The organism is Porphyrobacter sp. MBR-155 (genome assembly GCF_040547625.1).
Taxonomy (GTDB): domain Bacteria; phylum Pseudomonadota; class Alphaproteobacteria; order Sphingomonadales; family Sphingomonadaceae; genus Erythrobacter.
In genome coordinates, this window is sequence record NZ_JBEPQB010000002.1 from 221,479 (window position 1) to 277,812 (window position 56,334).

Below are 56,334 nucleotides of genomic sequence, written 5' to 3' on the forward strand. Positions count from 1 at the left end.
GCGAGTGCGGCGGCGATGATGGTCTTGCGAATCATGTTTCGGTTTCCTTCTGTTTCGCGCTATAGCGCACAAAGATTATTACTTATTCCTGACTCGCCGCAGATGCGACACGCCTTGCCTTGGCAAGCTGACGTTCGCGCCACGCGATCAGCAGCCCCGCCCCGATAATCAACGGCGCGCCCAGCCACAGACTGGCGGGCGCGGCGCGGTCAAACACGGTATAGCCGTAAAAACTCGCCCATAGTAGCGCGGTATAATCCATCAGCAGAATAACCGCCGCCGATCCGAACCGCAACGAGGTGGTCAGCAGGATCTGCGCCAACACCCCCATCAACGCCATCGCCAGAATTATCCCCCAGGTTGCCGCATCGTGCGGGCCGATCACGAACGGCAGGCCAATTGCCGCGACCGGGATGCTGAGTGTGGCGAACCAGAATACGATGCTCCACGGGTTTTCGGTTTTGTTGAGATCCTGAATCTGGAAACTGATGAGTGACACCATCAATGGCGCCATCAGGCCAACGGCGATTCCGGCAAGCGTCACCCCCTCAGCCAATCCGCCGCCGCCCGGCTGCATCGCCACGATGACCCCGACAAACCCCATTGCCACCGCTGCCCAGCGGTAGCGGCCGATCTTTTCGCGGAACAATACCATCGCAATCAGCACGGCAAACACCGGCGCGGTAAAGCTGAGCGTGGTCGCCTCGGCCAGTGGCAGCAGCAGCACCGCGCCATAGGTAAAGATCATCCCGAACAATCCGGTGGCCGATCGCGCTGTGTGGGCGCGCAAACGGTCCGTCTTCAGTAGCGCCAGGCGGCCCGCCAGCGTCAGCCCTGCGCCCAGCAGCACTGCGGCGAGCACCTGCCGCCAGAATATCAGCTCGATCAGATGCACGCCGCGCTCTCCGGCGAGCTTCACCAGCATCGCCATCGTCGCCAGCGCAGCCGCTGCGAGCAGCCGGATTCCAAGCGCCAGCAGCGGGCGGGGGCGAGCGATCGAGCCATCCATCGCCTCCGCGCTTGGCCGAGCCGCAGGGATTGCGCAAGCGCGCCCGCGCCCCATATGCGTGAGCCATGAATATAATCGCCCAATTCGAGCTGCTGAGCGATGCTGGACAGCTCGCCATTATCGGCGGGTTGTTCTGGGTGTTTGCAGGCTTTGCTGCGGTGATGGAGCGGCGGCGGAGCAAGCGCCGTGATGTGGGGCGTCTGGAACAGGTCGGCTGGGTACCGTGGACGGGATTGTTCGTCGGAGCGGCGATGATCGGCGGCGGGTGCCTTGCGATGAGCCTGCCGGTGGTGATCGGGCGTCTTTGATTTTCGCACGCCCCTCCGGGCGCGCGATATCCTCGCTTATGCGACCTGAAGGTCGCAACGCTGCCGACGGCCGGTTGGGCTGCCCCGCCTGCCTTAAAGGCAGGCCTCCAAAACGAACCCGCAGGGTTCGCAAGGCCGAACGATCCGGGCCGGACGGCCCGGATCGGCGTGTCAGAGACACGCCTCCAAATAAGCCTGATCGAACCCGAATTGCCGCGCTTTTTCCAAGGTGTAGGGGCGCAGGCCGGACGCACGAAATTCGCCGAGGATCTTCCCGTCATCGGTCTCGTCAAGATATTCGAACTTGAACAATTCCTGCGTCACGATCACGTCGCCTTCCATCCCGATCACTTCGGTGATGTTGGTGGTGCGGCGCGAACCGTCGCGCAGACGCTTGACCTGCACGATCAGATCGACGGATTCGGCGATCTGGCGGCTGATCGCTTCCTTGGGGATCTTGATGTCGCCCATAAGGATCATGTTTTCCATACGGCCAAGGCATTCGCGCGGGCTATTGGCGTGGAGCGTACACATTGAACCGTCGTGACCGGTGTTCATCGCCGCGAGGAGATCGAAACACTCCGCGCCGCGGATTTCGCCGAGGATGATGCGGTCAGGGCGCATACGCAACGCGTTCTTAACAAGGTCGCCAATGGTGATCGCGCCTTGCCCTTCGAGGTTGGGCGGGCGGGTTTCCAGCGGTAGCCAGTGCGGCTGTTGCAGACGAAGTTCGGCCGCATCTTCGATCGTCAGCACGCGCTCGCCCGGATCGATCATCTTCGACAAGGCGTTAAGCATAGTGGTTTTACCCGAACCCGTGCCGCCCGAGATGACCACATTCATCCGGCACGCACCGGCAATTTTCAGCGCGGTGCACATCTTGTCCGACATCGAACCGAAATCGCGCAGCATATCCAGCGTGATCGGCTTTTCGGAAAACTTACGAATCGAGATCGCGGTTCCGCGCAGCGAAAGCGGCGGCACGATAACGTTGACGCGGCTGCCGTCTTTCAGGCGGGCGTCAGCGAGCGGGGTGGTCTGGTCGACGCGGCGGCCGACCTGGTTCACGATCCGCTGGGCGATCTGGAACAGGTGCTGTTCATCACGGAACCGGATCGGGGCGAGCACGAGCTTGCCCTTCTTTTCGATGTAGGTCTGATCCGGGCCGTTGACCATGATATCGGAAATATCCGGATCATTGAGCAATTCTTCGAGCGGGCCGAAACCGAGCAATTCGTCGATCAGCACCTTTTCCAACGCGAATTGTTCGCGCCGGTTCAGTGTGACCTTCAGTTCGGCCAGCACTTCCATGATGATCGGGCGGAATTCTTCGGAGAGTTCCTCCTTGGAAAGCGTCGCCGCTGCTTCCGGGTCGACGCGTTCGAGCAGGCGCGGCAGCACCTGTTCCTTGATCTTGTGGACGCTTGCTTCAAACCCGCCGACTTCGGAATTGCCGTCGTTGACCGAGGTCATGCGCTCGTTCAGGCGGTCCATCGCTTCGGCGGTGGTGGCCGGACGGCTTGGGTTGGGCGACTGGGCGGGCGCGGGGCTGGCACCGCCGCCTTCGCCCGGAATGGGAGGGAATTGCTCGCCGCCGCGCGGCGCCGCACTGGAGCCGCCAGAGCCCTTCATCGGGCGCGCCACACCAAAGGCAGGCCGTCCGCCGGGCGTTACTCCGCCCACATTGCCCTTTTTGCCGAATGCGCTCATTCTCAGCCCCCAAGGCTCGCTAATATTACGTGTCTCTCGCCTCGATCATGCGAAAGCGGCGTCTCGAAGCATGGTGAATAAAACGGAAAGGTTGTTTTTTCCCTAAGGATGCGCGCTTGAGTTTGAACGGTCACGGTGAGCGCTTGCCATTCCGCCGCCGCCGCCGCAAAGGCGCAGCCCATGAATGATAACCAACGCAGCGGGCTGATTTATGCCGTGGCCGGATTCGCGACCCTTTCGGTCGGCGATGCGGTGGTCAAATCGATGGCCGGAGCGTGGCCTGCCTTTGCAGTGGCGGCGCTGCGGTTTACCTTTGGCGCGGTGGGACTATCGCTGTTGCTGCTCCGCACTGAAGGGCCGCGCGCCTTCATCCCGACCCACCCGTGGTTGCAGGCGGCGCGCGGACTTTGCCTGTCGGTCGCCACGGTCAGCTTCTTTTCCGCAATCTATCTGATGCCGCTGGCCGAGGCGATGGCGATCAGCTTTCTCTCGCCGGTTCTGACCCAGCTTTTGGCGGGGGTGTTGCTGCGTGAAACAGTGCATCGCCGCGTGTGGTTTGCGTCACTGGCGGCGTTTGCGGGCGTGGTGATCGTGCTGCGCCCGAACCTGGCTGAACTGGGCGTGGCGGCGCTGTTGCCATTGAATTCGGCGCTGTTTTTCGCGCTTTTGATGATCGCCAATCGGGCCAGCGCAGGGCAGGGCAGTGCATTGTCGATGCAGGTGTTTGTGGCAGGCGTATGCGCGCCGATCCTGATAATCGGGGCGGCGGCGGCCAAGTTTTCGGGCGTTCCGGCGTTCGATTTTGGCTGGCCGACATGGGATATCGTGCTGCGCTGCGCGTTTGTTGCCGTCACGGCCAGCACCGCGCACTGGCTTGCCTATATCGGCGCATCAAGGGCGGGCGCAGCGGCGATTGCACCGGCGATCTATGTCCAGATTCTGGTGGCAATTACGCTTGGGTGGTGGTGGTTTGGCGACCGGCCCGACCTTGCGACACTGAGCGGGGCGGCGCTGATCGTCGGTTCGGGGTTATATTTGTGGCAAGCCGGAAAATCGCCTCGGGGCGCATGATCAGCGGACTTGCTGTTAAAGCACGAGCGGTTAGAGCGTAACGCAGCAAATATCGGGGACTTTCAGGCAATGTGCGGCATTATCGGGATCGTGGGAAAGGCAGCCGTTGCTGACCGGCTGGTTGATGGCCTCAAGCGGATGGAATATCGCGGCTATGACAGCGCGGGGATCTGCACGCTGCACGATGGCGCGCTGGTGCGCCGCCGTGCGGAAGGGCGGCTGGCCAATCTGGTCACGGTGCTGGCAGGCGATCCTGCGCCCGGCAATGTCGGCATTGCCCACACCCGCTGGGCTACCCACGGCGCGCCCAATGCCACCAACGCCCACCCGCACGCCACCGGCGAAGTCGCGATCGTCCACAATGGCATCATCGAAAATTTCAAGGAGCTGCGCGCCGAACTCGCGGCCAATGGCCGGGTGTTCGAAAGCGAGACCGATAGCGAGGTGGTCGCTCACCTAATTTCTGCCGAGATTGAGCGCGGGGCCGATCCGCAAGAGGCGGTGCGCGAAGTGTTGCCGCGCCTGCGCGGCGCGTTTGCGCTGGCGATTGCGTTCCGTTCGCATCCCGATCTGCTGATCGGCGCGCGGCTCGGTTCGCCGCTGGTGCTGGGCTATGGCCCCGAAGGCGCGGAAGCGGAGATGTATCTCGGCTCGGACGCGCTGGCGCTAGCCCCGCTAACCCAGCGCATCACCTATCTTGAAGAAGGCGACTGGGTGGTGCTGCGGCGTGAGGCTGCGCAAATCTACGATCTGGAGAACAATCCCGTCACCCGCGAAATCCGCGCATCGGGCGCATCGGCGGCGGCGGTGGAGAAGGGCAATTACCGCCACTTCATGCAGAAAGAGATTTACGAGCAGCCCACGGTGGTGGCGCAAACGCTCGCTTCCTATCTGCGCCGTTCGGACAATTCAGTGGCGCTGCCGCAGATCGATTTCGACCTGTCGAGCATCCGCCGCCTCACCATCGTTGCTTGCGGCACATCGTTTTACGCCGGGATGGTGGCGAAATACTGGTTCGAACAATTCGCCCGCGTGCCGGTCGATATCGATGTGGCGAGCGAGTTCCGCTATCGCCAGCCGGTGTTGGAGGAAGGCGGCCTCGCGCTGTTTATCTCGCAGAGCGGGGAAACCGCCGACACGCTTGCCGCGCTGCGTCATTGCAAGGCTGCCGGGCAGACCATCGCGGTGGTGGTCAACGTGCCGACCAGCACCATGGCGCGCGAGGCTGATCTGCTGTTGCCGACCCATGCCGGGCCGGAAATCGGGGTGGCTTCGACCAAGGCGTTTACCTGTCAGCTTGCCGTGCTGGCCGCGCTGGCGGCGCATATGGCGGTGAGGAAGGGGCGCTTGTCCCGCGACGAAGAAGCCGAGATCGTTCGCCACCTGCTTGAAGCCCCCGCTGCGCTCAACGCCGCGCTCGATCATGATGATGACATTGCATCAATGGCGCACCTGATCGCTCCGGCGCGGGACGTGCTCTATCTGGGGCGCGGGCAGGATTATCCACTGGCGCTGGAAGGCGCGCTGAAATTGAAGGAAATCAGCTATATCCACGCTGAAGGTTATGCCGCAGGCGAGATGAAGCATGGGCCGATCGCGCTGATCGACGATGCCGTGCCGGTGGTGGTGATCGCGCCATCGGGCCCGCTGTTCGAAAAGACCGTGTCGAACATGGAAGAAGTGCGCGCGCGCGGCGGGCAGGTGGTGCTGATTTCCGACGCGCAAGGCCTTGAAGCGGCGGGTGAGGGCTGCATCGCGACCATCGAAATGCCGGTGGTCCACCCGCTGATCGCGCCGCTGGTCTATGCCATTCCGGTGCAATTGCTGGCTTATCACGTCGCCGTGGTCAAAGGCACCGATGTCGATCAGCCGCGCAACCTCGCCAAATCGGTGACGGTCGAGTAAACGTCGCCCTCACCTTAATCATTAAGTTCCATCAGGCTTTACCGCACTCTAACCTTTGATGGTTATGGGCGGGGCTGTGATCGAACCTTCCCCATCTTCTGCCCCGATGCATCCGGCGCAAATGCCGATTTCGACCGTGCTCGGCCTGTCGGACAAGGGCGATGTGGATTGGGCGCGTCTGCGCGGTCTGCAATATTCGGCGCTGGCAAAGCTGGCCTTCTACCGGATCATTGCCCAAGGGGTGCTCGCCCTGTTCGTGTTCCAGATTTATGGGCGATCGGTTGGTGCGCTGAGCCTGTGCATCTGGATGATGATGCTCGCGGCGGTTCATTTCCGTGGATACAAGATCGATCTGACACTGGTCGACACCCAAAAGCGGCGGATTACCCGCTCCGAATTGTCGCGTCAGGCGACCACGCCGATCATGTCGGGTTTGCTCTGGGCGGTCGCTATGGTGGTCTTTCCGTTCTTCGGTTCCGAAGGCGACCGGATGGCGATGCTGATGGTGATCGCATTGATGATGGCGGTATCGGTGTTTTTCTACACCGCCGCGCCGATTGGTATCGTTGGCTTTATCGCGATTGTCGGCTTGGGGGCGGTGCTCCACCTCGGGATGGCCGGATACTGGCTGGCGATGGTGGCGGTGCTGTTGTTCACGGTGGCGGCAATCCTTGGCACCGTAGAGGTGGGCCGGACCTACCTTACCGCGCGCGTGGCCGAGGCGATGGTGGCTGAAAAGGAAGAAGTCGTTTCGCTGCTGCTGCGCGAGTTCGAAGAGAACGAGGCTGACTGGCTGTGGGAAATCGACCCCGCCAGGCGTCTGCGCTCGGTCAGTCCGCGCTTCGCCTTTGCCTTGGGTCGGCCGCAGGCTGATATCGAAGGGCGACCGTTGCTGGAAATGATCGCGGGCAACAAGTGGCAAAGCGGCCAGTTTCCTGCCAGCCTGCACGATCTTGCCGAACACCTGAAGAATCGCCAATATTTCTCGAATCTTATCGTTCAGGTTTCGATTATGGGCGAAGAGCGGTGGTGGGAACTTTCCGGCACGCCGATGCGTAACGAACATGGCCACTTCACCGGCTTTCGCGGGGTTGGCTCTGATGTGACCGAGCAGCGCAATTCGTCCGAGAAGATCGCCTATCTTGCGCGCTATGACACGCTGACGCAGCTCCCTAACCGCTTGCAACTGACCGAGGCGTTGGCCGAGGCACTGCGTTATTCCGATCAGTGGCGTTCGCGCTGCGCGCTACTGATGATCGACCTTGACCGGTTCAAGGCAGTCAATGATTCACTTGGCCACCTCATTGGCGACAAACTGCTGGCTCAGGTGTCCGCGCGGCTGCAATCGCTGATGAGCGAAAACGAGATGTGCGGGCGGCTGGGCGGTGATGAATTCGCAGTGGTGGTGCGCGATATCGCGGCTTCCGGCAATGCGCGCGACCTTGCCCGCCGTGTGATCGACAGGCTTAGCGAACCCTACCAGGTTGACCATCACACGCTTTATATTGGCGCCAGCATCGGTTCGGCTGAAGGGCCGCGCGATGGCCGCAGCGTCGAAGACCTGATGCGTAATGCTGACCTTGCGCTTTATCGTGCAAAGGACGTGGGTGGCGGTGAGCATTGCGGCTTCGAACCGATATTCCATGCGTCTGCGGAGGAACGCCGCCAATTGGAGGCTTCGCTGCGCGGCGCACTGGGCGGCAACGAACTGGAACTGCATTATCAACCCGTCGTCGACGCCCGCAGCGAAGGCATTGTGAGTTTCGAGGCGTTGGTGCGTTGGAACAGCGCCGATCACGGATTTGTCAGCCCAGGAAAATTTATCCCGCTGGCCGAAGACACCCGCCTGATCCTGCCGATCGGCAAATGGGTGATGCGCAAGGCCTGCGAAGAGGCGCGCAGCTGGCCCGATCATATCAAGGTCAATGTCAACGTTTCGCCTGAGCAGTTGCTGGAGCCCGGTTTCCACGCCGAGGTGGTCGAGGCGCTGGCGGCGAGCGGTCTCAGGCCCGAGCGGCTCGAGGTTGAAGTGACCGAGAGCATTTTCCTGCGCGATGCCAGCGTTGCGCGTAATGCGCTTGAACAGGTGATGGCGCTGGGCTGTTCGGTGGCGCTCGACGATTTCGGGACTGGCTATTCCTCGCTCGGCTACCTGCGCAAGTTGCGGTTTTCGACGATCAAGGTTGACCGGACATTTGTTCAAGGTGCAGCGCAGGGAAGCGCCGAAAGTCTGGCGATCATCAACGCCGTGGTGGCCATGGCGCGGAGCCTTGACATGACGACCACTGCCGAAGGGGTGGAGACTGCCGAAGAAGCGGAATTGATCCGCAACCTTGGTTGCGACAAGATTCAGGGATATTACTTCGGACGTCCCATGGCAGCCAATGACGCGCGCAAGTTGTTCGACCTCGCCCGCGCCGAACGCGCCTGAAACCGGCCCGCTATCAGGCGCTGGCTAGCGCTGCAAAAACACTTTCGAACAGCCGCCGACCATCTGATCCACCCAGCGCCGAAACCGCCGCTGGCTCAATCGCGCGTTCGGGATGCGGCATCATTCCCAGCACCCGGCCATTGGCGCTCAGCACCCCGGCGATGTCGCGCGCTGATCCGTTGCACGGTTCGGCATAGCGAAACGCGACGCGGCCTTCGCCTTCCAGCCGGTCAAGCGTTTCGGCATCGGCGAAGTAATTGCCATCATGATGGGCAACCGGGATGCGGATTTGCTCGTCCCGAACATAGGCTGAAGTGAACAGCGAATCGGTGTTCTCGACCGTCAACGCCACGCTGCGGCAGATAAACCGCTGACCGGCGTTGCGCAGCAGTGCACCGGGCAGCAGCCGCGCCTCGGTCAAGACCTGAAAGCCGTTGCACACGCCCAGCACCGGCACCCCGCGTGATGCAGCGGCGATCACCGCGCGCATGATCGGGCTGGTCGCGGCCATCGCGCCCGATCGCAGGTAATCGCCATAGGAAAAGCCGCCGGGCAAGGCGATCAGATCAAGCCGTTCGGGCAGTTCGGCGTCGCCATGCCAGACGCGAATGGCCGGCGCGCCCGATATCTGTTCCAGCGCCACTGCCATATCACGATCGCAGTTGGAGCCGGGGAAGGTGATTACGGCAGACCGGAACGTCATCAGCGCGTCCCTTCGGGCTCGCCCAGGCCCTCGATCGTGAAGTCTTCGATCACGGTGTTGGCGAGCAGTTTTTCGCATATCGCGGTCAGCGCGGCGTGGTCGGTGCCGTCTGCCACATCGAGTTCGATCAACCGGCCGATCCGCACATCCTCGACCCCGGCGAAGCCCAGTCCTTCAAGGGCATGATGCACCGCGCGGCCCTGCGGATCGAGGACGCCGGGTTTCAATCGGACGAGAACGCGCACTTGCATGGATGCTTACTCCATCTTCACGGGCGATGAGCCGGGGGAACGAGATGCCGCCGCTATAACGCGCCAGCCTGCGCGTGCAATCGCGCTGATCAGACTTCTGCACCACAGGAATTGCGGTCGCGTTTGTCATAAAGCGGTCGAGAAATCTGCATAATTGTAACTTTGATGCAACAACTGGTGAAAGATTGCTTTCAGATTGCTAGTTCTGCGCGGCGTTCTTCTTGCCCGACCTCGCGCGAATCGCCCGAAACTGTCACCTCGTCCGGCGCACCCAATATCCACCCAATCAAACATAGGGGTTGTTTGATGTCTCACCGTTTTTCCGCTTTCCGTGCCGCATGGGCCGGTTCGACCATCCTTGCTGCTGCTGCGTTTGGCTTTGCTGCTCCCGCGACCGCGCAGGATGGTGAGGCCGCTTCGGACATTGATGGCCAGCTTGCCACCATCATCGTGACTGCCAACCGCCGCGAACAAAACATGCAGGACGTGCCGGTTTCAGCCGACATTCTGGATCAGGAACGCCTTGGCGCGATCTTCAGCGGGGCGGGGGACATTACCGCGCTGGCTGGCACCTCGCCGGGGCTTAACGTTGAAAGTTCGAATGGCCGGATCGCGCCGCGGTTCTATATTCGCGGGCTTGGCAACACCGATTTCGATCTTGCCGCATCGCAGCCGGTTTCGGTGCTGCTTGATGACGTTGTGCTCGAAAACGTGACGCTGAAAAGCTTTCCGGTATTCGATGTTGAGCGGGTTGAGGTGCTGCGCGGGCCGCAGGGCACGCTGTTTGGTCGCAATACCCCGGCGGGGATCGTGAAGATCGATTCGATCAAGCCATCGTTCGAAAATGATGTCCGCGCATCGGCAAGTTATGGCCGCTATGACACGGTCTCGTTCAATGCTGCGCTGGGCGGGCCGTTGGTGGAAGACGTGCTGGCGTTCCGCGTTGCATTGCAATCGCAAAGCCGCAACGACTGGATCGACAACGGCTTTACCGGAGAGAACAACGCGCTGGGCGGCTATCACGATTTCGCGGTGCGCGGGCAGTTGCTGTTCACGCCCACTGAACGTGCGAGCGTGCTGGCGTCGATCAATGTCCGCGATCTGGATGGTTCGTCAACCATCTTCCGCGCCAACGTGCTTGGCCCCGGCAATAATGATCTCAATGAAAACTTCATTCGGGACACCGTGTTTTTCGATGCTGGCGGCGGCAATGTTGCCGAATATGAACAATTCGGCGCGACGGTCACCGCATCCTATGAATTTGATGGCGCAACGCTGACCTCGATCACCAGCCATTGGACCAGCGAAGGTTCCAGCCGGGGCGATGTTGATGGCGGGTTTGGCGCATCGTTCCTACCTGTCATGGGGCCGGGTTTTATCCCGTTCCCGTCAGACACGCAGGATTCGCTCGATCTTGATCAGACCACCCAGGAAATCCGCCTGGCTTCGAACGGCGGCGGGCCGCTCGACTGGCAGTTTGGCGGGTTCTATTTCGATAGTGATTTCGATGTCACCACCATCGGGTTTGATTTCCCGCCGCCGGTCACCGTCAACCATACCAACGAAGCCTGGGCGCTGTTCGGCCAACTGTCTTATCAGCTAACCGAAAACCTGCGCGTTACCGGCGGCCTGCGCTATACCGACGATGAAAAGGATTTCTTCGTGCGTGCAGGCGCTCCGCCGCAGCCGGTCAGCGTGGGGGATGAACAGCTTGACTGGGATATCAGCCTGTTTGCCGACGTGTCTGACGATGCCAGCGTCTATGCCAAGGTCGCCAATTCATTCCGGGGGCCGACCATTCAGGGCCGCGACGTCGCCTTCTTCGCTGCACCTTCGGTGGCACAATCGGAAAATATCACGTCTTACGAAGTCGGCTTCAAAAGCGAGCTGGCTGATCGCCGGGTGCGCCTCAACGGGGCGGCGTTTTACTACACTGTCGATGACCCGCAGTTCACCGCCGTGGGCGGGGCGGGGAACCTCGTCCAGCTGCTCAATGCCAACAAGGGCGAAGCTTGGGGCTTTGAATTCGACAGTGCGGTTCAGATCACCCCCGAATTTCTGGTGACGCTGGGGCTGGCTTACAACAATACCGAGATCAAGGATGAAAACCTAGCGGTTGGCATTTGCGCGCAGTGCACCGTGACGAACCCGACCGTGGTGATCGGAGGTGCGACCCGCGCGCTGATTGATGGCAACCCGTTCCCCAACGCGCCCGAATGGAGCGGCGATTTCACCGCGCGTTACAGCCTGCCGGTTGGCAACAGCGGAGAGTTCTTCATCTTCACCGACTGGGTATACCTTGGCGATACCAACTTCCTGCTTTTCGAAAGCCTCGAATTCAACGCCAAGAGCCGGATCGAAGGCGGTCTCAGGATTGGCTATTCGCATGGCAACGGTTTGTGGGAAGTGGCCGCGTTCGCGCGCAACATTACCGACGAGAAAAACGTTCAGGGCGTGATCGACTTCAACAACAACACCGCTTTCGTCAATGATCCGCGCATTATAGGCGTGTCGTTGGGGGTGAAGTACTGATCGCGCCAGTCTGAAAGGCCCAATGAATGGAAGAAACCGGCAGGGGCGACCTGTCGGTTTTTTCGTATCTGCCGCTTATTCGGCGGGAGCCAGAGCAGGAACCACCAGCAACTCCACCGCACCTTCGGGGGTGAGCCATTGGCGCGCTGCCTGATGCAGATCTTCCGGCGTGATCGCCGCAACCACCTGCGGCACCGCAAGATAGCGATCCAGCCGATCCGGCTCACTCTGCGCGCGCGCGGCAAGGTTGAGCCAGCCGTTCAGATCTTTCAGAACGTTGTTATAATCTTCAAGGAATGGTTTGCGGGCGCGTTCCAATATGTCCGCATCGAGGGGGCGATCCCTGAGGTCGGCGATGAGCTGCCGGAGCGCCGCGCGGCTCGGTTCAACCTGATCAGCGGCGACAGAGGCGCTGATTCCGAAAGTGCCGAACCCGGGATAAAAATGGCTGGGATTGGACCCGGCTGAGGGCGAATAGGCCTGCCCCAGTTCCTCACGCAGCCGGTCGGTCAGTTCCAGCCCCACAACCCGCGACAGCAGATCAAGCCGCAGGGTTTCGGCAAGGTCGCTGTCGTCCGTCGTGGGCCAGATCCATTGCAGCACCGCCTGATCGGCCTCACCCCTGTGGGTCAGGATGCGTTGGCCGCGCTGCGCAGTAAAGCCGCGGGTGCGGGCATCGGTGCGCGGGTTGAACGCAGGCTCGCGCACCGGCAGCGCGCCGAGCGTGGCGGCAACCGCTGCGATTGCCTGATCCTCGTCAAAATCGCCGACCAGTGCCAGCTCGATCGCGCCGTTGGCCAGCCGGTCGCCGATTGCGGCCTTCAACTGCGCGTAATCGAGCGCGAAGAATGCGTCTTTGGATTGGAGCGTGAAGCGCGGGTCATTATCCGACAATATCCCGCCAATCGCCGTGGAAAGCGCGCGGCCGGGAGTGGAATCGATTGTCGCGAAATAGTTCTCGATGCTTTTGCGAAAGCGCTCCTCGCCCTCGCGGCGATAGCCGGGGTCGGTTAACCCGGCCGCCAGCAATTGCAGTTGCAGCAGCAAATCTCGCGGGGTGGTGCCGCCGGATGCGGCAAAGACATCGGTTTCGCTCGACAGGTTGAACGACACGCTGCGCCCGGCCAGCACGCTGTTCATTTCGTCCTGGCTAAGCTTACCAAGCCCCCCCGATGCCAGCGAACCGGTTAGATAGGTGCGCAGCGGCGCATCCCTGGTATTCATCAGATCACCGCCATCAACCGCCAGCGCAAAGCCGATCCGGTCTTTGCGCACATCAGTGTGTTTGAGCGTCAGCCGCACGTCATTGGCAAAGCGGATGAAACGCAGGCCAAGCCGGGGTTCCAGCGTATCGGCCACTACCGTCCCCGGCGAGCCGAAATCGCTGTAATCAAACGCCAGCGGGCCGTTATCCGCAGGTGGCGCAATCGGCAACGTCATGGCGTCATCAAACGCGGCGCGCAGCGCTTGTTCACCGCCATCGGGCGCGGTGCGGCCTTCAAACCGGATCAGCGGCTGTTCCAGCGCCGCTGCATCGTCCAGCACGGCCTGCCACACGGCCTGCGGCGTGATGTCAGGCAGCAATCGCTCAAACTCAGTCAATTGCCATGCGGGCGTGGTTGGCACCTGCTCGTCACTCACCAATGCCAGCGCAGCACCTGCAAACGCATTGTGCCCGCGTGTCGAAGCGGCCTTCACCGCATTTTCCATCGCGGCGCGGTAATTGGCGGTCTGTTCGTCAACCTCGGCCTGGCTAAAGCCATAGGTCAGCGCCTGATTGATCTCACGCACCGCTGCCAGCACGCCCTTGCTCCATTCGCCGTCGACGCTGGACACCCTGAGGTTGGTGGCCCGCGCGGCTTCGAAAATGTCGCCGGTGCCAAAGCTGGCGCCGCGAAAAGGTGCATCCTCGCCCCGCGCCAGCCGCGCGAGGCGGCGGTTGATGATCGCGTAACCGACCGCGCGCAGGCTCCGTTCGCGGCGGTTGGCGATCGTATCGGGTTGATCGCGCCACGGGCCAATACGACTGATGGTGACGCTTTCGGACAGGGCAGGGTCAAGGTGAATATCGGTGAGGCCCGCGCGGGCCGGGTCAACCGGGCCTGCGGCTGGGGCGGTGGGAGCAGGCGCTGGCTGCCAATCGGCAAAGCGTGCTCTGATCGCAGCCTCGACGTCGGCGACCGCATAATCGCCGACCACCACCACGACGGTATTGGCAGGCGTGTAGGTGCGTTGATACAGCGCGCGAAGCTGGTCAGCGGCGGCGTTTTCCAGAACTGCACCCGTGCCAATCGGCAGGCGTTCGGCATAGCGCGCGCCGGGGGCGATGAAGGCGGTGTAGTCTTCGTAATTGCGTTCTTGAAACCCCGCCCGGTCGCGGCGCTCGGCGAGGATTACCCCGCGCTCGCGCTCGACCGCACCGGCCGCGATGGTGAGTTCGCTCGCGGTTTCCCGCATCAGCATCAATGCAGTGTCCAGCAGCGCCGCATCATTGCGCGGCAGGTTGAGCATATAGGTAATTTCTTCAAACCCGGTCGAGGCATTGGTATCCGCGCCGAACGCCAGACCTTCGCGTTCCAGCAGCTTGACCATCTCGCCTTCGGCAATGTTGGTTGATCCGTTGAAGGCCATGTGTTCGAGAAAATGCGAAAGCCCGCGCTCGCTATCGGTCTCCTCCAGCGAGCCCGAGGCAATCCGCATCCGCACCAGCGCGGTGCCTTCGGGCGTGGCATTGCGCCGGATGACGTAGCGCATCCCGTTATCCAGCCGCCCGAATGTATAGTCGGGATCGACCGGCACATCGCTTTGCTCGAATGCCCAGGTGGAGGTGGGTGTGGGGGTCTTGACGGCGGCTTCGGCGGTAATGGCATCTTGCGCCGCTGGCGCCGTGGTGAAGGCAAACGGCGACAGCGCCAGCATCGCGCTGGCAGCAAGGGTGCGAATTCGCATCAATTTCAGGTGTCTCTCGCGTCGATCATAAGGGGTATCGAGAGACTAGGGCCTGAAACGCTTCTGTCAGCTTATTTCTGCGACCTATTTCTTCAGGGGCGGCGTGCCGCGCAACCGGCTGCGGGCGTGTGAGAGGTCGAACACCTCGCCCGGCCCGGCGTCTTCACCGTTCAGCAAGCCGAGCCGGCGCGCAACTTCGCGGTAGGCCTCTTCCTCGCCTCCCAGGTCGCGGCGGAAGCGATCCTTGTCGAGCTTTTCCCCGGTCGCCATGTCCCACAAGCGGCAACCATCGGGGCTGATTTCATCCGCCAGTATGACGCGGCTATAATCGCCATCATAAAGCCGTCCGAACTCGAGCTTGAAATCGACCAGACGAATGTCGATCGCGGCAAACATCCCGCACATGAAATCATTGACGCGGATTGCCATCGACGAAATGTCGTGCATTTCTTCAATGCTGGCCCAGTTGAAGCAGGCAATGTGTTCTTCGGCGATCAATGGGTCGCCAAGTGCATCGTCCTTGTAATAATACTCGATCAGCGTGTGCGGCAGCGGCTCGCCTTCTTCAATCCCGAGCCGTTTGCAGATCGATCCTGCGGCGACATTGCGCACCACCACTTCGATCGGGATGATGTCGACCTGCCGGATCAACTGTTCGCGCATGTTGAGGCGGCGGATGAAGTGGGTAGGAATGCCGATATGCGCCAGCCGCGTAAACACGTGTTCGCTGATGCGGTTGTTGATCACGCCCTTGCCGTTGATCGTGCCTTTTTTCTCGGCATTGAAGGCGGTCGCATCATCCTTGAAATACTGGATCAGCGTGCCAGGCTCTGGCCCTTCGTAAAGGATTTTGGCCTTGCCTTCGTAGATTTTGGTGCGGCGGGACATGATATTGTAACTCCCAGCTCGGCTCTTGCAGCCAGCGAATGGTGCCCGGGGGCGGATTTGAACCACCGACACGCGGATTTTCAATCCGCTGCTCTACCCCTGAGCTACCCGGGCATTCGCTGCAGCGACGGGTTTTGCAAGCATTGCTTACCCGGCGAGCAAATGAGAGCGGCCCTATGACGAAGGCTGGCTGGCTTGGCAAGAGGGATTTCTCCCCAGCCTGCGGGATTATCCCCTCGCATCAATCCTGTTCGCGCCAGTCGTTGGACGCAACCGCTTCAGGGTCGGCTGGCGGGCCAGCGACGGTATAGGAATCGGAGAACCAGCGCGCCAGATCGCGATCCTTGCAGCGCTGCGAGCAGAAGGGGTGGAATGGGTTTTCTTGTGCGCTACCGCTTCGCTGCTTGAGCGCGTGGTTGCGCGGCTTGCGACAGATCGGGCAGGGTTTGGATGCGGACGTGCTCATGCGTTCAGTAATTGGGCATGGGCGGCCTCGATGGCAAGCCCGGGATCGGTCGCGATCCGCACTTCGCGCCCGGTGCGCCGAGCCAGCTCGTCGAGCCATTCGTCTTTCAGCTTGGCCTTGAGCGCCGGGTGAACCGTCAGCAGCACCGCGCGCCCTGTGCCGCCTTCCGCCGCCAATTCTGCGTGGCGCAGCGCAATGCGCGCCGATGCGCCAAGACGCGCCGTGGCGAATCGGTGCAGCAGCGATGGCCCTTCGAGCCGGGCGACCAGTTGGACGAACCCGAACCCGTTCATCGCCGTGCGTTCATGCGGCCAATCGGCCAGCGCGGTTTCCAGCGCTTCGTCCACCAAGCGGCGTTCCGCCTTGGCGGCCAGCGTGGGAAAATCGATCCCGATATTGCCGCCAAGATCGAACCAGCGAAGCGCGCGGGCAATCGCTGGCACCGCCGCCAGCGCCACATCGCGCGCAGATCCGATGCCGTCCACGTCGATCACGGTCATCGCCGGGGTCACGCTGACGAGGATTTCGCCGCCCGGAAAATCGAGGCTGGCCGATGATGCGGCGTGCCACACATCCTCCCACAACCCGGCGGGAAAGCGGTGCACCACGCGGCCTTCGGTGTGCGACGCAGGCGCGGGCGGCATTTCTTCGGCCACCACGCGTGCCTGCGCGCGTTTCAACCGTCCACGCTCGGCCAAGGCGGCGCGGGTGATGATGACCTCCAGCGTTTGCCCTTCGGTCACGCGCGGGGGCAGGTGATCGACCAATGCCTCGCCGCCATTGCTCAGCAACGCCACCCCGCGCCGTGTTCCGGCAAGTTTGGTGATCAGTTTGGCAGTGGGGCGGTCGCCAGCGCGAAGTTCGCCCGGCCATTCCACCCGCGCCGCCAACACGCGCTCGCCTGCGATCAGCAGCGCGCGCCGTTCACCAATGCCGTCTTCGATCAGCCATTCTGGCGCTGTTCGTTCAGCCAATGGAAAATCCTGCCGCTTTCAGCAGCGCGCGCGTTTCATACAGCGGCAGGCCCATCACGCCCGAATGGCTGCCCCTGATCCATTCGATCAGTCCCTCGGCTGCGCCCTGAATGGCGTATCCGCCAGCCTTGCCGCGCCATTCGTCGCTGGCGAGATAGGCGGCGATTTCCTCGTGCGAGAGCCGCTTAAAATGCACCACGGTTTCCGAAAGCCTTGTCCGCAAGCTACCATCAGGCGCGCGCAGCACCACGCTGGAGAGCACCTGATGCCGCCGCCCGCTCATAAGCGCGAGACAGGCGCGCGCTTGCGCTTCGGTTTCGGTCTTGGGCAGGATCCGCCGCCCGACCGCGACCACGGTATCGCCCGCCAGCACATGGCCGGGCGCGTCCACAGCCAAAGCCTTTTCGCGCCCCATGCGCAAGGCATAGGCGCGCGGGAGTTCGCCGGGAAGCGGCGTTTCGTCGATGTCGGCAGGCGATACTGCGTCCGGCGTAAGGCCAAGCCGCCCGAGCAGCTCGCGCCGCCGGGGTGACGCGGACGCCAAGGTGAGATGAGGCGAGCCCATCCGGGCTGCCAGCCCTTACTGCGGGCCGGGGCCGCCGCGACCCGGCATGAAACGATAAGTGATGCGCGCCTTGGTAAGGTCATACGGCGTCAGCTCGCACAGCACTTCGTCACCCACCAGCACACGGATGCGGTTCTTGCGCATCTTGCCCGCCGTGTGGCCGAGCACCTCATGGCCGTTTTCAAGCTCCACCCGGAACATCGCATTGGGCAGCAATTCAACCACGCGCCCGCGCATTTCGAGGAGTTCTTCCTTGGCCATGTAATTCCTTCTTTGGTGTTGCGGCGCACAATACGCCCGTCGATGCGGTAGCGCGCTTTAGCGATGCAGAAGCCAAAAGGGAAGGCTCCTGCGTTAAGCGATCGCACAGGTTTGTTCAGGCAGGGCAACGCATCCACAAACCGGCGGGAATCGTAACAAAGCAGCATACCGAAGCCCGTCGTAGGGCAAATCGCAAAAACCATTGACGTAAAGGGACATAATGAACCTCTCCCGGCTTTCTCGTGCTCTGCTTCGCGCTGGCACGTGTGCTGCCAGTCTTGCTGTGGCGATGCCGCTGCTGGCGAACAGCACTACTGTTGCCCAGCCGCAGCCTGCCGCCGTTCCGCAGGCCGATGATGACGAGATCGAAAGCGCCAGCGGTAATGCTGTTTCAAGCGGAGAGATCATTGTCAGCGGACAGCGTTTGCGCGGGCAGCTGGTGGTCGATCAGGCGCCGCTGCTGCAATTGGATGAGCAGGCGATTGCGGCTGAAGGCGTGACGTCGATCACCGATCTTATCGCGCAGATTAGCGCGCAGACCGGGTCAGCACGCGGTCGCGGAGGCGGACAACCGGTTATTCTCGTCAACGGCATCCGCATCGGCTCTTTCCGCGAATTCGCCAATTACCCGCCCGAAGCGCTCGCGCGGGTTGAGGTGTTTCCCGAAGAAGTCGCCCAGCGGTTCGGCTTTCCGCCTGATCGCCGCGTGATCAACCTGATCCTCAAGGAAAATTATTCCAACCGTCGGGCCGATCTGGAGTTCGAGACACCCTCGCGCGGCGGCTATACCCGCAACGAACAGCAGTTCGGCGTGCTGAAGATTGCCGATGGCGGACGGATCAACGCCAATATCGAGGTGGAGGATACCTCGCTGCTGACCGAGGACGAGCGTGATATTCGCCAGACCGAAGGCTCGGTTTCCGATATTTCGGGCGATCCTGATCAGGCGCGGTTTCGCAGCCTGTTGGCGGATACTTTTGACCTTGAAGCCAACCTGTCGTGGGCCAAGGCTATCATTGATAGCGGCACATCGCTGAGCGCGAACGTCAATTACGAGCGCAATGAAAGCCGCAGTCTTGACGGGCTGAATACCGTGGTGCTGACCGATGATCCCAATCAGGCCGGGATCGTGCGCACGTTTGGGGCGGATACCCCTTTGACGCGGCGCTCATCGACTGACACGATTTCGGCTGCCGGTTCGGTGACCCGGCCAGTCAACAGGTTCCGCCTGACCAGCACTTTTGACGGCTCGCTAGCAGAGACCGAGACTGAAATTGACAAGCGGTTTGACACTCAACCGCTGCGCGATGCGGCGCTGGCGGGAACATTGGCGCTTGATGGGCCGTTGCCCACCAATGCTGCCGCCGGGTTCGACGTTGCCCGCAACCGCGTGATCAACGGCCAGTCGCTAACCACGCTCGAAGGCCCGCTGGGAGAGCTTCCCGCTGGTGAAGTGCTGGCAACCTTCGATGTCGGGCTGGACTGGCGGCGAATTGAAAGCGCGGATACCCGATCAGCTGTTGATGTTGGCCTGACCCGGCGGCAATTGTCGAGCGGGGCGAATGTGGTGATCCCGATCACCAACCGCCGCACCGGCGTTGCCGATGCGCTCGGCACCTTCACGCTCAACGTGCAGGTCGGGGTTGAGGACTTGAGCGATTTCGGCACGCTGGGTGATTGGAACGCGGGGCTGAACTGGGAGCCATTTGATGGGCTGGCGCTGTCGGCGACCTATATCTGGCGCGAGGTCGCGCCCAGCCTTGGTGCGCTGGGCAATCCCACCATCGTCAATTTCAACGTGCCGGTGTTTGATTTCACCCGCGGCGAATCGGTGCTCGCCGATGTCACCACCGGCGGCAACCCTGATCTTCCGGCGGAAACGCAGCGTGACTGGAAGTTTGCGGCCAACTGGCAATTGCCGTTCTGGGACAGCACCCGCCTGACGGTGGAATATATCCGCAACCGTTCGGACGATGTCGTCAGCGGTTTCCCGCAGATCACACCTGAGATCGAGGCGGCCTTCCCCGGACGGGTGACGCGCGACGTCGATGGGCGTCTGATCGCGGTTGACCGGCGTTCGGTCAGCTTTTCCGAAACGCGGGCTGATCGATTGCAGTTCACGTTTTCTACCAGTGGCAGCATCGGCGCGCCTGCGCGTGGAGAGGGAGGCCGAGGCGGCTTCGGCGGCGGCGGTCGCAGCGGCGGCGCGCCTGCGGGCGCAGCACAACCGGCACCGCCGCAATCGGGTGCAGGCGCGCCGCCTGCGGGTGCGGCACGTTTTGGCAGCGGCGCTGCGCCGTCGCCCGAACAGCGCGAACAGTTCATGGCATTCCGCGCGCGGTTGTGCGCTGAGGACGGGCTGGCCTTTCTGGAAAAGCTGGCCGCCGCGATTGATAGCGGCGCGGATATTTCGGCGGAGTTTCCGGGGATTGACCCGGCACGGCTTCAACCGATGCTGGCGCGGCTGCGCGGGGCGGATGGCGCGGTTGATCCGGCGCGATTGGCCGAATTCCGCACTCGTATTTGCAGCATTGACCCGGCGATGATGGGTGGCGGAGCGCCGGGCGGCGCTTCGGGCGGTGCTCCACAGCAGGCGGCGGCGGGCGGTGGTGCGCCTTCTGGCGGCGGGGCTCCGGCGTTCAATCCGCTGGCGGGGCGGAACTTCGCTGGCTGGCGGTATTTCTTCAACCTCAACCACACCCTCGAACTCGATAACGAAATCCTGATCGCGCCCGGCCTTGACCCGCTCAATCAGTTGGATGGTGAGGCGACCGGTGCCTTCGGCTTCCCGCGCCATTCCAGCCGGTTGGAAGCAGGCCTGTTCGGCAAGGGCTTGGGGTTCCGCCTCTCGGGGATTTACACCGGTAAAACCCGGCTGGACGGATCGGGCCTGCCGGGCAGCAATGATCTGTTCTTTGACGACATCGCCACTTTCAACCTACGGGTGTTTGCCAACATGGGCGAAATCACGGGCAAGAATGACGGGGTGTTCAAAGACTTCCGGGTATCGCTGGTCGCCGACAATGTTTTCGATACACAGCGCAAGGTGCGCGATGCCAATGGTGATACGCCGATCAATTATCAGCCCTTTGTGATCGATCCGCTGGGCCTGTATCTGGGGATTGATCTGCGGAAGTTGTTCTAACCACGTGCTTGGGTGAGCGCCTCGGCGCAGGCATAGGCGCTCGCCCAAGCCCATTGGAAGTTATACCCGCCAAGCCAGCCGGTGACGTCCACCGCTTCGCCAATGGCATAAAGGCCAGGGGCTTTGGCGGCCTCCATCGTGCGGCTGGAAAGTTCGGCGGTGGCGATGCCGCCTGCGGTGACTTCGGCCTTGGCGAGACCCTCGGTGCCGTTAGGGGCAAAGCGCCAGTCGGCCAGCTGCGCCTGCGCGCTGCGCAAGGTCTTGTCGGTGATGTTGCCCAATTCACCATCCAACCCCAGCCGGTCAGCCAGCGCATCGGCCAGCCGCGCGGGCAGGGCTTCGCGCAGGACGGTGCGCAGATGCGTGCGCGGGCGGTCACGCTTGGCCGCGATCAGCCAGTCGGCATCGGCATCGGGCAGGAAGGTGATCGCCACCTGCTCGCCATGCCGCCAATAGCTGGAGACTTGCAGGATCGCCGGGCCGGACAGGCCCTTGTGGGTGAACAGCGCGGCCTCGGCAAATTCGGCCTTTCCTGCGCGCGCCCGCACCGGGGCGGCGACGCCTGACAATTCGCGGAACAAGGCATCCTCTCCCCCCAGCGTCAGCGGAACGAGCGCAGGGCGCAGTTCCACCACCTTCAGCCCGAATTGCCGCGCCAATCGATAGGCAAAATCGCTCGCGCCCATTTTGGGGATCGAAGGCCCGCCGGTGGCGATCACCAGCGTGGGCGCTTGCCATACGCGACCATCGGCGGCGGTGACGGTGAAGGTGCCGTCATCCCCGCGCGCCACCGCCGCCACCTCCACGCCGCAGGTCAGCATCACGCGGTCATCCGGGCATTCGTCCAGCAGCATCGCCACGATCTGCTTGGCCGAACCATCACAGAACAATTGCCCCAGCGTCTTTTCATGCCACGCGATCCCGTGCCGATCGACCAGTGCGATGAAATCGGCGGGGGTGTAGCGGGCGAGGGCGCTCTTGGCGAAATGCGGGTTGGCCGAGAGGTAATTGGTTGGCCCTGCGCCCAGATTGGTGAAATTGCAGCGCCCGCCGCCCGAAATCAGGATCTTCTTGCCGGGAGCTTCGGCCTTTTCGAGCAGCGCGACGCGCAATCCCCGCTGCCCCGCCTGCGCTGCGCAGAACAGCCCGGCAGCGCCCGCGCCGAGGATGATGACATCATGTTGATCCATTGCGGCGCGGATAGGCGCGCTTGCGGGAATTGCCAATCGCCCCCAGCAGTCCCTATCTGCACAACATGGCCCATACACCCGCAGGCACCCCCCATGACCCACGCGGAGCGGAGCGTTTCAACGAGGAACGCGCCGCCTACACTGTCGCCAGCGCCCAGCCCGATCTGGAAGGCGGGGTGCAGGCGATCCGCGATATGGTGAAGGTGTTGAAGCCGGTGCCCGGCGTGTACCGGATGTGTGACGCGCGCGGCGATGTGCTGTATGTCGGCAAGGCGCGCAGTCTGAAGGCGCGGGTGGCGAATTACACCCAGATCGCGGGGCTATCCGGGCGGCTTCAGCGCATGGTCAGCCAGACGCGCGCCATGGAGATCATCACCACCAATTCCGAAGCCGAGGCGCTGCTTTTGGAAGCGCAGTTGATCAAGCGCTTCCGCCCGCCGTTCAACGTGCTGCTGCGCGATGACAAGAGCTTCCCCTTCATCCTGCTGCGCGCCGATCACGCCTTTCCGCGCATCCAGAAACATCGCGGTGCGCGGCGGGCGAAGGGCAATTATTACGGCCCGTTTGCCAGTGCGGGCAGCGTCAACGCCACGCTCAACGCGCTGCAAAAGCTGTTCCTGCTGCGAAGCTGCACAGACAGTTTCTTCAACAACCGTGACCGGCCCTGCCTGCTCTATCAGATCAAGCGGTGTTCTGCGCCCTGCGTCGGGCGGATCAATGAAACTGATTACGACGCGCTGGTGCGGCAGGCGAAGGATTTTCTTTCGGGCAAATCGGGCGCGGTGCAGGCTGATCTGGAACGGCAAATGGCCGAGGCAGCCGAGAACCTGCAATTCGAAACTGCGGCGATGCTGCGCGACCGTCTGCGCGCGGCGACCTTTATCCAAGGGTCGCAGGCGATCAACGCGGCTGGGCTAGGCGATGCCGATGTGTTTGCGCTCGCGGCCAAGGGTGGGGTGATGGGGGTGCAGGCCTTCTTCATTCGCGGCGGGCAGAACTGGGGCCACCGCGCCTTTTTTCCGCGCCACACCAATGATGTGGACGAAGCGCAGGTGCTCGCCAGCGTGATGCTGCAATTCTACGAGGAAGTGCCGCCGCCGCCGAACATCCTTGTCGATCGCGATCTGCCCGAACGCGAGCTGATCGAAGCGGCTTTGTCCGAAGTCGCAGACCGCAAAGTGCGCATCACCATTCCCGAACGCGGCGACCGGCGCAAGCTGATGGCGCAGGCGCAGCGCAATGCGGTCGAAGCGCTCGAACGGCGGCTGGCAGAGACGGGCACCAAGGCGAAGATCAACCGCGAGCTGGCCGAGTTTCTGGAACTTGACGCCCCACCGCAGCGGATCGAGGTTTACGACAACAGCCATATTCAGGGCGCAAAGGCGGTCGGCGCGATGGTGGTGGCCGGGCCAGAAGGCTTTGAGAAAGGCCAATACCGCAAGTTCAACATCCGCGAGGCGCAGACCAATGATGACTTTGCGATGATGCGCGAAGTGATGGCGCGGCGGTTCCGCAGCTTTGGTGAGGGCGAGGCGGAGGCGGGGCAAAAGCCGGGGGGGCACGAGGCGACTCTCCCCGACCTGATCCTGATCGATGGCGGCAAGGGGCAACTGTCCAGCGTGATGCGGGTGCTGGAGGAGATTGGTATCGCTGATGACATCGCGGTGATCGGCGTCGCCAAGGGGCCGCACCACGGGCGCGAGGGGCGCGAAGTGTTCCACTTCCCCGACGGGCGCGAGAAAATGCTTCCCGTGAATTCGCCGCTGCTATTCCATTTGCAGAACCTGCGCGATGAAGTGCACCGCTATGTCATCGGCGCGCACCGGGCCAAGCGGTCAAAGGCGATCACGGCGTCACCGCTCGACGAAATCGCCGGTATCGGCCCAGCGCGAAAGCGAGCGTTGCTGCTGCATTTCGGCACGGCGAGCAAGGTGCGCGCCGCCGCATTGGAAGACCTGCAACGCGCCCCCGGCGTCAGCGCGGCGGTGGCGCGCAAGGTCTATGATTTTTACCACGCGGGCGGGTAGGGCAGGCCCCGGAAGACCCGCCCCAGCCCTGTTTGTGCTTACTGCTCGTCGAGCGCCTTGCTCACCAGCACATTGACCGAAACGCGGCGGTTCTGCGCACGTCCGGCGGCGGTGGTGTTGTCCGCTGCCGGGTCTGCGGTCGCCATCCCGGTCGGGGTTAGCATCCGGTAAGGCTTCCACTTGCACACCTGTTGCAGGTGATTGACCACGGCGGAAGCGCGCTTTTCACTGAGCGTCTGATTGACCTCCTGCGAGCCGGTGGAATCGGTGTAGCCCAGCACCAGCATCAGCGAATTTTCGTTCGCGTTGGCCTCTTGCGCCGCGGCGCAAAGTTCGGCCCGCGCGCCGGGGGTCAGCGCTGATTTGCCGGTGTCGAAATAGACATTGGTGGTGCTTTTGAGGTTGTATTTGTCGATATCGCCGAGCCGCCCGCGCAGGGCCTCGGTCGCGGCGGCGTTTTGGGTGACCCCAGCGGTGTTCTGCTCGATCGCGGCACCGTGCTCTGCGAAACGTTGCGATGTGCCGCCACGGATCATCGCGGCGATCTGGCGATCATCGCTGTTGAAGCGCACTTCGCTCGCGACCAGACCATCGCCATATTGCGCGGTCTTCACGATCACGGGCAGCCCGTTGATCAGCGCGCTGTGGTCGAAGGTCTTGTTGCCGATCCCCAGGAACCCGCCGCGTGTGCGGATTTCGGTTTCGGGATGGAGTGTCACGATGGTGTTGCTGCCATCATCGGCTGTAACCTGCAGGCGCTGGCCTTGGCGCGCGGAAATGATCCCGGTGATCCGGGGGCCTTCGTTCATTGCGGCCATGGGCGGCAGATTGCCGTAAACCGTGGTCAGCACTTCGCTGCCGTCAGCCGGTTGCGTGGATTGAGCGGAAAGACTGGTTGCGGCGGTGGCGCCAAGCAGGGCGATGATCGCAAAGGTGCGCGGGGCACGGAATTTGGTTGTCACGGCGGGGTTGCTCCTGTGGTTTGGGCTGGCGATCCCTATGGGTCAGCCCTTATGGTGAATATGCGCCCGCGCTCCGTGTTCAGCAATACCTTGCTGCCAGATGAACAGCTTTACCCCGGTTGCCACAGGAGCGGGCAACCGGGGCAAGTTACGCGATGAGTTGAGAGTCAGAGCCGCAATGGCTTGGGCGAATTACCGGCTCGCTTCGCCTTCGATCCACCGGTCAATCTTGGTTTCAAGCACCGCCAGCGGCAGGCCGCCGGTGTTCAGAACCTGTTCGTGAAACGCCTTGATATCGAACCGCGCGCCCAGCCGGGTTTCGGCCCGTTTGCGCAGTTCCTGGATCTTGAGCGCGCCGATCTTGTAGGCCAGCGCCTGACTGGGGATGGCGATATAGCGTTCGACTTCGGCCACCACTTCGGTGTTGGTCATGCCCGAATTCTGCATCATGAAATCAATCGCCTGTTCACGGCTCCAACCCTTGGCGTGGATGCCGGTATCGACCACCAACCGCATTGCGCGCAGTTGTTCGTCCTGCAGCGTGCCATAGCGGTTCCACGGATCTTCGTAGAAACCCATCTCGTAACCGAGCGTTTCGGCATAGAGCGCCCAACCTTCGACATAGGCGGTGGTGCCGCCAAAGCGCATGAAGGCGGGCAGGTCTTCATTTTCCTGTGCAAGGCTGATCTGGAAGTGGTGCCCCGGTGCGCCTTCGTGCAGATACAGCGTGACATTGCCGGTCGTCAGGCGGCTGGGCAGGTCATAGGCGTTGAAATAGAACACCCCAGCGCGTTCCCCATCGGGCGAACCCGATTGGTAGGAACCGCCTGCCTGAAACTGCTCGATCGAAGGGTCGTAGGGTTCGATCTTCAATGCCGACTTGGGCAGCAGCGAGAAATAATCGCCGATCTTTTCGTCTACCGCGCGCCCGATGTCATAATAGGATTCGGTCAGCGCCTCACGGCTTTCTGGGTGGAAACGCGTATCGTTGCGGACATGATCGAAAAATTCGTTGAGCGTGCCGGTAAAGCCGACCTCGGCCTTGACCTTTTCAAGGTCAGCCTTGACCCGCGCAACTTCAGACAGCCCCAATTGGTGGATGGTTTCGGGATCAAGCGGCAGCGTGGTCGAATTTTCCACCAGCAATGCGTAAAGCTGCGCCCCGCCCTTCATCTGCGACAGGCCCACGCTGTCGCGCGCGGCGGGCAGGTATTCATCGCGCAGGAAATCGCGCAGGCGGGTGTTGGCGGCGTAGATTTCGCGGGTTTTGGCTTCGTATGCGGCAACAAGGCGCGCTTTGTCGGTGTCTGTGAACCCTTCCGGGAATGTCTTGGTCGGTGCCATGAAAGGCGAATCCGCCAGCGGGGTGTTGATCTGCGTATCAAGCTGGGTGACGGTGATGCCGATGGTCAATTTCGTCTCGAGCACGCCGCTTTCCATGCCTTCGCGGGACCGCTCGATCGCACGGTCGATGAAGGCGATGTAGTCATTGTGGCGCGACAGGTTGTCTTCGTAATTCGCCAACGTCTTGAACGGGGCGACCCCCTTGCCGCTGGCGAAGGTGGGGTAGAAAGTGTGGAGCCCGAAGAAGTGGTTGACCGGGCGCGCTTCGGTAAGGCTGCGCATTTCGTCACTCACACCGGCCAACGCCCGTTCCTGCGTATATTGGAACACGTCATAGGCAAGCGCATCGGTCTCAGACAATTGCGCGCGGTCAATCTGCGCCAGCAGCGCGAGGTTCAGTTTGATATCGGTGCGGCTGGCAAGAAAGCTGGAATCCGTCAGCAAGTCGCCCAGTCGGTCAACGCCTTCATCCTCTCCGCGAAACAGGCGATTGAGTGGATTGAGCGCCAGTTCGCGTGCGTCGGCATCCTCGAACAATGCGAACAGCTTGTCATGCTCGCTCTGCACGGCTGCGGTCGCTGCGGCAGGATCGGCAGCGGTTTCCGCAAGTGCCGGTGTGGCGGCCAGCAGCACTGCGGTGGAAGCGGCAAGAGCAAGGCGAAATTTCATAGAAGAAGCCCCCAAAAGGTCAAAGTTCAGTTGGGGCCCCGCTACGATGCGGCATCAATCGCGGCAAGCGCGCCTGCGACCAGCGACGCAGGCGCTTCGACCGGTGTCATGACGCGATAGTAAGACGCTCCGCATGAAACGCCGCATCGGCCCGCAATTGGTCATGTTCAACCCACACCGAATGCGTTCCCGAACAAATCTTGTGCGGCAGCGCCAGACGGCAGATCGGGCCTTTGGTGATGTCGCTCGCATCCATGATCGCACATTCGGAGGTGCCGGTGTTTTCGTCGATCAGGAAGGTGACCAGATAGCCATCCTCCTCACGTTCTTGTTGGCCTACCGCTTCGCTACTTGAGGCCGGGGTCGCCCCCTTTTTGGGGATCATCGGGCTTTCGCTAGCATAGACCCCTTCAGGCAGGCGATAGACCTGTTCTTGACCCGTTTCGGTATTGTGGCGGACATAGCCATTGAACAGGAACCAGCCGGGCCGCGTCGTGGTTGACCAGACATAGCGGCTTTTGTGCATGGCATAGCGCGGATTGATCATCCCGAATTCGACGATCCGGTCGGTCAGACGTTCTTCGCGTGTCTCGCCGGTTTTCAGGTTGAACCGCCAGCGGTGCAAGCGGCTTTGGAACGAATGTTCGTCGACATAGGCCATCATGTGGCTGTAACGGCCCATTTCCTCCAGCGGATCGGGCATGGGTTTGGCCTGATGATAGCCTTCGAGGATCACTTCATCGCCATCTTCATAGGCGTTGGTCCAGTGCAGCACATAGGTTGGCGCGGCTTCGAACCAGCGAATGTCTTCGGGCTGGCCGCGGCGCGGGATCAGCGCGAAGCGGGTGGGGATGCCTTCGTGCAGGCGCGCCGCGTGAATATCGCGGCGCAGCAGGTCTTCGTCCCAGAACAGCGGCATATCGTTGAGGATCGACCAGTTCGGGGTGATCGCCATATCATGCGGCAGGCGCGGGCCGGGCAGCGGGATCGGCACATAATGCACCAGCTGCCCGGTGCGGTCGACCACGCCGTAATGCATGAAGGGCGCGTATTTCGAATAGTTGAAGAACATCATCTCGCCGGTCGCCTCGTCCACCTTGGGATGGGCTGAAATCCCGTCGAGCGGCACCCACGGAGCCTTGCCCCGGTTGGCCAGCGTCACGGGATCGAGCATCCATGCCTCCCCGCATTGATATAGCGTGGCATAGGCGATCCCGGCGTGGACGATAATATCGGTGCTGCCAGTATCCTTCAGCCCGCCATGCGCGCCAAAACCGGGGCGTTTGGATGTGCCCGCCGGGTCCATCAACCCGCCCCACAGCGATTGGCCCGCGATCTGTTCTGCGTCAAAACAATGGGTGCGCACGAAGCGGTTGCGGTAACTTGCCTTTCCGCCGGAGATATTGACCTGATGGATCATCGAATCGCCATCAAACGGGTGATGGCGGCCCAGCGGTTGATGCACCTGATTTTCGGTGTTGCGCAGGTAAATCCCGTCAATATCCGGCGGAATCGCGCCCGAAATCACAGGCAGTTGCGCCACGTCGACCACTTCGTGCAGCGGTGTCCACGGCCCTGTCAGATAGGGGTGGTTCGACGGTTCCAGCGACGTTTTTACCGGCGGGTGGCGCGTGATCTGCATGGCAATTCTCCCTATGCCAAGACTAACGATGGGCGGTGCGCTGGCAAGCTGGTATGATACATTTTCATGCTGCCCCAAATTTGATTCCGATCAATGTCAGGAACGCGCATCGGGGCGATAGTGAACGCATCAGTGGGAGATACGCCATGAAATCGATTTTGCTGCACATCGATCACGACAGCGCGATGCAGGCGCGGTTGCAAGTGGCACTCGACATCGCGCGGGCGATCAACGCCCACATCACCTGTCTGCAAGCGGTCAGCTATGAAGTGTTCGCGCCCGGCGACTTTTACGGGTCAGCAATCGCGGCGGCGATGCCGGTGATCAGGGAAAACGCCGAAAAGCTGAGAAAGCAAATTGAGTCGGAGCTCGAAAATGAAGGCGTGGCGTGGGATTGGCGGTTCCTTTACGGCATTGCCCAGCACCGCTTGCTTGAACATTCGCCGCTGGCCGATCTGGTGATTGTCGGCCCGTCCGATGGGGGTGACCATGGCCCGTCGGCATTGATCGGAGACCTGGTGCTCAAGGCATCGTTACCAGTTCTGGTGGTTCCCGAAGGCACCAAAAACTTCGATGTAACCGCGCCCGTGCTGGTCGCGTGGAACGGTTCGTCCGAAGCCTGCCACGCGCTGCGTGCGGCGGTGCCGCTGCTTGCCTGTTCGTCCAAAGTAACGCTCGCCAGCGTTGCCGAACCTTCGGAAAAGACGCGGTTTGATTTCCCTTCGACTGAAGGCGCGAAATATCTCAGCCGCCACGGGATCGATTGCGAGATCGTGGAAATCCCGCGTGGGGACGCGAAGATTTCCGACACGCTGTTTTCGGCGGCGCAACTGCGCGAATGCGGGCTGATGGTGATGGGCGCCTATGGCCATTCGCGGCTGGCGGAAATGCTGCTGGGCGGGGTGACGCGGCGGATGATCAGCGAACCGCAGATGCCGATTTTGTTGGCGCATTAGGTTAGGGACGGCAACTTTTCGACAAACTCCGTTCGCCCTGAGCTTGTCGAAGGGCCGTCCTTCTCTTCGAATGCAGCGCGATCCTCGCAAAGAAAAAGCAGCCCTTCGACAAGCTCAGGGCGAACGGGTCGTTGTCAGGTCAGCCCTTCACTCTCCGCCGCATCATGCCTTCCTGCGCGACGCTGGCCACCAATTCCCCCGCGAGGTTGAATATCCGCCCGCGGTTGAACCCGCGCCCGCTGCCTGACCACGGCGCGTCGGTGGCGTAGAGCAGCCATTCGTCGGCGCGCGCATCGCGGTGAAACCAGATCGCATGGTCAAGGCTCGCGCCGACCAGCTCATCTCGCATCCAGCTTAACCCATGCGGCAGCGCGCTGGTGCCGAGCAGGGTGTAATCGCTGGCATAGGTGATGATCGCGCGGTGCAGTTCGGGCGTGTCATCGGCCCCGGTGATCGGCGCGGCGACCCGGAACCAGCTGTGGGCGCGGGGCGCGCGGGGTTCGCTGCTCATCCAGTGGAGGCGGTCAATCGTGCGCATTTCGATGGCACGCGGGCGCAGCATCAGGCGGCGCTGAACCTCGTTCAGATTGTCACCCCAACTTTCCGCGATTTCGCGGCGCATTTCGATGTCGGGGCGCAGATCATCGGGCAGGGCGACATCGGGCATCGGCGAATCGATGTGCTCCAACCCGTCTTCGGGCAGTTGAAAACTGGCGGTGAGGTTGAGGATCGGCGACGAGGTGCCGTCATCGTTCTGCTGCGATGCCACCACCCGGCGATTGGCAAAGCTGCGCCCGTCAAAATCGCGTTCGATCCGGTATTCGATTGCCGAACCCTCACGCCCGCCGCGCAGGAAATAGGCGTGCAACGAATGGGCAGCCTTGCCATCGGTGATGCTCGCTTGCGCCGCCTGCAACGCCTGTGCGAGCACCTGCCCGCCGAACACCCGGCCAATCCCGTCGGTCTGCGGCGGCCCGGTGTAGATATCGGCAGCGCGCTGTTCGACGGTAAGCAGGCGGATCAGGTCAGCGACAAGGTCGGCGTTGGTTGGCGTGTCAGTCATGACACGGGGCCATGCGTGGCGCTTACGTGCCGGTCAACCCCAGCTTGCGCATGATCCGGAACGTATAGGCGCGCGCATAGTTTTGCTGCGGCCAGCGACCCGGCGCTTGCGGGGCAAACCCGCGCGCGCGCAACATCGCGTTGAGGATGCGCGCGTCGCTTTCACGGTAACTCCATTCGCTGCGCCAGGTGATCGACAGCGAGACCGACGGGGCGGGGCCGTTCTTGACGAAATGCGGTGCCATCACCGGCACGAACAGCGCATCGCCGGGGCTAAGCGGGAATTCGCGCCCGTGGCCAAGAAAGCTGTCATCCCATTTCAATTCGCGCGGGCCGCCTGCGTGATAGGTTTCGTGCGCTTCATCCGGCACGAACCGCGTGTCACCCGCCGGGAACTGCGTCATCACCTTGCTGCCACGGATTTGCAGCAGGATGTTGTGTTCCGGATCAAAGTGATAGGGCGTGACCGAATTGGGGCTGGAAACAAAGATGAACCCCTGCGGGGTCAGCATCGCGCCGGTCGCAGCCTCGATTTCGGGACGGATTTCATCGAGCAGGCCGATCAGCAGGTCGCGGTAGGTGGGCACCTGTTCGATATTCTTGAGCACCGCCCAGCTTTCCGCCTCGGCCACCCGGCGGATGGTTTCGGCGATGGTGAGGCCGTTGGAACCCGGCTTGCCATCCACCCCGATCGGCAGATCGCCGCGATTATATTCAACCGATGCGATCGGCAGGCGCTCTGCCAGCTGCGCCAGCGCCTCGATTTCCAGCAGCGGGTGGGCGGTGAGCGCGTGGCGCAGGACATGCGGGGTTTCGGGATAATGCGCAGCGAACCGCTGGCGCGCGGCATCGTCAAACACCGGGGCAGTGGCTGCGTCGGTGAAGTGGGCAGGGGCGTTCATCGGGTGCTCGTCTGGTTGGCGGTTCGGGTGCGGGTTTCGTAGGCCATCAGCAGGCGGAACAGCGCGCGGCGCAGCGGCCCGCCGATGGCGATATTGCGGCTGACCATGCGGCGTTTATCGCGCCACAGGCGTTCGATCATCGGGTGGCCCTCCACCGCGCAGCTATCGGCCCAGTGAATATCGGGACGTTCGATCAGCGTGAGGTTTTCCAGTTGCACCAGCATTCCGGGCGAGAAGCGCGCGTAATCTTCATCGAACGCGGTCTTGAAGCTGTAGGCACCCGGCGGGGTGACGAGGTTCACCAGCATCGCAATCGCCCGCCCATCAAGCCTGAGCGCCAGTCGTTCAAGTCGGCCCGACGCAGCCGCGCCTTCCAATGCCTGCGTGAAGAAGTCGCGGGTTTCGGGTGCGCTGGCGAGGGCTGATCCGGCGGCGCCCTTCCACCCGGCGGCTTCGAGCGTCAGGAATTCTGCAATCCATTCGGCAAGGCCATCTGCATCCGCGCACCGATCAAACGTCAGCGCGCCTTCTTCAGCCAGCCGATTGTGCTGGCGGCGCAATTCCTTGCGTTTCTTCGCGCTCATGGCCTGCGCGAGATAGGCTTCGGCATTGGTGTCACCGCTCAGCAAGGCGCGGCTTTCCTCGGCGACGATGTAATGCGCGCGCCCGCTGGCAGATAAAACCCGATCAAGCGCGGCGTGGGCGGGGCCATCGGCAGGCAATTTGGGCAGATGCAGAAACAGCGTTCGGCGCGGCGAGCGGTCAAAATGCGTGAGCAAGGCGTGCCAGAATGCGTCTTCGTGGCCTGCTGCGATCAGCGGCGTTCCGCAAAAGGCGTTGGCGTGCAGCCAGCCAGCCGCATGAGGAGTTCGGTGGCTGTAATAATTCGCGCTACGCATGATCGGCAGCAACCCACGCAGCTCTCCATCGCGATACCACGCCTTGATCACGACCTGCCCCGCCGTTGCCCATTGCCGCAGCGAAGGCAGCAGGAACCACGGTTCAAAAAACGGGTTTGGTTCGCACGCCTGCGCCACCAATTGTTCCCACTCTGCGAGAAAGGCGGGCAGTGCGATGTCGTTGACGGTCAGCAGGCGCAATTCGCCATCGCGCGGGGGCGCGGAGATGCCGCTTGGCGAAGGGATACGAAAATCGCTCGCCAGTGCCATGTCCATTGCCGTTAACCCCGTATGCGCGCGCCGATCCGTGCTTTGGGCAGGGATATGTCACAAGGCGATTAACAAAGCCTCAGCGGCGCAGGGGGCTGTCCGATGCGGGGACAGGGGCGGGGCAAAAATAAACCCCGCCGGAATTGCTCCCGGCGGGGTATTAAGTTCTAATTTTAATCAGTGTGTGACGATCAGCCCGCCGCCAGCGCCGCGAGCAACAGCAGCGCTACGATGTTGGTGATCTTGATCATCGGGTTGACCGCCGGGCCAGCCGTGTCCTTGTAAGGATCGCCCACCGTATCGCCGGTCACCGCAGCCTTGTGGGCTTCGGAACCCTTTCCGCCGTGGTTGCCGTCTTCGATGTATTTCTTGGCATTGTCCCACGCGCCGCCGCCTGAGGTCATCGAGATGGCAACAAACAGCCCGCCCACGATCACGCCGAGAAGCAGTGCGCCCAACGCGGCAAAGCCATTGGCCTGTCCGGCCACCGCAGTGATCACGAAATAGACCACAATCGGTGCCGCCACAGGCAGCAACGACGGGATGATCATTTCCTTGATCGCCGCCTTGGTGACAAGATCGACCGTGCGGGCGTAGTCGGGTTTGGTTTCGAAGGTCATGATGCCGGGGTTCTTGGCGAACTGGTCGCGCACGTCCTTCACCACTTCGCCCGCCGCGCGGCCCACTGCCGTCATGCCCATTGCGCCGAACAGATATGGCAGCAACGCGCCGAGCAGCAGCCCGACGATGACGTAGGGGTTTTCGAGGCTGAAATCGACCGTCACACCTTCGAACAGCTCTCGCAGGTCGGCGGTGTAGGTGGCGAACAGCACAAGTGCGGCAAGTCCGGCCGAACCGATGGCATAGCCCTTGGTCACGGCCTTGGTGGTGTTGCCCACCGCGTCAAGCGCATCGGTCTTTTCGCGCACGCTATCGTCCAGCCCGGCCATTTCGGCGATCCCGCCGGCATTGTCGGTCACGGGGCCATAGGCGTCCAGCGCAACGACCATGCCCGCCAGCGCCAGCATCGATGTGGCAGCATAGGCGATCCCCATCAGGCCAGCGAGTTGATAGGCGATGACGATCCCTGCGCAGATAACCAGTGTCGGCAGCGCGGTCGATTCCATGCTGATCGCCAGACCCTGGATCACGTTGGTGCCGTGGCCCGTTTCCGAAGCCTTGGCGATGGATCGCACCGGGCGGTAATTGGTGCCGGTGTAATACTCGGTGATCCAGATGATCAGGCCGGTGATGACCAGACCCAGGAACCCGCAATAGAACAGCGTGCGGCCATTAAAGGCCTGCCCTGCAATCGCGCCTTCCATGTCGCCCAGCGAATAGCTGATCGCCCACCAGATTGCCGGAACCGACAAGACGGCAGTGACCAGAAAGCCCTTGTACATCGCGCCCATGATGTTCGTCCCGCCGCCAAGGCGGACGAAGTAGGTGCCGATGATCGAGGTGACGATGCACACGCCGCCAATCAGCAGCGGCAGCGCCATCAACGTGGCGAGGTTTTCTGCGCCGCTCATCAGCAGCGCCGTCAGCACCATGGTGGCGCCCACAGTCACCACGTAGGTTTCGAACAGGTCAGCCGCCATCCCGGCGCAGTCACCCACGTTGTCGCCCACGTTATCGGCGATCACGGCAGGGTTGCGTGGGTCATCTTCGGGGATGCCCGCTTCGACCTTGCCGACCAGATCGGCGCCGACGTCAGCTGCCTTGGTGAAGATGCCCCCGCCAAGCCGTGCGAAGATCGATACCAGCGATGCGCCCAGCGCCAATGCGGTGAGGCCGATCACGACCGGACGGCTATCGGCCGCCAGACCCGCCGGGCCGGTGAGATACCAGAAGAACACCGCAATCGCGAGCAGCGCCAAACCCGCCACCAGCATCCCGGTGATAGCGCCCGCGCGGAACGCCAGCGTCAGGCCCTGTTGCAGCCCGGTCATCGCCGCCGCAGCGGTGCGCACGTTGGAACGCACCGACACGTTCATACCGATGAAGCCCGCCACGCCCGACAACACCGCGCCGATGATAAAGCCGACCGCCGGGATCGTCCCCAGCGTAACAGCGACGATCACCGCCACGATCACGCCGACCACCGCAATCGCGGTATATTGGCGTTTCAGGTAAGCTTGCGCGCCTTCCTGAATGGCGGCGGCGATTTCCTGCATTTTGGCGTTGCCGGCATCTGCGCCGAGCACCTGACGGCTGGTGATGAAGCCATAGACAATGGCAAGCAGCCCCAGCCCAATTGAAATGAGCAATAAATTCACGAGTAATCCCCTCTCGTTTTATTATTTCCGCGCGGGAAACGTGCGCCGCGATTGATCCCGTGGGCGCAGCGCCGGTATTCATAGGCACTCAGCGATGGGTGGCAAGCCTCCACGCCGCCGGGTGCACGGTTTTACGCCGCTTTCAGCATAGTTGCGCGGCAGAACTGGCGCTAACCGTGCCAGTAACCAAGGTTATCGGCGGTGGGGAATGCGTTTTCTCCCAGCACCAAAGGCGCAAGACCAGCGGCAACCACGTTTCCGATGCGGCTCGCGGCGACCGGAATCGCGGCATCGGGCGCGGCGGTGAACAGCAGTTCGTAATCATCGCCCCAGCGCATACATTCATCACGGCGGGCGTAATCGGCCACCGGCACCGCGTCAGGATCAATCGCGAAGGTGACGCCATTAAGGCTCGCCATTCGCCAGCAATCGAGCAGCAGCCCGTCGGACACATCCATCATCGCACTGACCAGCGGGGCGAGCGCCAGACCCTCGGCAAGGCGCGGTTCTGGCCGGTCAAACGCAGCGCGGTGATAGGCCGCGCCTTCAAACCCCAGCATCGCGCGCCCGATGGTGCCAGTGACGTAGACGGCATCGCCCAGCTTTGCGCCGCGGCGCGCAGGCACAGGATGGTGGGTCGCACGGCCAATCGCGGTCATGGCAAAAGTGCTGGCCCCGGTCGCTGCCACCGTATCGCCGCCCAGCAGCGGCACGTTAAAAGCCTGCAATGCTTCCTTGAGGCCTTGCAGAAACCGCACATCATCGCGCCCAAGCGAGTGGCCGAGCAGCACGCCCACAGGCTCTGCGCCTTTGGCCGCGAGGTCGGAGAGGTTGGTGGCGACCAGTTTCCACGCGACATCGGCCATATCGGCATCGGGCCGGAAATGGGTGCCCTCGGCCATCATCTCGTGATTGATGACCAGCGTTTCATCGCCAATGGTGATCAACGCGCAATCATCTTCCAGATTGCGCGCGCCGGGGTGCAGCGGCAGCCTGCGCAAGGCGGCGATGAATTCGGGTTCGTTCATGGCCATGAACGGCGGATTAGCCTGCGCGCGCATCCTTGGCCACGGCATCGAGCACGCCGTTCACAAATTTCGCCTGCCCATCATCGAAGAACGCCTTGGCGACATCGACATATTCGCTGATTGCCACCGCAGTCGGCACATCCTGGCGGGCGAGCAGTTCATAGGTGCCTGCGCGCAGCACTTGCAGCATGGCCTTGTCGAGCCGCGTGAGGCTCCACCCGGCGGCGAGTTTGCCGCTCAGCACGGTGTCGATTTCGTCGCGCCGTGCGTCCACGCCGCGCACCACATCGTCGAAGAACGGCACTTCGGCATCGGCATATTCCGCATCGTCGAAGGCGTCATCGTCAATCGTGCGGCCCAGCCGGTGCTGGTGAAATTCATCGAGCAGCTTGGCGAGCGCGGTGCCTTCCATGTGCTGCTGATACAGCGCCTGCACGGCGGCGAGCCGCGCGGCGGAGCGGGCGCGAGAACGTTGGGGGTCTCGGGCGGGACTGTTCATTTGATCCTCAATTCCACCGACTTGGCATGGGCGGGCAACCCTTCGGCATGGGCAAGCGTGGCAGCGGCGGGGGCGATGGCGGCAAAGGAGGCATCATCCAGTCCGAGAAAGCTGGTGCGCTTCATGAAATCGAGCACCGAAAGCCCGCTGGAAAAACGCGCGCGCCGCCCGGTGGGCAATACGTGGTTCGGCCCGGCGACATAATCGCCGACCGCTTCGGGGGTCATCCGGCCAAGGAAGATGCTGCCCGCGTGGTGGATCTGGCGCATCAACGCCTCTGGATTATCAACCGCGAGTTCGACGTGTTCGGCGGCCAGCCGGTTGGCGAGCGCGGGGGCTTCGGCCAGCAGATCATTGACGACGATGATCACTCCATGCGCGTCCCAGCTGGCGCGCGCGGTTTTGCCGGTGGCGAGTCCAGCAATCTGCACGTCAATGCGGTCTTCGACCTGCCGCGCGTATCCGGCATCATCGGTGATCAGGATCGATTGCGAAGTCGGATCGTGTTCGGCCTGACTCAACAGGTCGGCCGCGATCCAGTCGGGATCGTTCTTGGCATCGGCAATGACGAGGATTTCCGACGGGCCAGCGACCATATCGATCCCGACCACGCCGAACAGTTGACGCTTTGCTTCGGCCACCCAGGCATTGCCGGGGCCGGTGATGACATCGACCGGGCGAATCCGGTCGGTGCCATAGGCCAGCGCGCCCACGCCTTGCGCCCCGCCGATACGCCAGATTTCGTCCACGCCTGCGATATGCGCCGCAGCAAGCACCAGAGGGTTGGCATTGCCTTTGGGCGTGGGCGTGACCACCACCAGCCGTTCCACCCCGGCAACGCGGGCGGGAATCGCATTCATCAGCAGCGACGAAGGATAGGCCGCGCGCCCGCCTGGAACATATAAGCCTGCCGCATCCACCGGCCGCCAGATCGCCCCCAGCCGGACACCGGCTGCGTCCACATAATCGCGGTCTTCCGGCAGCTGAGCCTCGTGATAGCTGCGGATGCGTGCCGCAGCGAGTTCGAGCGCATCGCGCAGATCAGGTGCCAGATCACTATAGGCCTGCTCGCACTGATCACGCGAAATCGACCAATCGGCATCCTCAGCCAGCGCATAGCCATCAAAGCGCTGGGTAAATTCAGCCACCGCCGCATCGCCGCGCTGCTTCACGGTGCGCAGGATGTCGGTGACTTGCCCCGCAACCGCACTATCGGATTCCCGCCGGGCATCGACGATACGGTCGAACCTCGCGGTGAAATCAGGCTGGAGGGAGGAAAGAAGCGCGGTCATGCTGCGGCCTTCGCACTGCGCTGTTCCGCGTCACGGCGAAACGCGGCGACCAGTTCGGCAACGCGCGGATCGGTTTTCAAGGCGGTGCGGTTGACGATCAGGCGGGCCGAAATTTCGATAATCACGTCGGTTTCCACCAACCCGTTTTCCTTCAGCGTCTTGCCGGTTGAGACAAGATCGACAATCTGCCGCGCCAGCCCGAGCGAAGGGGCCAGTTCCATCGCGCCGTTCAGCTTGACGCATTCAGCCTGCACGCCCGCAGCCTCAAAATGGCGGCGGGTAAGGTTGGGGTATTTGGTGGCGACGCGCAGGTGGCTGACGCTGCCCGGTTCATCCATGTCGCTGGCCAGCCGCGCCACCGACAGGCGGCACAGACCGATGCCAAGATCGACCGGCGCGTAAAGATCGGCGTAGTCGAATTCTTCGATCACGTCCGACCCGACAATCCCGACCTGCGCCGCGCCGTGCGCCACAAAGGTCGCGACATCGAACGCGCGCACCCGGATTAACCGCATATCCGCGCGGTTGGTGGCAAACGCCAGCGCACGGTTTTTGGGATCGTGGAAGTCCGCAGCAGGCTCCACCCCGGCGCGCGCCATCACGGGCAGCGCTTCATCAAGAATGCGGCCCTTGGGGACAGCGAAGGTGAGCTGTCCGGGATTGTCGTGGATGTCATTCGTGTTCATGATCGTGGGCGCACTTAAGGGCGAGGCGGCGAAAGGGCAATGGGAATGGGCAATTCGGCGGATCGTCCGGCGTATGAATTCGTCGATATGAACACCGCCGGGCCGGGCGCGGTGGCGACCGCGTTTTCGAATCAGGTCGCCTATTGCCAGCACGCGGGCGCGCCGATCACTGCGCGGGTGGTGGCGGGGATCGCAGCCGTTCTGGAAACTGACGCGGCAAGCGTGCTGTTGGCGCGCATCCGGGGTTGGCAGGGTGCGCCGCTGGCTGATGCGCTGTCATTGCGGGTAGCAGGGGGCATCCACGCGCTCCACCTGTCCGGCGCTGCACCCGAACTGGCCCCGATCTATCGCGGCGAAAATGCCGATGACGCGGCGATTATCGGCGCGGTTATACGGGCGCACGAAGCCGCGTTGCTTCCGTGGCTCGATGGCCCACCGCAGACCAATGAGGCCGGGCGATCAGCCAATTTTATCGCCGCGATGCTGTGGCTCGCCGATCAAGGCCTGCCGCCGCGCTTCCAATGCCTTGAAATCGGGTCGAGCGCCGGGATCAACCTGATGCTGGATCGCTATTCCTATGATCTGGGCGGGGTGATGGTGGGGCCGGATGATGCGGTGATCCACTTCGCCCCGCAATGGCATGGCTCGCCGCCGCCGCAACGCAACATCGCCATTGTCTCCACCAAAGGCTGCGATGTCGCTCCGGTCGATCTGACCGATCCCGCGCAGGCGCTGCGATTAAAGGCCTATATCTGGCCGGAACACACCATCCGGTTTGAACGGATGGATGCCGCGATCCAGGCCGCCCACCAGCGCAAGCCCGATCTGGTGCCAATGAATGCCGCCGATTTCGTCGAGGCCGAACTGGCCAAGCCGCAAGCCAGCGGCGAAACGCGGGTGCTGATGCATTCGATTGTCTGGCAATATGTCCCAGCCGATCAACAGGTGCGGGTAACGGCGGCGATGGCGGCAGCGGGTGCGCGCGCGACCAGCGAGCGCCCGCTGGCGTGGATCATGGTTGAGGCTGATCGCTCCGTTCACCGCCACAAGCTGACGGTGCAATATTGGCCCGGCGGGGGTGAGGAAACGCAGCTGACGTGGTCGCATCCACACGGCGCGGATGTGGAGTGGCTGGTGGGCGCTTAACCCGCCAGAAACGCCTCAATCGCCGCATTCACTGCCTCTGGCGCTTCCCAAGGAACGAAATGCCCGCAATCAGGAACCTGCACGATGGTCAGCGGGTCGATGATATCCTCCAACCCATCAAGGTTTTCCGGCGGCAGAGCGAGGTCATCGAGCGCCCAGATCACCAGAGTCGGGATTGTGAGTTTGGGCAAGGCGGGCGGGGTGTAGCCTGCGGGAACTTCAAACGGCGCATCCATCAGTGGCACGTCAATCGGGCTGGCACGGTAGTAATTGAGCATCCCGAAGGCGGCATCGCGGTTCTGCCAATCCAGCAACAAAGCTTCGCGTTCCTCTGGCTCCATGGCGGATGGGCGATCCCATTTGACCTCCTTCAGCAGCAATCCGGTGAGGCCGTGCTCCTCGACCAGCGCATCATTGGCGAGATCGCGAAACCCGCGGATATACTGGCTCGCCGCGCGCTGGCCGGGGTGGGTGTAGAGCAGGCGCTGAAAGATCGAGGGGTGCGGGGCGTTGGCGATCACCGCCTTGTTCACCCGCGCGTGCTGCCCGCCCAGCGCCACACCCCAGGCAATCGCACCGCCCCAATCGTGGCCAACGATGGTAAAGCTGCCGATCCCCAGCGCGTCCGCCAACAGGAACACATCGCCGATCAGCTTGTCCGGCGTATAGGCGGCCACATCCTGCGGCTTTGACGATCCGCGATAGCCGCGCTGATCGGGGGCGATGCAGCGGAACCGATCCTTGAAATGCGCGATCTGATGTCGCCAGGTGCGGTGGCTTTCGGGAAAGCCGTGGAGGAAGATCAGCACCGGTGCATCGACTGGGCCTTCGTCCACCACGTTAAGGTGAATGCCGTTGGGCAGGGCCACGCGCTTGAGATCAAAATGCATCAGCCTTGCTCCATCTTGTCCATGTAGCCAGCCGCGACCATCCCTGCGACAGAATCGAACAAAGTATCGGGCGTGCGGCGCAATTCGCCCATCGCCTGTTCCGCGCCCTCGGCGATGATGATTTCGCGCTGCCCAGCCGCGATCCCGTCGAGCATTTGGCGCGCGGCGACCTCAGCAGGGATGCCTTCGTCGATCGCCTTGTCGCTGCGCCCACGCGCCTCGCCCGCGCCAGTCAGCGCATTGCGCGAGACATTGGTGGCGACCGATCCGGGGTAGATCGTGTGAACGGAGACGCCCGACTGCGACAGTTCGGCCCGCAGCGCATCGGCATAGCCCGCAAGCCCGAACTTCGCCGCGCAATAGGCGGTGCGCATCGGCACACCGACCTTGCCCGCGATGGATGAGATGAACCCCAGCGCGCCAGAGCCGCGCTCTGCCATGTGGCCGATCAACCCTTGGGAAAAGGCAATCTGTGCGGTCAGATCAATCGCGATGATGTCACGATAAACCTGCATATCGGTGTTCAATGCGCGGCTGCGTTGGGAAACCCCGGCATTGGCAAAGGCGATGTCGACCCCGCCTTTCCACGCGATGGCTTTTGCGGTGGCATCTGCCAGCGCGGCATCGTCGCGCACATCGAAGGGCAGCAGCAGGCTTTCTCCGCAGTCCGCCGCAACCTCGGCCAGCCGTGCTTCATCGCGGCCTGACAGCACCACATGCGCGCCGCGCGCCGCCAATTCGCGCGCCAGCGCCGCGCCGATCCCCGATGATGCCCCGGTGATCCACGCCACCTTGCCCGAATAATCCATGCCAGCTCTCTCCCGAATATGCGTTCAGGGATAGCTGGCGGTGTTGGGCTTTTCGGGCAAGGGGATAAATTCGTCTTCGTCGCCCGGCACCTTTGGAAAACGGCCCGCGCGCCAATCGTCCTTGGCCTGATTGATCCGTTCGCGATCAGAGCTGACGAAGTTCCAGAAGACGTGACGCTTGGTAGCGAAAGCCTCACCGCCGAGCAGCATCACCCGCCCGCCGTTATCGCTGGCCAACCGCATCGCCGCGCTCGGTGCGAGCACGGCCAGCTGGTATCGTTCAAGCGCGACGCCATCGACACTGGCGTCGCCGCTCACCAACATCACCGCGCGTTCGTCGGCATCGGCATCCAGCGGGATCGATCCGCCGGGCTCCAGCACAATCTCGGCATAGATCGTCGCGGCGTGGGTAGTGGTGGGGGCACGCGCGCCCCACAATTTGCCCATGATGACCCATGCCTTGGCGCCGTTATCGGCAACCACGGGGAGATCGGTCACGGCCTCGAACGCCGGGTCGATCTCCTCGCGCCCGTCAGGCAGGGCGAGCCATGTCTGCATTCCGAACATCCCCGGATTGGTCGCCAATTCCGCCTTGGGGCTGCGTTCGGAATGCACGATCCCGCGCCCTGCGGTCATCAGGTTGACCTGTCCGGGGCGGATCGTGGCAAAACTGCCAAGGCTGTCACGGTGGTCAATCGCGCCGTCGAACAGCCATGTCACTGTGGCAAGGTTGATATGCGGATGCGGGCGGACATTCATGCCGTCGCCGGTCAGATTGGCCGGGCCGAACTGATCGACAAAGATGAACGGCCCCACCATCGATCGCGCGCGCGAAGGCAGCACGCGCCGCACCTCAAACGCGCCCAGATCATGGGTGACGGGGGTGATGGTCTGCGTGATCATGGGTGTTGTTCCTGCTCGATCATGGCGATGATATTGGCAGGAAACACCGCTTCGGGCCAGTGGGCAAGCTCTTCGCGGGTGAACCAGCGGTGCTGGGTCATCATCGCCTGTTCGGTGGCAGTGTGGCGGCTGGTGTCGATCCGCGCTTCGGCCACGCGGACGAGATAGAAGCGTTCGTCGGCCTGCACCGGTTCGCCCTGAACCGTGATGAATTGCGGTGTCATCTGCGCGATTTGCGGCCCCGGATCGGCAATGATGCCGGTTTCCTCGAACAATTCGCGCCGCGCTGCATCGTCGAACGTTTCATCCGCTTCGCATTCACCGCCTGCTGTCACCCAGAACGGCGGCCTGCCCGGCACGTCGTAACGGAACATTAGCGCGCGGCCTTGTGCGTCGAGCACGATCAGCCGCGCCGCGCGGCGCAGGCGCAATACCGGGCCCGCGCTCATTCGGCAGGCACGCCCGCCTTGATCGCCACCGCATGAACCCGCCCGCCGACGATATCGCCCAACGCCGCAATCACCGCGCGCTGGCGGGCAAGGCGGTTCATCGGGGCAAACGCCGCCGCTTCGATTTCGATGGTGAAATGCGATTCGCCCGACCCGTCATCGCCGCTATGGCCGTGATGCTTGGCGCTATCATTGATGATGGCAAGCCGTGTCGGGGCAAATGCCTCGGTCAGCAGGGAGTGCATTTCGGCGGCAACGGTTCCGGTCATCAAGGCTTTCCTTTTTCGCAGGCATGGCGGCGCGATTATGGCTTGGAACTTGGGGGCAGGATCGCCATTCTCAAGCCCTATGTCGTCACGCCCCAAACCTTCATCGCGGTTTCATGGCCGCGTCGAGCGCGCGCAGGAACAATGTGAAGCGCCGGGTTGCCACGAGGCGGGCGAATTTCGCGCACCCGGTCGCCGCCCCAATGGCTTTGACGGGCCGGGCGAATGGCGCTGGTTCTGCCTTGATCATGTGCGCGAATTCAATGCGGGATATGACTGGTTTGACGGCATGAGCGCCGAGGAAATCATCGCCGCCCAATCACCGATTGCCGGGTGGCGCACTGAATCGCGCACCTTTCGCCCCGATGCGGGGGTGGACGGTGTGCCGCGCTGGGCGGATTATGCCGATCCGCTGGACGCCATCGCGGCGCGCGCACGCGGCATCCGCAGCCGTGCTGAACGCGAGGGTCAGATGGCCGCGTCGGGCAGGTTTTCGCGTGAGGAAGCGCAGGCGCTGGAAACCATGGGGCTGGGTTCAGATACTGACCGCACCCGGCTCAGGCGGCGCTATTCCGAACTGGTGCGGCGCTATCACCCCGATCGCAACGGTGGCGACCGGCGGCACGAAGCGCGGCTGAACGCGGTGGTGGACGCCTATCAACTGCTCAGGAAAAGCGCGGCGTTGACTTAGGGCTGCGACGGCGCATTCTGCCGGAACGCCCAGCGCAATGTCCGGCCCATGCCCCATGTTGCGGCGCGTGCCGGAATTGCGGTCAGCAGCGGGCGTTGCAGCCGCAACATGGTGCGCGCCCAATCGGGCAGCATCGCCACAGCATCCGCAGTCATCACCGTCTGCACGGCGAGCGGCGTGCCTTTAGGGCGCTGGGTCAGGACAAGCTGCGCCACCTCGCGCGCGGCGGGTGAAGCGTTCAGATCATGGCGCAACTCACGGAAAATCGCCTCGGCCTCGGCGCGGGTTTCGGGCACCGGATCGGCCCCCAATGCGCGGGCGATCACCGCAAACTGACGGTAATATTCGTCCTGCTGCGCGCCCTGCATATCGGGGCGGACATGGCGCAGATAGCCGGCAAGGAAGCTCTGCGCCTCGGTCACGTGCACCCACGCCAGCGTGCGCGGGTTGGTCGCTTCATAAGGCGAGCCATCGGGAAGGGTGCCGCCGACCTTCGCATGAATACGGTTCACCCGGTCAATCGCCGCCATCGCATCATCACGGTGGCCGAAGGTCGTCACCGCAATAAACCGCGCGGTGCGTTGCAACCGCCCGTGCATATCTTCGCGAAAATTGGAATGATCCAGCACCCCTTGCAGCGCGTGCGGGTGGAGCATTTGCAACAGCAGCGCGCGCACTCCGCCGGTCATCATCCCGACGATATCGGCGTGCACCAGCCGGATCGGGGTATCGCGCGCGAACAGCGCATCGTCCGAAGGCGGGGTCGGCGTCTGCCCCTTGCTCACATCGTGGAACACCCCGCGCACTTGCGACACCAGTTTCAAACGCAGCGATTCGACCGGATCGAGCATGGCGTCCGCTATAGGCGTGAAGCGTTGCGGAGGGAAACGCGCTTGCCCAGATTGCCAGCCCTTATTGGCAAACCACCGCTTGCAGGCCGCGCCCATGCGTTCTAACCGGACGGCACGATGACTGCACATTCCAAGAACAATGTCACCGGCGATACCGCCCTTCCGGCTCAGCCCGATACCACCGTCAACGTCCGCGAGACGTTCGGTATCGATGTCGATTGGCAGGTGCCCGCCTTCTCGCATCTGAGCGAGCACGTGCCCGAGATTGACGATTCCTATGTGTTCGATCCGGACACCACGCTGGCGATTCTTGCGGGCTTTGCGCATAACCGGCGGGTGATGGTGCAGGGCTATCACGGCACCGGCAAATCGACCCATATCGAACAGGTCGCAGCCCGGCTCGGCTGGCCGAGCATCCGGGTGAACCTTGATGCGCATATCAGCCGCATCGACCTGATCGGGCGCGATGCGATCGTGTTGAAGGATGGGCTGCAAGTCACTGAATTCAAGGAAGGTATCCTGCCGTGGGCGTTGCAGCACCCGGTGGCGCTGACCTTTGACGAATATGACGCCGGGCGGCCCGATGTGATGTTCGTGATCCAGCGGATTCTGGAATTCGATGGCCGGTTGACGCTGCTCGATCAGAACCGCGTGATCACGCCCAACCCGTGGTTCCGGCTGTTCGCCACCACCAATACCGTGGGCCTTGGCGATACCAGCGGGCTGTATCACGGCACGCAGGCGATCAATCAGGCGCAGATGGACCGCTGGAACATCGTGGTGGCGTTGAATTACCTCGCGCCCGAGGTGGAACAGCAAATCGTCAAAACCAAAACGCCTGAGGCGGATGACAAGCTGATCGCCGACATGGTCAAGGTGGCCGAACTAACCCGCCAAGGCTTTATCAACGGCGACATTTCGACCGTCATGAGCCCGCGCACGGTCATCACCTGGGCGCAGAACGCAGAAATCTTCGGGTCGGTGGGTTTCTCGTTCCGGCTCAGCTTCCTCAACAAATGTGACGAGGCGGAACGCACGCTGGTGGCCGAATATTACCAGCGCGTGTTCGGCGAAGACCTGCCCGAAGGCGCGGCGAAGAAGCGTTAAGCAAGCCGCTTGCCCCGCAGTGTCATAGGCTGATAATACAGCGACAACATGGAGCTGTTCGACCGATTCTGGAAAGGCCCGCGGGCCAGGGCTGATCGCGGTCGGGACGATGCGCCTGCCGGGTTCTACCCGCTGTACGAATCGATGCGCCCGATTGATGATGATGACGACGATGCACCGCGCCCGCGCGTCTCGGCCAAGCCTGATTTCGATGCGTGGGATGCGCGGCTGGATCACATCGATGCGGCGGTTGAGGTTGAGGAGCGCCGCCGTCGGCGCTGGTGGCAGCGCGATTACTGGCGCGCGCGCTCCAAACTGTGGTGGACGGGGCGCGGCATTCTGGCCAGCCTCGCGCTGTTCGTGCTGCTGATCGGCTGGCTTGCCACCACCGCGCCGCTATCCAAAAGCCTTGAACCCATCGCCCCGCCGCAGGTTACGTTGCTCGCCAGCGATGGCACGCCGATTGCGCGTAGCGGCGCAGTGGTTGAAGCCCCGGTCAAGGTCGCCGACCTGCCGCCGCACGTCACACAGGCCTTCATCGCCATCGAAGACCGCCGGTTCTACACCCACTGGGGCATCGACCCGCGCAGTATCGCGCGGGCGGTGTGGACGGGATATGGCGGCGGATCGACCATCACCCAGCAGCTGGCGAAATTCACCTTCCTCACGCCTGAACAAAGCCTCAGCCGCAAGGCGCGCGAGGCGTTGATCGCGTTCTGGCTGGAAGGGTGGCTGACCAAGGACGAAATCCTCGAACGCTATCTGTCGAACGCCTATTTCGGTGACAATCAATATGGCCTGCGCGCCGCCTCCTTGCACTATTTCTACCGCCAGCCCGAAAAGCTGCGCCCCGAACAGGCGGCGATGCTGGCGGGATTGTTGCAGGCACCGTCGCGCTATGCCCCGACGCGGCATTACGACAAGGCGCGCGCGCGGATGGATCTGGTGGTCGGCGCGATGGTCGAGGAAGGCTATCTGACGGCGGCTGAGGCCAAGGCGCTACCCGATCCCCGCATCGATGTGCGCACCCGTGACGATAACCTGCCGACCGGCACCTATTTTGCCGATTGGGCGCTGCCGCTGGCGCGTGAGGGGATGGAGGCGAGCTATTCAAGGCAGGTGCTGACCACCACGCTCGATGCGCGGCTTCAGGCGCTTGCCAACCGCGTGGTAGCGCGTGCGCCGCTTGGCGGAGCGCAGGTTGGCTTGGTGGCGATGCGCCGCAATGGCGAAGTCGTGGCGATGGTGGGCGGGCGCGACTACGGCAAATCATCATTCAACCGGGTCACGCAGGCGCGCCGCCAGCCGGGATCAACCTTCAAGACCTTCGTCTATCTCGCCGCGCTCGAAGCCGGGTGGGAGCCTGATGACACCATCCCCAACACCGAAATCACCCAAGGCAGCTACCGCCCCAAAAACGCTGCCGGGCGCTATTCCGATCAGATCACGCTTGAAGATGCCTTTGCACGGTCGAGCAATGTCGCAGCGTTCCGGCTGTTTCAGGCGGTGGGCAGCGACAAGGTGATCGCCCAGGCCCGCGCGCTCGGCATCACCGCGCCGATGGCAGAGGGAGATCCCAGCCTCGCGCTCGGCACTTCGGTGATGACGCTGATGGAGCTGACTGCCGCCTATGCCGGGATCGCCGCGAATGAATTTCCGGTCGAACCCCACGCCTTCCCGCGCGGGACACGCACGTGGTGGGAATGGCTGACCACGCGCAAGGACAGCCTTTCATCGCGCACCCACAAAGACCTTGAGACGATGCTGCGCGCGGCGATCAATCGCGGGACGGGGCGCAATGCCGTGCTGCCGATTGCCAACTACGGCAAGACCGGCACCTCGCAGGATTACCGCGATGCGTTGTTCGTGGGCTATGCGGGCGATCTGGTGGTCGGCGTGTGGATCGGCAATGATGACAACACCCCGATGAAGGGCGTAACCGGCGGCAGCACCCCCGCGCGGATCTGGCGCGATTTCATGCGCGGTGCCTTGAAAATCGAAGCCGCGCCGCAGCCCGAACCATCCGAATCGCCCGATCCCGAAGGCCCAATCCAGCAGTTTGATATTGAGGGCGGCGAAATTCCATTGGGCGAGAACGGCACCACGCTGCGAATTGATGGCGGAGGGGTGGTGATTGCGAAGGACGGCGTGCCGGTCGAAGTGCGGGTGGGCGAGGGCGGGGTGGTGGTGCAACCCGCGCCAACGCCTGCCGCGCCGCCGCCGCCCTAGCGCAGCAATGCGTATCCCTTTTCCGTTCGCCCTGAGCTTGTCGAAGGGTCGCATTTCCCTTTTGTGCCGGGCGAAGAAAGGACAGTCCTTCGACAAGCTCAGGACGAACCGGTTACACCATCAATATATTCATAACGGCTGTCGCAATCGGGCGGGAGCGGTCATCCTGCCATGCTTCCACCGTGACATTGGCATTGCGCCGCCCCAACCGGGTGATGCGGCCGATTGCGAAGCTCGGCTTGCTCTTGCCAGCGGCGAGATATTGCACGGTGATGTTGATCGGCTTCAACTGCGGATCGCGCCCGGTTGCCAGCAAGGCGGTGCGTAGCGCGGCATAGCCTGCCGTTTCCAGCAATCCGGCGGTCGCGCCGCCGTGGAAGTGGGCTGGGCGGCCTTCGACCATCGGGCCGAAATCGACTGTCAGTACCGGCATTCCGGCATCCTCGCTGTGCACCGTGATGCCGAGCGAGCGGGCATAGGCGGGAAGCTCCCCCAAACCTTCTCGCCCCTCAGTCATTTGCTTCGCCTCCACCAAGTGCCGGATTCGCCTCACGCGGATCGGCCCCGATGGTCATGAACACACCTGCAACATGAGCGACCGGATCGTCAGGGTCGCCATCATGGGCGATACCGCGCACGAAGGCTGCCGAACGCGTGCGGCGATAGCATTCCACCCGCCCGCGCACACTGGCCCGTTCGCGCGCCGGGCGCTGGTAATCGACGCGCAAATCGAGCGTCGCCACTGGCTTGAACGTTCCGCTCGCCTGCCAGATCGCCATGCCGCTGGCCATGTCCATCAGGCTGATGATCGGGCCGGAGGCGAGCACCGGGCGGCTGCGATCCCCCAGCAAATCTTCGCGCCACGGCAGTTCCAGTTCAACCCAGTTGTCGCCCTGATCGGCAAACCGCAATCCCAGCCAGCCGGTATGGCCGTGCTGGAAAAACCATTTGGATGCTTCGCGCGCATCGAACCGGGCGGGGGGCGTCGTCATGGCAGGCGCAATAGGGGCGCGGATGCACCGGGTGCAAGTCTTGTTAAAGCTACCAGTCGCGGGTTCACAAAACGCCCCCCGCCAGCCGATCAATCGCGCCTTGCAGGATGACGGCTGCGGCATGGCTATCAATCGCGGCGGCGCGCTTGGCGCGGCTCATGTCCTGCCCGATCATCGCGGCTTCGGCGGCCTGGGTTGACCAGCGTTCGTCCCACAGCAGGATCGGGAGCGCAAAGGCTTCGGCGCAGTTGCGGGCATAGGCGCGGCTGGCCTGTGCGCGCGGGCCTTCACTGCCGTCCATGTTGCGCGGCAGGCCGAGCACGATGCCGCGCACGCCGCGCATCTGGATCAGCGCGGCCAAGGTTTCGCGGTCGCGCCCCCACTTGCCGCGCGCGATGGTGGCGTTGTTGGTGGCAAAGCGCCAACCCGCATCGCAGGTCGCGGTGCCAATCGTTTTGGTGCCGAGATCGAGGCCGAGCAACACGCCGGCTTCTCCCAGCGCGTCGGCAAAGCCGTGCGCGTCTTCGAAGATCAACCCGCCTTCTGCCATGCCTCAGCCCGCCGGATCACGTCCGCCTTGGTGTTCGCCCAGAACAGCGGCAGATCATAGACGTGGTAATTGTTGCCCGGCAGCACGTAAGATCCCATTGCGGGCGGCGGGCCGATTAGTAGCAATCCGCGCGCATCGCACCGCGCCGGGACAAGGCCGGGGACAATTTCGCCCTTTTCCATGCTGTCTTCGGGCACCAGCGTGCCGAAGTTGGCGCTGGCTGGGGCGTTGCCGCCATAAACGCCGGTCAGCGGATTGGTGCACAGGATTGGGCTGTCGCCCGCCAGTTCACCATCCATCGCCTTGGAGGTGGAATAGATCTTGAGGACACTCGCCGGGTCAGCCGGTTCGGCAAAGCTTGACCAGCTCATGATGCAGCCTGACTGTTCAGCAGTGGCGCAGGCGGGAAAGCCCATTGCGGGCAGATCATGCTGCACCGAAATCGGCCAGCCGATGATATAGGCCGCTACCAGCCGCGTCGCCGTGGGCGATCCGCGCACTTCCTCGGCCAGCAGGCGCTTCAGATGCAGCGCGCCTTGGCTGTGCCCGGCGAGCACAATCGGGGTGTCGGGCGCGACCGAGGACAGGAAATAGCGGTAAGCCTCCAGCACATCGGCATAGGCGGCTTCGATCGCCTGCCCGGCTTCGGGTGCGTCGGTCAGGAAAGCGCCCATCGTCGCCTGCCGGTAACGCGGCGCCCAGATTTCGCTCGCCGCGTTAAACGGGCTGGCCATGCCGCGCAGGTAAATGCGGGCGATGCGTTCGGCGTCGGCATCGCCGCCATTGTCGAGCGGGGCGTTCCAGCTTGAACGGTTGAGGTAGCTGGTGGGATGGACGAAGAAGACGGCGAACGGCGCCGCTTTGGGTTCGGCTGGGGCTGGCAGCAGGCCGCGGTCGCTGGCGTAGGCGGGCTGCCAGCGTGCCGGATCGTTTACCCCGATGCCCGGGCGCGAATACCACAGGGCGGGGTCTTCGTAAGCGTTCGCTTCCAGCGGAGCGACAGGGGCAAACTCTGCCGATGGCACCAGCGCAATGGCCGTCAACTTGTCCGCAAATAGCGAAAGCAGGATCCCTGCGCTGATTACCAGAACAATGCAGAATGCGATGAAATAGAGAAACTTGCGGGCCATGTTTCAGTATGCCTCGAACTACTCGGCGGCGGGCGCTTGGACGACGCCCTCGGCCAGCGGCGGGCGCAGTGTCGTCCATGCGCGGTCGCCGCGCAGGCTGGTGAACCAGCTCATCGGGTTCCAGGTGGTCGACCCGTCGAGGCTGAAGGTGATAAACTCCGCCCGTCCGCCGATATTCGCCAGCGGCACCCCGTCGCCAAGCCCGTTTTCTTCCGCTGCTGCGCGGCTATCGGCGGATTGATCGCGGTTGTCGCCCATAACGAACACGTGGTCGGCAGGCACGGTATAAGGGCCGTAATCATCGAGCGGCTGATCGCGGTAATCGATGGTGAGATAGGTCGCGCCGTTGGGCAGAGTTTCGCGCCATGTGGGCGGGGCGAAGTATTCGCGCCCGTCCGGCCCAGTTTCCCGAAACTGCTCAAACCCGACAAGGCACGGCCCGTCCTTGCACATCAGCGCAGGTTCAAACGGGATTCGCACGGCTGGCACCACTTCGCGTTTGATCGGGGTGCCGTTAAGGATGATCTGCCCGCCGCGCACTTCGATGGTATCGCCGGGCAGGGCGACCACGCGTTTGATGTAATCCTCGTCCCGCAAAGGGTGCACGGGGATGACGATATCGCCATATTCGGGCGTTGCCGCCCACACCCGCCAATCAGAGCGCGGCAGCAGGTGAAAGCTGGCTGAGGCCCACGACCAGCCATAGGGATATTTGCTCACCACCAGCCGATCACCGACCCACAGGCTCGGCATCATCGAGGTTGATGGGATGTAGAACGGCTTGGCCACCAGGCTGTGGAACGCCAGCACCGCCAGCAGCATCAGCGCAAGGCCGCGGATTTCCGCCAGCCAGTTGACCTTCTCAGAGGCTTCATGCGCAGTTTTGTCAGTCACTTGCGGGCTTTCAGTGGTTGCCATGGGCGATGGGCCGATCACAGAGGGATAGCTTCGATGATCACAAAGGCCTGCGCCCAGGGGTGATCATCGGTGAGGGTCAGATGAATGCGCGCCTCATGGCCTGCCGGGATCATTTCTTCAAGCCGCAAAGCCGCGCCGCCAGTCAGCGCCAGCGTCGGCGCGCCTGACGGTGCGTTGACCACGCCGATGTCCTTCATGAACACCCCGCGCTTGAACCCGGTGCCGACCGCCTTGGAAAACGCCTCCTTCGCGGCGAAGCGTTTGGCGTAGGTGCCCGCGATGGTGAAGGGACGGCGGCGGGCCTTGGCGATTTCCACTTCGGTGAACACGCGGTTTTCGAACCGCTCACCAAAACGGGCGAGCGAATTGCCGATCCGCTCGATATTGCAGAGGTCTGATCCGAGGCCGATGATCATTTGAACGCTCGCAGAAATACGGCAACCAGCAACGCCAACGCGATCACGTGGAGCATGACCTGCGATTTGAACAATGGGTGCGCGAAATCGCCCTTGGCCACCCGCAGCGCGCCGACATAGCCGAAAATCTGCAAGGCCACCCAACCAGCCGCGAATACCACCATCACCTGCGCGTTGAGCGCAAAGCCGAGGAAGCCGATGGCGATCAGGAACAGCGCAGCAGCGGCAAAGGCCCAGCGTTTCTGCGCAGCGGCAAGCGGGGGGAGATCGGCGTCCGACACCTTATCGCGCCTCATCCATCAATTCACGCATCCGCCGGATCGCGTTTTCGAGGCCGACAAACACCGCCTCACCGATCAGGTAATGGCCGATGTTGAGTTCGGCGATCTGCGGAATCGCGGCGATGGGTTGCACATTCTCAAAGGTCAGCCCGTGGCCCGCGTGCGGTTCAATCCCGTTCTTGGCGGCGAGCGCGGCCATGTCGGTGATGCGGCGCAATTCGCGTTCCACCTGCGCGCGGTCGCCATCGGCAAAGGCGTGGGCGTATTGGCCGGTGTGAAATTCCACCACCGGCGCGCCCAGCCGCAGTGCGGTGTCGAGCTGGCGTTCTTCGGCCTCGATAAACAGCGAAACGCGGATGCCCGCGGCGCGCAGTTCCTCAACAATCGGCACCAACGTGTTGTGCAGCCCCGCCGCGTCCAGCCCGCCTTCGGTGGTGCGTTCCTCGCGCTTTTCGGGGACGATGCAGGCGGCGTGGGGCTTGTGACGCAGCGCGATGGCGAGCATTTCGCGCGTCGCCGCCATTTCGAGGTTGAGCGGAAGGTTGGTCGCCGCCTGAATCCGCGCCAAGTCTTCGTCGCGGATATGGCGGCGATCTTCGCGCAGGTGTGCGGTAATCCCGTCGCCGCCGACCGCTGCGACAATCTCCGCCGCGCGCACTGGATCGGGATGATCGCCGCCGCGCGCGTTGCGGATCGTCGCGACGTGATCGATATTCACGCCGAGACGCAGAGGGGGGTGGAGGGCCGCGTTCATGCTTTTCTGCTTCCGGGCTTGGTCACGTCGATGCGCGCCAGGCTTTCGGGGATGTCGCCTTCATCATAGGTCGGAAAATCAATGGCGAGCAGCGGGTAGAACGGCACGCCGAGATCGACAGAACCGCAAGACCGGTCGATGATCGCGCATTCGGCGATCACCTCGCCCCCCTCGCGCGCGACGGCGGCGATGGCTTCGCGGCTGGAAAGTCCGGTGGTGACGACATCTTCGACCATCAGCACCTTTGCGCCCTTCTCCAGCGCAAAGCCGCGCCGCAGGTTGAATACCCCGTCGGGCCGTTCGAGGAACAGCGCATCCTTGCCCAGCGCCCGGCCCACTTCATGCCCGATGATGATCCCGCCCATCGCGGGGGAGACCACCACGTCGATCCGTTCGCGCACATCTGCCGGGACGCCAGCCACCACCGCTGCGGCCAGTCGCGCGGCGCGGGCGGGGTTCATCAGCACGCGGGCGCATTGCAGATAATGCCCGCTATGCTTGCCCGAAGACAGCTTGAAATGCCCTTCGAGCAAAGCGCCCGATGCGCGAAACTCTGCCAATACGTCGTCTTCGGTCATGATTGTGCTCTGAAAAACTGTTGGGAAGCGCCGACTTGCGCGGCAATCATGGAGGCTTGCATAATTTTCTCCCTAGAAGCGCTTGAGGCCCTCGGCAAGCGCGGCTAAGGGCGAGGATGAGGCTGGCATATCTGCTGGCGGAACGCTGTTTTTCAACGCTTGCTGACGCAATGCGCCGATTTGCAGTATGGGGTCATAACTTAGATATTGTTTGGGCACATGATGATGGGTCAGATGCATACCCGTATGAAGTTGGCTACTCTCGCGGCGCTGGCCGCTGGCATGGCGCTGTTCGCGCCGGTTGGTGCAGGCGCGCAAGACGCGGCGATTGGTGCTCCGGCATTGCAGGCAACTGCGCCGGATGCTGGCCTGATCGAATCGGTCACGGAGGCTTCGACCGTGACGGCGGGCGATTACACCCCGATGGCCCCGACCAAGGGCAAGGGCATGCCAACGTCCTATCAGGACGACCCGATCAAAAGCCTGACGTTTCAGGATCAGTACTCCGACAATGGCGATTACGCGCTGTGGATGCACGATGCGATTCTGATGCCGGTGATCACGATCATCAGCCTGTTGGTGCTTGGCCTGCTGCTGTATGTGGTGGTGCGGTTCAACCGCAAGGCGAACCCGGTGGCGTCCAAGACGACGCACAACACCATGATCGAAGTGGTGTGGACGATTGTTCCGGTGATCATTCTGGTGGTAATCGCGGTGCCTTCGATCACGCTGCTGGCGCGCCAATATGAAACGCCGCCCGCTGACGCGGTGACGATCAAGGCGACGGGCTATCAGTGGTACTGGGGCTACACCTATCCCGATCACGGCGAAATCGAAGTGATTTCCAATATGTTGCCCGATGACGAAGCGTTGAAGCGCGGCGAACCGGCGCAATTGGCGGTGGATAACCGCATGGTGGTGCCTGCTGGAGTGCCGCTGCGCATCCAGACCACCGCAAGCGACGTGATCCACGCCTTTGCCGTGCCGTCGCTGTGGTTCAAGATGGACGCGGTGCCGGGGCGGCTGAATGAAAAGCTGCTGACCATCAAGGAACCGGGCGTTTATTACGGCCAGTGTTCCGAACTGTGCGGTTCACGCCACGCCTATATGCCGATCGCGGTTGAGGCGCTGGCGCCTGAACAATTCGCGGCATGGGTAAAGGCGCAAGGCGGCACAATGCCGGGTGATGAGGCGGGCGAAGACGCCGCTGCCGCGCCTGAAAAGGTTGCCGCGCTGACCGCGCGCTAAGACATAAACGAATATCATCGGAAGAGTATCTGACAATGGCTACCACCGCAGAAGGTTTTGACATCCACGGCGATGATCACGCGCATGATCACGCGGACCACAAGCCGGGCTTTTTCGCCCGCTGGTTCATGTCGACCAACCACAAGGACATCGGCACGATGTACCTCGTCTTTGCGATCATCGCAGGGATCGTGGGCGGGGCCATGTCGGGGATCATGCGGGTTGAGCTGGCTGAACCCGGCATTCAATACCTGACCTGGTGGGCGCAGTTCATGGGCGGCGCCAATGATATGAACACCGCGCTGCATATGTGGAACGTGTTCATCACCGCGCATGGTCTCATCATGGTGTTCTTCATGGTGATGCCGGCGATGATCGGCGGCTTTGGCAACTGGTTCGTGCCGCTGATGATCGGCGCGCCGGATATGGCCTTCCCGCGGATGAACAACATTTCGTTCTGGCTGACGGTGGCGGGCTTCCTCAGTCTGGTGTTCTCGCTGTTCGTTCCCGGCGGTTCCGGCCCCGGCGCGGGCACGGGCTGGACGGTCTATGCGCCGCTGTCGACCAGCGGTTCGGTTGGTCCTGCTGTCGATTTCGCGATCTTCTCGCTCCACCTGGCGGGTGCGGGTTCGATTCTGGGGGCGACCAACTTCATCACCACCATCTTCAACATGCGCGCGCCGGGGATGACCCTGCACAAGATGCCGCTGTTCGTGTGGTCGGTGCTGGTGACTGCCTTCCTGCTGCTGCTGGCGCTGCCGGTGCTGGCTGCGGCGATTACCATGCTGTTGACCGATCGCAATTTCGGCACGACCTTCTTCGATTCGGCGGGCGGCGGCGATCCGGTGTTGTATCAGCACCTGTTCTGGTTCTTCGGCCACCCGGAGGTTTACATCATGATCCTGCCGGGCTTCGGCATGATCAGCCAAATCGTGGCGACATTCTCGAAGAAGCCGGTGTTCGGTTATCTCGGCATGGCCTACGCGATGGTTGCCATCGGCGTGGTCGGCTTCATCGTCTGGGCGCACCACATGTACACCGTGGGTCTCGACGTGAACACCAAGATGTATTTCACCGCCGCCACCATGGTGATCGCGGTGCCAACCGGCGTGAAGATCTTCAGCTGGATCGCCACCATGTGGGGCGGCAGCATCAGCTTCAAATCGCCGATGGTGTGGTCGATGGGCTTCATTTTCCTGTTCACTGTCGGCGGTGTGACCGGGGTGGTGCTGGCCAATGGCGGGATCGATG

52 protein-coding genes and 1 tRNA gene (2 of these 53 cut by a window edge) are annotated in these 56,334 nt (G+C 62.7%); 14 read left to right on the top strand and 39 right to left on the bottom strand.

Features of this window, described 5'->3' with window-relative positions; translation table 11 throughout:
• A protein-coding gene (locus tag ABIE62_RS02865; RefSeq protein ID WP_354323389.1) for an entericidin A/B family lipoprotein crosses the window boundary here: on the bottom strand, window positions 1-35 show its 5' end (the start). The gene continues 97 nt to the left of window position 1, outside the view; the window shows 35 of its 132 coding nt (coding positions 1-35); the start codon lies at window positions 33-35; its stop codon lies beyond the left edge, outside the window.
• Window positions 36-82: 47 nt separating this feature from the next.
• Complete coding sequence (locus ABIE62_RS02870) at window positions 83-1,009, bottom strand: DMT family transporter (protein WP_354323391.1); 927 nt, start codon at window positions 1,007-1,009, stop codon at window positions 83-85.
• Between the two features lie 65 nt (window positions 1,010-1,074).
• Between ABIE62_RS02870 and ABIE62_RS02875 the strand changes: the two genes are divergently transcribed.
• Window positions 1,075-1,317, top strand: coding sequence for a hypothetical protein (locus ABIE62_RS02875; RefSeq protein WP_354323393.1), 243 nt, complete (start codon window positions 1,075-1,077; stop codon window positions 1,315-1,317).
• A 171-nt stretch (window positions 1,318-1,488) separates the two neighbouring features.
• Here the strand turns inward: ABIE62_RS02875 and ABIE62_RS02880 are convergent, their stop codons facing one another.
• On the bottom strand, window positions 1,489-3,027 hold the full coding sequence (locus tag ABIE62_RS02880) for a TadA family conjugal transfer-associated ATPase (RefSeq protein WP_354323395.1): 1,539 nt from the start codon (window positions 3,025-3,027) through the stop codon (window positions 1,489-1,491).
• 180 nt (window positions 3,028-3,207) lie between these two features.
• Between ABIE62_RS02880 and ABIE62_RS02885 the strand changes: the two genes are divergently transcribed.
• The 3 genes from ABIE62_RS02885 to ABIE62_RS02895 all read left to right on the top strand — a co-directional run bounded on the left by ABIE62_RS02885 (window position 3,208) and on the right by ABIE62_RS02895 (window position 8,434).
• A complete protein-coding gene (locus ABIE62_RS02885; protein ID WP_354323397.1) occupies window positions 3,208-4,098 on the top strand; it encodes a DMT family transporter in 891 nt (296 codons plus the stop codon).
• Window positions 4,099-4,167: 69 nt separating this feature from the next.
• Complete coding sequence (gene glmS / locus ABIE62_RS02890) at window positions 4,168-6,003, top strand: glutamine--fructose-6-phosphate transaminase (isomerizing) (RefSeq protein ID WP_354323399.1); 1,836 nt, start codon at window positions 4,168-4,170, stop codon at window positions 6,001-6,003.
• Window positions 6,004-6,109: 106 nt separating this feature from the next.
• On the top strand, window positions 6,110-8,434 hold the full coding sequence (locus tag ABIE62_RS02895; protein WP_354323596.1) for a putative bifunctional diguanylate cyclase/phosphodiesterase: 2,325 nt from the start codon (window positions 6,110-6,112) through the stop codon (window positions 8,432-8,434).
• 13 nt (window positions 8,435-8,447) lie between these two features.
• Here the strand turns inward: ABIE62_RS02895 and purQ are convergent, their stop codons facing one another.
• A complete protein-coding gene (purQ, locus tag ABIE62_RS02900; protein WP_354323400.1) occupies window positions 8,448-9,137 on the bottom strand; it encodes a phosphoribosylformylglycinamidine synthase subunit PurQ in 690 nt (229 codons plus the stop codon).
• On the bottom strand, window positions 9,137-9,388 hold the full coding sequence (gene purS / locus ABIE62_RS02905) for a phosphoribosylformylglycinamidine synthase subunit PurS (protein WP_354323402.1): 252 nt from the start codon (window positions 9,386-9,388) through the stop codon (window positions 9,137-9,139). The genes purQ and purS overlap by 1 nt, the downstream gene beginning before the upstream one ends.
• Window positions 9,389-9,694: 306 nt before the next feature.
• On the opposite strand from purS, the gene ABIE62_RS02910 reads away from it, so the two are divergent.
• Entirely contained in the window at window positions 9,695-11,920 is a 2,226-nt protein-coding gene (locus ABIE62_RS02910) for a TonB-dependent receptor (protein ID WP_354323403.1), read from the top strand.
• Window positions 11,921-11,995: 75 nt separating this feature from the next.
• On the opposite strand, the gene ABIE62_RS02915 is transcribed toward ABIE62_RS02910, so the two are convergent.
• From ABIE62_RS02915 to infA, 7 genes are all read right to left on the bottom strand, one after another.
• Window positions 11,996-14,869: a M16 family metallopeptidase gene (locus tag ABIE62_RS02915; RefSeq protein ID WP_354323405.1), complete on the bottom strand. Its 2,874-nt coding sequence runs from the start codon at window positions 14,867-14,869 to the stop codon at window positions 11,996-11,998.
• Window positions 14,870-14,953: 84 nt separating this feature from the next.
• The gene (gene purC / locus ABIE62_RS02920; protein WP_354323407.1) at window positions 14,954-15,757 is read right to left on the bottom strand and encodes a phosphoribosylaminoimidazolesuccinocarboxamide synthase; all 804 of its coding nucleotides are present in this window, start codon (window positions 15,755-15,757) and stop codon (window positions 14,954-14,956) included.
• A 39-nt stretch (window positions 15,758-15,796) separates the two neighbouring features.
• Window positions 15,797-15,871: transfer RNA gene (locus ABIE62_RS02925), tRNA-Phe, on the bottom strand.
• 127 nt (window positions 15,872-15,998) lie between these two features.
• Window positions 15,999-16,223 (bottom strand): DNA gyrase inhibitor YacG, encoded by a 225-nt coding sequence (locus tag ABIE62_RS02930; protein ID WP_354323409.1) that lies wholly within the window; start codon window positions 16,221-16,223, stop codon window positions 15,999-16,001.
• Window positions 16,220-17,197, bottom strand: coding sequence for a ribonuclease E/G (locus ABIE62_RS02935; protein ID WP_354323411.1), 978 nt, complete (start codon window positions 17,195-17,197; stop codon window positions 16,220-16,222). The genes ABIE62_RS02930 and ABIE62_RS02935 overlap by 4 nt, the downstream gene beginning before the upstream one ends.
• Window positions 17,190-17,762, bottom strand: a complete 573-nt coding sequence (locus tag ABIE62_RS02940) for a Maf family protein (RefSeq protein ID WP_354323412.1) — start codon at window positions 17,760-17,762, stop codon at window positions 17,190-17,192. Before ABIE62_RS02940 ends, ABIE62_RS02935 begins: the two co-directional genes overlap by 8 nt.
• 15 nt (window positions 17,763-17,777) lie before the next feature.
• A complete protein-coding gene (gene infA / locus ABIE62_RS02945; protein ID WP_007163491.1) occupies window positions 17,778-18,023 on the bottom strand; it encodes a translation initiation factor IF-1 in 246 nt (81 codons plus the stop codon).
• A 220-nt stretch (window positions 18,024-18,243) separates the two neighbouring features.
• On the opposite strand from infA, the gene ABIE62_RS02950 reads away from it, so the two are divergent.
• Complete coding sequence (locus tag ABIE62_RS02950; RefSeq protein WP_354323414.1) at window positions 18,244-21,168, top strand: porin family protein; 2,925 nt, start codon at window positions 18,244-18,246, stop codon at window positions 21,166-21,168.
• Here the strand turns inward: ABIE62_RS02950 and ABIE62_RS02955 are convergent.
• Window positions 21,165-22,358: a BaiN/RdsA family NAD(P)/FAD-dependent oxidoreductase gene (locus ABIE62_RS02955; RefSeq protein ID WP_354323416.1), complete on the bottom strand. Its 1,194-nt coding sequence runs from the start codon at window positions 22,356-22,358 to the stop codon at window positions 21,165-21,167. The two genes, ABIE62_RS02950 and ABIE62_RS02955, sit on opposite strands and share 4 nt — an antisense overlap.
• A gap of 65 nt (window positions 22,359-22,423) precedes the next feature.
• On the opposite strand from ABIE62_RS02955, the gene uvrC reads away from it, so the two are divergent.
• On the top strand, window positions 22,424-24,385 hold the full coding sequence (gene uvrC, locus ABIE62_RS02960) for an excinuclease ABC subunit UvrC (RefSeq protein ID WP_354323417.1): 1,962 nt from the start codon (window positions 22,424-22,426) through the stop codon (window positions 24,383-24,385).
• Between the two features lie 38 nt (window positions 24,386-24,423).
• Here uvrC and ABIE62_RS02965 read toward each other — a convergent pair whose 3' ends face one another.
• From ABIE62_RS02965 to ABIE62_RS02975, 3 genes are all read right to left on the bottom strand, one after another.
• Window positions 24,424-25,347, bottom strand: coding sequence for an OmpA family protein (locus ABIE62_RS02965; protein ID WP_354323419.1), 924 nt, complete (start codon window positions 25,345-25,347; stop codon window positions 24,424-24,426).
• A gap of 192 nt (window positions 25,348-25,539) precedes the next feature.
• Entirely contained in the window at window positions 25,540-27,360 is a 1,821-nt protein-coding gene (locus tag ABIE62_RS02970; RefSeq protein ID WP_354323421.1) for a DUF885 domain-containing protein, read from the bottom strand.
• Window positions 27,361-27,466: 106 nt separating this feature from the next.
• Window positions 27,467-29,002, bottom strand: a complete 1,536-nt coding sequence (locus ABIE62_RS02975) for a carotenoid oxygenase family protein (RefSeq protein WP_354323423.1) — start codon at window positions 29,000-29,002, stop codon at window positions 27,467-27,469.
• A 146-nt stretch (window positions 29,003-29,148) separates the two neighbouring features.
• On the opposite strand from ABIE62_RS02975, the gene ABIE62_RS02980 reads away from it, so the two are divergent.
• Complete coding sequence (locus ABIE62_RS02980; RefSeq protein WP_354323424.1) at window positions 29,149-29,958, top strand: universal stress protein; 810 nt, start codon at window positions 29,149-29,151, stop codon at window positions 29,956-29,958.
• A 139-nt stretch (window positions 29,959-30,097) separates the two neighbouring features.
• On the opposite strand, the gene ABIE62_RS02985 is transcribed toward ABIE62_RS02980, so the two are convergent.
• The 8 genes from ABIE62_RS02985 to hisG form a co-directional block, all read right to left on the bottom strand.
• Complete coding sequence (locus ABIE62_RS02985; protein ID WP_354323426.1) at window positions 30,098-31,021, bottom strand: acyl-CoA thioesterase; 924 nt, start codon at window positions 31,019-31,021, stop codon at window positions 30,098-30,100.
• A 22-nt stretch (window positions 31,022-31,043) separates the two neighbouring features.
• Window positions 31,044-31,922: a cupin-like domain-containing protein gene (locus ABIE62_RS02990; RefSeq protein ID WP_354323427.1), complete on the bottom strand. Its 879-nt coding sequence runs from the start codon at window positions 31,920-31,922 to the stop codon at window positions 31,044-31,046.
• The gene (locus ABIE62_RS02995; RefSeq protein ID WP_354323428.1) at window positions 31,919-33,097 is read right to left on the bottom strand and encodes a GNAT family N-acetyltransferase; all 1,179 of its coding nucleotides are present in this window, start codon (window positions 33,095-33,097) and stop codon (window positions 31,919-31,921) included. Before ABIE62_RS02995 ends, ABIE62_RS02990 begins: the two co-directional genes overlap by 4 nt.
• 185 nt (window positions 33,098-33,282) lie before the next feature.
• Entirely contained in the window at window positions 33,283-35,370 is a 2,088-nt protein-coding gene (locus ABIE62_RS03000; protein WP_354323430.1) for a sodium-translocating pyrophosphatase, read from the bottom strand.
• 170 nt (window positions 35,371-35,540) lie between these two features.
• Window positions 35,541-36,398, bottom strand: a complete 858-nt coding sequence (gene thiL / locus ABIE62_RS03005; RefSeq protein WP_454184782.1) for a thiamine-phosphate kinase — start codon at window positions 36,396-36,398, stop codon at window positions 35,541-35,543.
• A 16-nt stretch (window positions 36,399-36,414) separates the two neighbouring features.
• Complete coding sequence (gene nusB / locus ABIE62_RS03010; protein ID WP_354323434.1) at window positions 36,415-36,897, bottom strand: transcription antitermination factor NusB; 483 nt, start codon at window positions 36,895-36,897, stop codon at window positions 36,415-36,417.
• Window positions 36,894-38,189: a histidinol dehydrogenase gene (gene hisD / locus ABIE62_RS03015; protein ID WP_354323436.1), complete on the bottom strand. Its 1,296-nt coding sequence runs from the start codon at window positions 38,187-38,189 to the stop codon at window positions 36,894-36,896. Before hisD ends, nusB begins: the two co-directional genes overlap by 4 nt.
• Window positions 38,186-38,875, bottom strand: coding sequence for an ATP phosphoribosyltransferase (gene hisG / locus ABIE62_RS03020; protein WP_354323438.1), 690 nt, complete (start codon window positions 38,873-38,875; stop codon window positions 38,186-38,188). The genes hisD and hisG overlap by 4 nt, the downstream gene beginning before the upstream one ends.
• Before the next feature lie 39 nt (window positions 38,876-38,914).
• On the opposite strand from hisG, the gene ABIE62_RS03025 reads away from it, so the two are divergent.
• A complete protein-coding gene (locus ABIE62_RS03025) occupies window positions 38,915-40,021 on the top strand; it encodes a DUF2332 domain-containing protein (protein WP_354323440.1) in 1,107 nt (368 codons plus the stop codon).
• On the opposite strand, the gene ABIE62_RS03030 is transcribed toward ABIE62_RS03025, so the two are convergent.
• The 5 genes from ABIE62_RS03030 to ABIE62_RS03050 are packed head-to-tail and all read right to left on the bottom strand — an operon-like array spanning window position 40,018 to window position 43,341.
• Window positions 40,018-40,911, bottom strand: a complete 894-nt coding sequence (locus tag ABIE62_RS03030; RefSeq protein ID WP_354323442.1) for an alpha/beta fold hydrolase — start codon at window positions 40,909-40,911, stop codon at window positions 40,018-40,020. The genes ABIE62_RS03025 and ABIE62_RS03030 overlap by 4 nt on opposite strands.
• Complete coding sequence (locus tag ABIE62_RS03035) at window positions 40,911-41,720, bottom strand: SDR family NAD(P)-dependent oxidoreductase (protein ID WP_354323444.1); 810 nt, start codon at window positions 41,718-41,720, stop codon at window positions 40,911-40,913. Before ABIE62_RS03035 ends, ABIE62_RS03030 begins: the two co-directional genes overlap by 1 nt.
• Before the next feature lie 24 nt (window positions 41,721-41,744).
• A complete protein-coding gene (locus ABIE62_RS03040) occupies window positions 41,745-42,623 on the bottom strand; it encodes a pirin family protein (protein WP_354323446.1) in 879 nt (292 codons plus the stop codon).
• Window positions 42,620-43,072 carry an NUDIX hydrolase gene (locus ABIE62_RS03045; RefSeq protein WP_354323448.1) on the bottom strand — a complete coding sequence of 151 codons (453 nt, stop codon included), beginning with the start codon at window positions 43,070-43,072 and terminating at the stop codon, window positions 42,620-42,622. The genes ABIE62_RS03040 and ABIE62_RS03045 overlap by 4 nt, the downstream gene beginning before the upstream one ends.
• Window positions 43,069-43,341 (bottom strand): BolA family protein, encoded by a 273-nt coding sequence (locus ABIE62_RS03050; protein ID WP_354323449.1) that lies wholly within the window; start codon window positions 43,339-43,341, stop codon window positions 43,069-43,071. Before ABIE62_RS03050 ends, ABIE62_RS03045 begins: the two co-directional genes overlap by 4 nt.
• A gap of 79 nt (window positions 43,342-43,420) precedes the next feature.
• Between ABIE62_RS03050 and ABIE62_RS03055 the strand changes: the two genes are divergently transcribed.
• Window positions 43,421-44,029, top strand: a complete 609-nt coding sequence (locus tag ABIE62_RS03055) for a DnaJ domain-containing protein (protein WP_354323450.1) — start codon at window positions 43,421-43,423, stop codon at window positions 44,027-44,029.
• Here ABIE62_RS03055 and ABIE62_RS03060 read toward each other — a convergent pair.
• Window positions 44,026-44,880 (bottom strand): oxygenase MpaB family protein, encoded by an 855-nt coding sequence (locus tag ABIE62_RS03060; RefSeq protein ID WP_354323452.1) that lies wholly within the window; start codon window positions 44,878-44,880, stop codon window positions 44,026-44,028. The two genes, ABIE62_RS03055 and ABIE62_RS03060, sit on opposite strands and share 4 nt — an antisense overlap.
• 117 nt (window positions 44,881-44,997) lie before the next feature.
• Here ABIE62_RS03060 and cobS point away from each other — a divergent pair, with 117 nt between their 5' ends.
• Together cobS and ABIE62_RS03070 are read left to right on the top strand one after the other, a co-directional pair.
• Window positions 44,998-45,987 carry a cobaltochelatase subunit CobS gene (gene cobS / locus ABIE62_RS03065; protein ID WP_354323454.1) on the top strand — a complete coding sequence of 330 codons (990 nt, stop codon included), beginning with the start codon at window positions 44,998-45,000 and terminating at the stop codon, window positions 45,985-45,987.
• Window positions 45,988-46,035: 48 nt separating this feature from the next.
• Window positions 46,036-48,216 carry a transglycosylase domain-containing protein gene (locus ABIE62_RS03070; RefSeq protein ID WP_354323456.1) on the top strand — a complete coding sequence of 727 codons (2,181 nt, stop codon included), beginning with the start codon at window positions 46,036-46,038 and terminating at the stop codon, window positions 48,214-48,216.
• A gap of 112 nt (window positions 48,217-48,328) precedes the next feature.
• Here the strand turns inward: ABIE62_RS03070 and ABIE62_RS03075 are convergent, their stop codons facing one another.
• From ABIE62_RS03075 to pyrE, 9 genes are all read right to left on the bottom strand, one after another.
• Entirely contained in the window at window positions 48,329-48,733 is a 405-nt protein-coding gene (locus ABIE62_RS03075) for a PaaI family thioesterase (protein WP_354323458.1), read from the bottom strand.
• Window positions 48,726-49,208, bottom strand: a complete 483-nt coding sequence (locus tag ABIE62_RS03080) for a PaaI family thioesterase (RefSeq protein WP_354323459.1) — start codon at window positions 49,206-49,208, stop codon at window positions 48,726-48,728. Before ABIE62_RS03080 ends, ABIE62_RS03075 begins: the two co-directional genes overlap by 8 nt.
• A 64-nt stretch (window positions 49,209-49,272) precedes the next feature.
• Window positions 49,273-49,758: a Holliday junction resolvase RuvX gene (ruvX, locus tag ABIE62_RS03085; protein WP_354323461.1), complete on the bottom strand. Its 486-nt coding sequence runs from the start codon at window positions 49,756-49,758 to the stop codon at window positions 49,273-49,275.
• Complete coding sequence (locus ABIE62_RS03090) at window positions 49,740-50,888, bottom strand: DUF3089 domain-containing protein (RefSeq protein ID WP_354323462.1); 1,149 nt, start codon at window positions 50,886-50,888, stop codon at window positions 49,740-49,742. Before ABIE62_RS03090 ends, ruvX begins: the two co-directional genes overlap by 19 nt.
• Window positions 50,889-50,906: 18 nt before the next feature.
• A complete protein-coding gene (gene lepB, locus ABIE62_RS03095; RefSeq protein WP_354323463.1) occupies window positions 50,907-51,806 on the bottom strand; it encodes a signal peptidase I in 900 nt (299 codons plus the stop codon).
• Between the two features lie 14 nt (window positions 51,807-51,820).
• On the bottom strand, window positions 51,821-52,222 hold the full coding sequence (gene acpS / locus ABIE62_RS03100; RefSeq protein ID WP_354323464.1) for a holo-ACP synthase: 402 nt from the start codon (window positions 52,220-52,222) through the stop codon (window positions 51,821-51,823).
• Window positions 52,219-52,518 (bottom strand): pyridoxal phosphate biosynthetic protein, encoded by a 300-nt coding sequence (locus ABIE62_RS03105; RefSeq protein ID WP_354323466.1) that lies wholly within the window; start codon window positions 52,516-52,518, stop codon window positions 52,219-52,221. Before ABIE62_RS03105 ends, acpS begins: the two co-directional genes overlap by 4 nt.
• On the bottom strand, window positions 52,505-53,257 hold the full coding sequence (locus ABIE62_RS03110; protein ID WP_354323468.1) for a pyridoxine 5'-phosphate synthase: 753 nt from the start codon (window positions 53,255-53,257) through the stop codon (window positions 52,505-52,507). Before ABIE62_RS03110 ends, ABIE62_RS03105 begins: the two co-directional genes overlap by 14 nt.
• Entirely contained in the window at window positions 53,254-53,835 is a 582-nt protein-coding gene (gene pyrE, locus ABIE62_RS03115) for an orotate phosphoribosyltransferase (RefSeq protein WP_354323469.1), read from the bottom strand. Before pyrE ends, ABIE62_RS03110 begins: the two co-directional genes overlap by 4 nt.
• Before the next feature lie 246 nt (window positions 53,836-54,081).
• Between pyrE and coxB the strand changes: the two genes are divergently transcribed.
• Both coxB and ctaD read left to right on the top strand, forming a co-directional pair.
• Window positions 54,082-55,083, top strand: coding sequence for a cytochrome c oxidase subunit II (gene coxB, locus ABIE62_RS03120; protein WP_354323471.1), 1,002 nt, complete (start codon window positions 54,082-54,084; stop codon window positions 55,081-55,083).
• A 35-nt stretch (window positions 55,084-55,118) separates the two neighbouring features.
• Window positions 55,119-56,334, top strand: partial view of a cytochrome c oxidase subunit I gene (gene ctaD, locus ABIE62_RS03125; protein ID WP_354323472.1) — the 5' portion only. Its footprint extends 491 nt past the window's final position; 1,216 of the gene's 1,707 nt are visible here — the first part of the coding sequence; it begins with the start codon at window positions 55,119-55,121; the stop codon falls past the right edge of the window.

Excerpts from the sequence above, each read along its gene's own strand:
- thiL (WP_454184782.1), bottom strand. The coding sequence starts at position 36,398 with ATGAACGAACCCGAATTCATCGCCGCCTTGCGCAGGCTGCCGCTGCAC.
- ruvX (WP_354323461.1), bottom strand. The coding sequence starts at position 49,758 with ATGGCAGAAGGCGGGTTGATCTTCGAAGACGCGCACGGCTTTGCCGAC.
- hisD (WP_354323436.1), bottom strand. The coding sequence starts at position 38,189 with ATGACCGCGCTTCTTTCCTCCCTCCAGCCTGATTTCACCGCGAGGTTC.
- ABIE62_RS02955 (WP_354323416.1), bottom strand. The coding sequence starts at position 22,358 with ATGGATCAACATGATGTCATCATCCTCGGCGCGGGCGCTGCCGGGCTG.
- ABIE62_RS02910 (WP_354323403.1), top strand. The coding sequence starts at position 9,695 with ATGTCTCACCGTTTTTCCGCTTTCCGTGCCGCATGGGCCGGTTCGACC.
- ABIE62_RS03050 (WP_354323449.1), bottom strand. The coding sequence starts at position 43,341 with ATGACCGGAACCGTTGCCGCCGAAATGCACTCCCTGCTGACCGAGGCA.
- uvrC (WP_354323417.1), top strand. The coding sequence starts at position 22,424 with ATGGCCCATACACCCGCAGGCACCCCCCATGACCCACGCGGAGCGGAG.
- ABIE62_RS02970 (WP_354323421.1), bottom strand. The coding sequence starts at position 27,360 with ATGAAATTTCGCCTTGCTCTTGCCGCTTCCACCGCAGTGCTGCTGGCC.
- ABIE62_RS02990 (WP_354323427.1), bottom strand. The coding sequence starts at position 31,922 with ATGAACGCCCCTGCCCACTTCACCGACGCAGCCACTGCCCCGGTGTTT.
- purC (WP_354323407.1), bottom strand. The coding sequence starts at position 15,757 with ATGTCCCGCCGCACCAAAATCTACGAAGGCAAGGCCAAAATCCTTTAC.
- ABIE62_RS03075 (WP_354323458.1), bottom strand. The coding sequence starts at position 48,733 with ATGACTGAGGGGCGAGAAGGTTTGGGGGAGCTTCCCGCCTATGCCCGC.
- ABIE62_RS02915 (WP_354323405.1), bottom strand. The coding sequence starts at position 14,869 with ATGCGAATTCGCACCCTTGCTGCCAGCGCGATGCTGGCGCTGTCGCCG.
- ABIE62_RS02880 (WP_354323395.1), bottom strand. The coding sequence starts at position 3,027 with ATGAGCGCATTCGGCAAAAAGGGCAATGTGGGCGGAGTAACGCCCGGC.
- ABIE62_RS03105 (WP_354323466.1), bottom strand. The coding sequence starts at position 52,518 with ATGAGGCGCGATAAGGTGTCGGACGCCGATCTCCCCCCGCTTGCCGCT.
- acpS (WP_354323464.1), bottom strand. The coding sequence starts at position 52,222 with ATGATCATCGGCCTCGGATCAGACCTCTGCAATATCGAGCGGATCGGC.
- ABIE62_RS02930 (WP_354323409.1), bottom strand. The coding sequence starts at position 16,223 with ATGAGCACGTCCGCATCCAAACCCTGCCCGATCTGTCGCAAGCCGCGC.
- lepB (WP_354323463.1), bottom strand. The coding sequence starts at position 51,806 with ATGGCAACCACTGAAAGCCCGCAAGTGACTGACAAAACTGCGCATGAA.
- ABIE62_RS03055 (WP_354323450.1), top strand. The coding sequence starts at position 43,421 with ATGTCGTCACGCCCCAAACCTTCATCGCGGTTTCATGGCCGCGTCGAG.
- ABIE62_RS02975 (WP_354323423.1), bottom strand. The coding sequence starts at position 29,002 with ATGCAGATCACGCGCCACCCGCCGGTAAAAACGTCGCTGGAACCGTCG.
- ABIE62_RS03080 (WP_354323459.1), bottom strand. The coding sequence starts at position 49,208 with ATGACGACGCCCCCCGCCCGGTTCGATGCGCGCGAAGCATCCAAATGG.
- glmS (WP_354323399.1), top strand. The coding sequence starts at position 4,168 with ATGTGCGGCATTATCGGGATCGTGGGAAAGGCAGCCGTTGCTGACCGG.
- pyrE (WP_354323469.1), bottom strand. The coding sequence starts at position 53,835 with ATGACCGAAGACGACGTATTGGCAGAGTTTCGCGCATCGGGCGCTTTG.
- ABIE62_RS02885 (WP_354323397.1), top strand. The coding sequence starts at position 3,208 with ATGAATGATAACCAACGCAGCGGGCTGATTTATGCCGTGGCCGGATTC.
- infA (WP_007163491.1), bottom strand. The coding sequence starts at position 18,023 with ATGGCCAAGGAAGAACTCCTCGAAATGCGCGGGCGCGTGGTTGAATTG.
- ABIE62_RS03060 (WP_354323452.1), bottom strand. The coding sequence starts at position 44,880 with ATGCTCGATCCGGTCGAATCGCTGCGTTTGAAACTGGTGTCGCAAGTG.
- ABIE62_RS02875 (WP_354323393.1), top strand. The coding sequence starts at position 1,075 with ATGAATATAATCGCCCAATTCGAGCTGCTGAGCGATGCTGGACAGCTC.
- ABIE62_RS03040 (WP_354323446.1), bottom strand. The coding sequence starts at position 42,623 with ATGATCACGCAGACCATCACCCCCGTCACCCATGATCTGGGCGCGTTT.
- purQ (WP_354323400.1), bottom strand. The coding sequence starts at position 9,137 with ATGACGTTCCGGTCTGCCGTAATCACCTTCCCCGGCTCCAACTGCGAT.
- ABIE62_RS02995 (WP_354323428.1), bottom strand. The coding sequence starts at position 33,097 with ATGGACATGGCACTGGCGAGCGATTTTCGTATCCCTTCGCCAAGCGGC.
- hisG (WP_354323438.1), bottom strand. The coding sequence starts at position 38,875 with ATGAACACGAATGACATCCACGACAATCCCGGACAGCTCACCTTCGCT.
- ABIE62_RS03035 (WP_354323444.1), bottom strand. The coding sequence starts at position 41,720 with ATGGATTATTCGGGCAAGGTGGCGTGGATCACCGGGGCATCATCGGGG.
- ABIE62_RS02950 (WP_354323414.1), top strand. The coding sequence starts at position 18,244 with ATGAACCTCTCCCGGCTTTCTCGTGCTCTGCTTCGCGCTGGCACGTGT.
- coxB (WP_354323471.1), top strand. The coding sequence starts at position 54,082 with ATGAAGTTGGCTACTCTCGCGGCGCTGGCCGCTGGCATGGCGCTGTTC.
- ABIE62_RS02870 (WP_354323391.1), bottom strand. The coding sequence starts at position 1,009 with ATGGATGGCTCGATCGCTCGCCCCCGCCCGCTGCTGGCGCTTGGAATC.
- ABIE62_RS03045 (WP_354323448.1), bottom strand. The coding sequence starts at position 43,072 with ATGAGCGCGGGCCCGGTATTGCGCCTGCGCCGCGCGGCGCGGCTGATC.
- ABIE62_RS02895 (WP_354323596.1), top strand. The coding sequence starts at position 6,110 with ATGCATCCGGCGCAAATGCCGATTTCGACCGTGCTCGGCCTGTCGGAC.
- ABIE62_RS02980 (WP_354323424.1), top strand. The coding sequence starts at position 29,149 with ATGAAATCGATTTTGCTGCACATCGATCACGACAGCGCGATGCAGGCG.
- ABIE62_RS02985 (WP_354323426.1), bottom strand. The coding sequence starts at position 31,021 with ATGACTGACACGCCAACCAACGCCGACCTTGTCGCTGACCTGATCCGC.
- ABIE62_RS03025 (WP_354323440.1), top strand. The coding sequence starts at position 38,915 with ATGGGAATGGGCAATTCGGCGGATCGTCCGGCGTATGAATTCGTCGAT.
- ABIE62_RS03090 (WP_354323462.1), bottom strand. The coding sequence starts at position 50,888 with ATGGCCCGCAAGTTTCTCTATTTCATCGCATTCTGCATTGTTCTGGTA.
- ABIE62_RS02940 (WP_354323412.1), bottom strand. The coding sequence starts at position 17,762 with ATGGGCTCGCCTCATCTCACCTTGGCGTCCGCGTCACCCCGGCGGCGC.
- ABIE62_RS03110 (WP_354323468.1), bottom strand. The coding sequence starts at position 53,257 with ATGAACGCGGCCCTCCACCCCCCTCTGCGTCTCGGCGTGAATATCGAT.
- nusB (WP_354323434.1), bottom strand. The coding sequence starts at position 36,897 with ATGAACAGTCCCGCCCGAGACCCCCAACGTTCTCGCGCCCGCTCCGCC.
- purS (WP_354323402.1), bottom strand. The coding sequence starts at position 9,388 with ATGCAAGTGCGCGTTCTCGTCCGATTGAAACCCGGCGTCCTCGATCCG.
- cobS (WP_354323454.1), top strand. The coding sequence starts at position 44,998 with ATGACTGCACATTCCAAGAACAATGTCACCGGCGATACCGCCCTTCCG.
- ABIE62_RS03030 (WP_354323442.1), bottom strand. The coding sequence starts at position 40,911 with ATGCATTTTGATCTCAAGCGCGTGGCCCTGCCCAACGGCATTCACCTT.
- ABIE62_RS03070 (WP_354323456.1), top strand. The coding sequence starts at position 46,036 with ATGGAGCTGTTCGACCGATTCTGGAAAGGCCCGCGGGCCAGGGCTGAT.